The 57671-nt window shown below is 53.9% G+C and carries 49 protein-coding genes and 1 pseudogene (1 of these 50 running past the window's edge); 16 read left to right on the top strand and 34 right to left on the bottom strand.

Annotated elements, in window-relative coordinates; genetic code table 11:
* The 12 genes and pseudogenes from WHS46_11195 to WHS46_11140 all read right to left on the bottom strand — a co-directional run.
* Nucleotides 1–502: the beginning of a DNA integrity scanning protein DisA nucleotide-binding domain protein gene (locus WHS46_11195; GenBank protein ID MEJ5349238.1), read on the bottom strand. Its footprint begins 935 nt before the window's first position; the window shows 502 of its 1437 coding nt (coding positions 1–502); the start codon lies at nucleotides 500–502; the stop codon falls past the left edge of the window.
* 90 nt (nucleotides 503–592) lie between these two features.
* The gene (yedF, locus tag WHS46_11190) at nucleotides 593–1195 is read right to left on the bottom strand and encodes a sulfurtransferase-like selenium metabolism protein YedF (protein ID MEJ5349237.1); all 603 of its coding nucleotides are present in this window, start codon (nucleotides 1193–1195) and stop codon (nucleotides 593–595) included.
* A 229-nt stretch (nucleotides 1196–1424) separates the two neighbouring features.
* Nucleotides 1425–1865 (bottom strand): transcriptional repressor, encoded by a 441-nt coding sequence (locus tag WHS46_11185; GenBank protein MEJ5349236.1) that lies wholly within the window; start codon nucleotides 1863–1865, stop codon nucleotides 1425–1427.
* A 9-nt stretch (nucleotides 1866–1874) separates the two neighbouring features.
* The gene (locus WHS46_11180) at nucleotides 1875–2687 is read right to left on the bottom strand and encodes a metal ABC transporter permease (GenBank protein ID MEJ5349235.1); all 813 of its coding nucleotides are present in this window, start codon (nucleotides 2685–2687) and stop codon (nucleotides 1875–1877) included.
* Between the two features lie 63 nt (nucleotides 2688–2750).
* Entirely contained in the window at nucleotides 2751–3536 is a 786-nt protein-coding gene (locus tag WHS46_11175) for an ATP-binding cassette domain-containing protein (protein MEJ5349234.1), read from the bottom strand.
* Nucleotides 3533–4498: a zinc ABC transporter substrate-binding protein gene (locus WHS46_11170; GenBank protein MEJ5349233.1), complete on the bottom strand. Its 966-nt coding sequence runs from the start codon at nucleotides 4496–4498 to the stop codon at nucleotides 3533–3535. Before WHS46_11170 ends, WHS46_11175 begins: the two co-directional genes overlap by 4 nt.
* Nucleotides 4499–4672: 174 nt before the next feature.
* Nucleotides 4673–5722 (bottom strand): selenide, water dikinase SelD, encoded by a 1050-nt coding sequence (gene selD / locus WHS46_11165; protein ID MEJ5349232.1) that lies wholly within the window; start codon nucleotides 5720–5722, stop codon nucleotides 4673–4675.
* Nucleotides 5695–6597, bottom strand: coding sequence for an NAD(P)H-hydrate dehydratase (locus WHS46_11160; protein MEJ5349231.1), 903 nt, complete (start codon nucleotides 6595–6597; stop codon nucleotides 5695–5697). The genes selD and WHS46_11160 overlap by 28 nt, the downstream gene beginning before the upstream one ends.
* Nucleotides 6588–7139, bottom strand: coding sequence for a DUF3343 domain-containing protein (locus tag WHS46_11155; protein MEJ5349230.1), 552 nt, complete (start codon nucleotides 7137–7139; stop codon nucleotides 6588–6590). Before WHS46_11155 ends, WHS46_11160 begins: the two co-directional genes overlap by 10 nt.
* Before the next feature lie 7 nt (nucleotides 7140–7146).
* Nucleotides 7147–7365, bottom strand: coding sequence for a sulfurtransferase TusA family protein (locus tag WHS46_11150; protein ID MEJ5349229.1), 219 nt, complete (start codon nucleotides 7363–7365; stop codon nucleotides 7147–7149).
* Between the two features lie 12 nt (nucleotides 7366–7377).
* Nucleotides 7378–8499: pseudogene (yedE, locus tag WHS46_11145) on the bottom strand (YedE family putative selenium transporter).
* 617 nt (nucleotides 8500–9116) lie between these two features.
* Nucleotides 9117–10052, bottom strand: a complete 936-nt coding sequence (locus WHS46_11140) for a selenium metabolism-associated LysR family transcriptional regulator (GenBank protein MEJ5349228.1) — start codon at nucleotides 10050–10052, stop codon at nucleotides 9117–9119.
* A gap of 264 nt (nucleotides 10053–10316) precedes the next feature.
* Here WHS46_11140 and WHS46_11135 point away from each other — a divergent pair, with 264 nt between their 5' ends.
* Complete coding sequence (locus tag WHS46_11135) at nucleotides 10317–11435, top strand: hypothetical protein (protein ID MEJ5349227.1); 1119 nt, start codon at nucleotides 10317–10319, stop codon at nucleotides 11433–11435.
* A gap of 151 nt (nucleotides 11436–11586) precedes the next feature.
* Here WHS46_11135 and WHS46_11130 read toward each other — a convergent pair whose 3' ends face one another.
* Both WHS46_11130 and WHS46_11125 read right to left on the bottom strand, forming a co-directional pair.
* Entirely contained in the window at nucleotides 11587–12534 is a 948-nt protein-coding gene (locus WHS46_11130; GenBank protein ID MEJ5349226.1) for a carbamate kinase, read from the bottom strand.
* A gap of 69 nt (nucleotides 12535–12603) precedes the next feature.
* Nucleotides 12604–13953, bottom strand: a complete 1350-nt coding sequence (locus tag WHS46_11125; GenBank protein MEJ5349225.1) for a cyclic 2,3-diphosphoglycerate synthase — start codon at nucleotides 13951–13953, stop codon at nucleotides 12604–12606.
* Between the two features lie 339 nt (nucleotides 13954–14292).
* On the opposite strand from WHS46_11125, the gene WHS46_11120 reads away from it, so the two are divergent.
* Entirely contained in the window at nucleotides 14293–15168 is an 876-nt protein-coding gene (locus WHS46_11120; GenBank protein ID MEJ5349224.1) for a flavodoxin family protein, read from the top strand.
* A gap of 258 nt (nucleotides 15169–15426) precedes the next feature.
* Entirely contained in the window at nucleotides 15427–16386 is a 960-nt protein-coding gene (locus tag WHS46_11115) for an NAD(P)-dependent oxidoreductase (protein ID MEJ5349223.1), read from the top strand.
* Between the two features lie 8 nt (nucleotides 16387–16394).
* Here WHS46_11115 and WHS46_11110 read toward each other — a convergent pair whose 3' ends face one another.
* Nucleotides 16395–18980, bottom strand: a complete 2586-nt coding sequence (locus WHS46_11110; protein ID MEJ5349222.1) for a CHASE4 domain-containing protein — start codon at nucleotides 18978–18980, stop codon at nucleotides 16395–16397.
* 219 nt (nucleotides 18981–19199) lie between these two features.
* Here WHS46_11110 and WHS46_11105 point away from each other — a divergent pair, with 219 nt between their 5' ends.
* Complete coding sequence (locus WHS46_11105; protein MEJ5349221.1) at nucleotides 19200–19571, top strand: DeoR family transcriptional regulator; 372 nt, start codon at nucleotides 19200–19202, stop codon at nucleotides 19569–19571.
* 224 nt (nucleotides 19572–19795) lie between these two features.
* Here the strand turns inward: WHS46_11105 and WHS46_11100 are convergent, their stop codons facing one another.
* Nucleotides 19796–20755: a YkgJ family cysteine cluster protein gene (locus WHS46_11100; GenBank protein ID MEJ5349220.1), complete on the bottom strand. Its 960-nt coding sequence runs from the start codon at nucleotides 20753–20755 to the stop codon at nucleotides 19796–19798.
* A gap of 209 nt (nucleotides 20756–20964) precedes the next feature.
* On the opposite strand from WHS46_11100, the gene WHS46_11095 reads away from it, so the two are divergent.
* Together WHS46_11095 and WHS46_11090 are read left to right on the top strand one after the other, a co-directional pair.
* Nucleotides 20965–22722 carry a proline--tRNA ligase gene (locus WHS46_11095; protein ID MEJ5349219.1) on the top strand — a complete coding sequence of 586 codons (1758 nt, stop codon included), beginning with the start codon at nucleotides 20965–20967 and terminating at the stop codon, nucleotides 22720–22722.
* A gap of 225 nt (nucleotides 22723–22947) precedes the next feature.
* Nucleotides 22948–23586: an MBL fold metallo-hydrolase gene (locus WHS46_11090; protein MEJ5349218.1), complete on the top strand. Its 639-nt coding sequence runs from the start codon at nucleotides 22948–22950 to the stop codon at nucleotides 23584–23586.
* Between the two features lie 260 nt (nucleotides 23587–23846).
* Here the strand turns inward: WHS46_11090 and WHS46_11085 are convergent, their stop codons facing one another.
* The 4 genes from WHS46_11085 to WHS46_11070 are packed head-to-tail and all read right to left on the bottom strand — an operon-like array spanning nucleotide 23847 to nucleotide 28342.
* A complete protein-coding gene (locus WHS46_11085) occupies nucleotides 23847–24539 on the bottom strand; it encodes a PIG-L deacetylase family protein (GenBank protein MEJ5349217.1) in 693 nt (230 codons plus the stop codon).
* Nucleotides 24490–25956, bottom strand: coding sequence for a glycosyltransferase (locus WHS46_11080; GenBank protein MEJ5349216.1), 1467 nt, complete (start codon nucleotides 25954–25956; stop codon nucleotides 24490–24492). Before WHS46_11080 ends, WHS46_11085 begins: the two co-directional genes overlap by 50 nt.
* A gap of 27 nt (nucleotides 25957–25983) precedes the next feature.
* Nucleotides 25984–26988, bottom strand: a complete 1005-nt coding sequence (locus WHS46_11075) for a GNAT family N-acetyltransferase (GenBank protein MEJ5349215.1) — start codon at nucleotides 26986–26988, stop codon at nucleotides 25984–25986.
* Nucleotides 26989–26992: 4 nt separating this feature from the next.
* Nucleotides 26993–28342 carry a hypothetical protein gene (locus tag WHS46_11070; GenBank protein ID MEJ5349214.1) on the bottom strand — a complete coding sequence of 450 codons (1350 nt, stop codon included), beginning with the start codon at nucleotides 28340–28342 and terminating at the stop codon, nucleotides 26993–26995.
* Nucleotides 28343–28419: 77 nt separating this feature from the next.
* Between WHS46_11070 and WHS46_11065 the strand changes: the two genes are divergently transcribed.
* Both WHS46_11065 and WHS46_11060 read left to right on the top strand, forming a co-directional pair.
* Nucleotides 28420–29034: an HAD family phosphatase gene (locus WHS46_11065; protein MEJ5349213.1), complete on the top strand. Its 615-nt coding sequence runs from the start codon at nucleotides 28420–28422 to the stop codon at nucleotides 29032–29034.
* A gap of 259 nt (nucleotides 29035–29293) precedes the next feature.
* Nucleotides 29294–31288 (top strand): acyl CoA:acetate/3-ketoacid CoA transferase, encoded by a 1995-nt coding sequence (locus WHS46_11060; protein ID MEJ5349212.1) that lies wholly within the window; start codon nucleotides 29294–29296, stop codon nucleotides 31286–31288.
* A gap of 285 nt (nucleotides 31289–31573) precedes the next feature.
* Here the strand turns inward: WHS46_11060 and ldhH are convergent, their stop codons facing one another.
* The 5 genes from ldhH to dctP form a co-directional block, all read right to left on the bottom strand.
* Nucleotides 31574–33769 (bottom strand): L-lactate dehydrogenase (quinone) large subunit LdhH, encoded by a 2196-nt coding sequence (gene ldhH / locus WHS46_11055; protein MEJ5349211.1) that lies wholly within the window; start codon nucleotides 33767–33769, stop codon nucleotides 31574–31576.
* Nucleotides 33766–34323 carry a lactate utilization protein gene (locus WHS46_11050; GenBank protein ID MEJ5349210.1) on the bottom strand — a complete coding sequence of 186 codons (558 nt, stop codon included), beginning with the start codon at nucleotides 34321–34323 and terminating at the stop codon, nucleotides 33766–33768. Before WHS46_11050 ends, ldhH begins: the two co-directional genes overlap by 4 nt.
* Before the next feature lie 113 nt (nucleotides 34324–34436).
* Nucleotides 34437–35780, bottom strand: a complete 1344-nt coding sequence (locus tag WHS46_11045) for a TRAP transporter large permease subunit (protein MEJ5349209.1) — start codon at nucleotides 35778–35780, stop codon at nucleotides 34437–34439.
* 23 nt (nucleotides 35781–35803) lie between these two features.
* Nucleotides 35804–36319, bottom strand: coding sequence for a TRAP transporter small permease subunit (locus tag WHS46_11040; protein MEJ5349208.1), 516 nt, complete (start codon nucleotides 36317–36319; stop codon nucleotides 35804–35806).
* A 72-nt stretch (nucleotides 36320–36391) separates the two neighbouring features.
* Entirely contained in the window at nucleotides 36392–37549 is a 1158-nt protein-coding gene (gene dctP / locus WHS46_11035) for a TRAP transporter substrate-binding protein DctP (GenBank protein MEJ5349207.1), read from the bottom strand.
* A gap of 559 nt (nucleotides 37550–38108) precedes the next feature.
* Between dctP and WHS46_11030 the strand changes: the two genes are divergently transcribed.
* The 7 genes from WHS46_11030 to WHS46_11000 are packed head-to-tail and all read left to right on the top strand — an operon-like array spanning nucleotide 38109 to nucleotide 45298.
* Nucleotides 38109–39494: an FAD-linked oxidase C-terminal domain-containing protein gene (locus tag WHS46_11030; protein ID MEJ5349206.1), complete on the top strand. Its 1386-nt coding sequence runs from the start codon at nucleotides 38109–38111 to the stop codon at nucleotides 39492–39494.
* 1 nt (nucleotide 39495) lies between these two features.
* Complete coding sequence (locus WHS46_11025; protein ID MEJ5349205.1) at nucleotides 39496–40797, top strand: (Fe-S)-binding protein; 1302 nt, start codon at nucleotides 39496–39498, stop codon at nucleotides 40795–40797.
* Nucleotides 40794–41510, top strand: coding sequence for a FadR/GntR family transcriptional regulator (locus WHS46_11020; GenBank protein ID MEJ5349204.1), 717 nt, complete (start codon nucleotides 40794–40796; stop codon nucleotides 41508–41510). The genes WHS46_11025 and WHS46_11020 overlap by 4 nt, the downstream gene beginning before the upstream one ends.
* Nucleotides 41473–41853 carry a CidA/LrgA family protein gene (locus WHS46_11015; GenBank protein MEJ5349203.1) on the top strand — a complete coding sequence of 127 codons (381 nt, stop codon included), beginning with the start codon at nucleotides 41473–41475 and terminating at the stop codon, nucleotides 41851–41853. The genes WHS46_11020 and WHS46_11015 overlap by 38 nt, the downstream gene beginning before the upstream one ends.
* The gene (locus WHS46_11010) at nucleotides 41853–42563 is read left to right on the top strand and encodes an LrgB family protein (protein ID MEJ5349202.1); all 711 of its coding nucleotides are present in this window, start codon (nucleotides 41853–41855) and stop codon (nucleotides 42561–42563) included. The genes WHS46_11015 and WHS46_11010 overlap by 1 nt, the downstream gene beginning before the upstream one ends.
* A 42-nt stretch (nucleotides 42564–42605) precedes the next feature.
* Nucleotides 42606–43940, top strand: coding sequence for a CoA transferase (locus WHS46_11005; GenBank protein MEJ5349201.1), 1335 nt, complete (start codon nucleotides 42606–42608; stop codon nucleotides 43938–43940).
* A 32-nt stretch (nucleotides 43941–43972) separates the two neighbouring features.
* The gene (locus WHS46_11000) at nucleotides 43973–45298 is read left to right on the top strand and encodes a CoA transferase (protein MEJ5349200.1); all 1326 of its coding nucleotides are present in this window, start codon (nucleotides 43973–43975) and stop codon (nucleotides 45296–45298) included.
* 229 nt (nucleotides 45299–45527) lie between these two features.
* Here WHS46_11000 and WHS46_10995 read toward each other — a convergent pair whose 3' ends face one another.
* Nucleotides 45528–46268, bottom strand: coding sequence for a hypothetical protein (locus WHS46_10995; GenBank protein MEJ5349199.1), 741 nt, complete (start codon nucleotides 46266–46268; stop codon nucleotides 45528–45530).
* 344 nt (nucleotides 46269–46612) lie between these two features.
* On the opposite strand from WHS46_10995, the gene WHS46_10990 reads away from it, so the two are divergent.
* A complete protein-coding gene (locus WHS46_10990; protein MEJ5349198.1) occupies nucleotides 46613–47050 on the top strand; it encodes a thioesterase family protein in 438 nt (145 codons plus the stop codon).
* Nucleotides 47051–47122: 72 nt separating this feature from the next.
* On the opposite strand, the gene WHS46_10985 is transcribed toward WHS46_10990, so the two are convergent.
* The 8 genes from WHS46_10985 to WHS46_10950 all read right to left on the bottom strand — a co-directional run.
* Nucleotides 47123–48868 carry an aldehyde ferredoxin oxidoreductase N-terminal domain-containing protein gene (locus tag WHS46_10985; GenBank protein MEJ5349197.1) on the bottom strand — a complete coding sequence of 582 codons (1746 nt, stop codon included), beginning with the start codon at nucleotides 48866–48868 and terminating at the stop codon, nucleotides 47123–47125.
* Between the two features lie 20 nt (nucleotides 48869–48888).
* On the bottom strand, nucleotides 48889–49299 hold the full coding sequence (locus tag WHS46_10980) for a 4Fe-4S binding protein (GenBank protein MEJ5349196.1): 411 nt from the start codon (nucleotides 49297–49299) through the stop codon (nucleotides 48889–48891).
* 1835 nt (nucleotides 49300–51134) lie between these two features.
* Nucleotides 51135–51362 carry a hypothetical protein gene (locus WHS46_10975; GenBank protein ID MEJ5349195.1) on the bottom strand — a complete coding sequence of 76 codons (228 nt, stop codon included), beginning with the start codon at nucleotides 51360–51362 and terminating at the stop codon, nucleotides 51135–51137.
* A 621-nt stretch (nucleotides 51363–51983) separates the two neighbouring features.
* On the bottom strand, nucleotides 51984–53978 hold the full coding sequence (locus WHS46_10970; protein MEJ5349194.1) for a C1 family peptidase: 1995 nt from the start codon (nucleotides 53976–53978) through the stop codon (nucleotides 51984–51986).
* 161 nt (nucleotides 53979–54139) lie between these two features.
* Entirely contained in the window at nucleotides 54140–54898 is a 759-nt protein-coding gene (locus WHS46_10965) for a hypothetical protein (protein ID MEJ5349193.1), read from the bottom strand.
* Nucleotides 54899–55180: 282 nt separating this feature from the next.
* Nucleotides 55181–55786: a class I SAM-dependent methyltransferase gene (locus WHS46_10960; GenBank protein ID MEJ5349192.1), complete on the bottom strand. Its 606-nt coding sequence runs from the start codon at nucleotides 55784–55786 to the stop codon at nucleotides 55181–55183.
* Entirely contained in the window at nucleotides 55783–56769 is a 987-nt protein-coding gene (locus WHS46_10955; GenBank protein ID MEJ5349191.1) for a glycosyltransferase family 2 protein, read from the bottom strand. Before WHS46_10955 ends, WHS46_10960 begins: the two co-directional genes overlap by 4 nt.
* Nucleotides 56766–57671 (bottom strand): hypothetical protein (locus tag WHS46_10950; protein MEJ5349190.1); only part of this gene is annotated, 906 nt, incomplete at its 5' end. The genes WHS46_10950 and WHS46_10955, both read right to left, overlap by 4 nt.

Here is a 57671-nt window from a genome sequence, read left to right as displayed (position 1 = left end):
AAAGGGCATCATGCACGGCATGGGTGGCGTATTCACGTAGAACGTACTGGGAAGAATCGGTGTGAAAGGTTCCCGCTGTGGCGAAATCGTGGGACAGCAAATAAGCGGCGTGCTCCAACCAACGTTCCGTGGGCAAAATGGAGCACATGTCTGGATGATGTTCCGTAAACCACATCTGATAAAAAATAGATCGAGAACACCCGCCGAAAGAAATGAGGCCCGATAAACGTAAATTAGGTTCGGGATAAATCTGCCCGAATCGCTGCAGGTCTCTTGGATTTGGAGCGTTCAGACGCCATGCGTTGCCGTCCACGTAGAGCTCTTTGAGCTTCGGTTCGTGACCTCGAAGCAGATCTTCCGGGTCGCACACTCTCATGGGGTCATCACGCTTTTCGGCATAAAGAAGTGCCACTCGGCTTGGTCCCGAAAAGTGAGTCAGCCCTTCTCGAAGGGCTTCCAACACATGAAACACCAGATGGTTCTTGGAAGCCTTGCCGCCCATGGAGTGATCCCTCGTAATCAAAGTTCTAGGAAAACCACCCCATGTATAGAAAAGCTTTTTGTTTTGTCAACTTCAGCTGAACACTTGTCGTCACGTCAAGCTGATCACCCGGTCGGCCAACTGCATGGACGTGACAATGTCCAGCATATTGGTGGTTTCTCCCACCGCCTTCTTTTCCAGGAGCCCAAAATGATTGAGACAAGTGCCACACACCAGAATAGAGACGCCGTCCTTTTCCAGAGCTTGCAAGGTAGGCAGAACAGGAGAATCATCCACGGTGAGATGCACACCGCCGTTCAGAAAAACCAGACGCCATAGAGCCTGCCCCATTTCCTTGAGTGTGCCCAGGAAATTTTCCATAAGCTTGGTTCCAAGCACATCGTCCCCGGAACCTAGGCGCTCCGTTCCCACAAGCACCAAGATTCGAGAAGATTCAGCTTCCTTGGAAGGAACAAAGATCTCGCACGTCTCCTGGGTTTCTCGAGATCCCGAAACCACGTAGTCCCGGCCCTCTTCTCGAACCTGCACATGATAGCCGGCACGGCTGAGAAAGCGGCTCACGTTTTCCTTTGCCGCCGCATTATCCACAAGCACCGTCACACGCTCTACCTGGGATCGATCCAGGATGTCCTTTACCTTCAGAACCGGCGCCGGGCATGCTAAACCTCGGCAGTCCAAACGTTCTTCGTTCATGAAACCTCTCCGTTCAAAAAACTTACTTTTCTAAGAAAACGTGAAACCTTTCGAATCCTAAAAGCACTTTCCCTTCACCGAAGTCTTTACCATAGCCGCTGTCATGAAAATCTTTGTGATCGTCCGTCTCAAAAAGCATAGAAGAGCGCATGGGGTCGAGACAAATAGATAGTGCCGATTTCAGGAAAGCGAAAACGTTGGAAAGTCCGATATGCATGGTCGCGGTACTTCAAGCGCCCCGTAAAAGACATCGGTGACAGATGCCGTCCAGGCGGATTTCATATTTTTCCACGACCCCTGGAAGGCTTGGCGTGGAATCGTCGTGGAAAAAACTGGGAAGTTTTTCAGGAGGCAGGCATGCCATAAAGCCGCAGAGGCGGCAGTAGAAATGCGCATGCTGAGGATGGTGCTCGTTGGGAGCCAGGCCGTAGCGAAAGCTTCGATCTCCAGCACTTATCTTTTCCACCACTCCCCCCTCCACAAGGGATTCCAAAACACGATAGACGGTCACTCGGTTGATGGTGCAGTGAGGCTGCAGGGCCTCAAACACTTCCTGAGCCGTCAAAGGATGGGGCGCATTCCCTAGAATCTGCAACACCGCGAGGCGATGCTTGGTGGGCCGAATCTCAACTTTTTCTAAGAACTTACGGTAATCGCAGCGTTCACACATCTTGTCCCCTTATTTCAAGTGTTTTCTTAAAGCGTCCACCGAGACGGAGACAAAGTAACCGGTTGCCGCCACGCAAATGATGGCTGCTCCCGATGTCACGTTCAAAGCCAGGGAAAGGCTCAATCCGACGACGCCGAAAAACAGATTGTAAAGTACCGCACGGTACATCATGCCCTGAAGGGATCGGCTTCTTTTTTCGGCGATGTAGGGTGCAATGGTCAGCAAGGCAATGACGAGAATCAAGCCCACCACCTGCACCAGGACCACCACCGTTAGAGCCATCAACACAACCATGCTGAGGTAAAAGGCCGTTACGGGAAGCCCTCGCACTTTGGCGAAGGATTCATCGTAAGAGACGGCCGCCAGTTCCCTATGAAAAAGAATGGTCCAGGGAAGCACCACAAGAGTCAAAACGGCCATGGCCGCGAGGGAACTTCTGGATACAGTCAGAATACTTCCAAAAAGATAGCTCATGAGATCCGCACCATAGCCTGGAGTGAGATCCACCAAAAGGACGCCAAGGGCCATGCCGAAGGCCCAGAGCACGCTAATGGCCGTATCGGCCCGGTGTCGTTCTCGAAGAGACAACAGACCCATGAGCACGGCAGCAGCTGTCGTAAAGCCTAAAATGCCCAGAATCGGTGAAATACGCAAAAAAAAGGCGAGCCCGACCCCTCCGTAGGCGGCATGAGCCACCCCGCCGGCCAAATAGGCAATGCGGTTGGCCACCACATAGGTTCCCACAATGCTGCATAACACCCCGGCGAATAGAGAAGCTGCAAAAGCGTTCTGGACAAAGGACAACTGGAGCCACTCAACCACGGTTTCAACCTCATACCGATGGAGGCGAGGACGCTCGTGTCCACCCCCTTGATCCAAAGGCATTTACAGACGGTTTCGAAGGCCATGCAACGGCAGAACCCGATGGGGCAGATGGCCATGACCCAAAAGTTCCACGGGACATGAATATCCCAAGCGCAACATGTCCTCCGTGACTTCCGGTGCCGGATGATGGATAACGGATCGATTCACGCACACCACCGATTTGACGTAGGTGGAAAGAACCAAAAGATCATGAGTGACAACCAGAATGGTGATGTTTTCATTCAGTTCCTTTAGGTGACTGTAAAGGTCGGTCTGGCCCGCGGAATCCACACCTGCTGCCGGCTCGTCCAAGAAGAGGGCGTCGGGTTCCGAAGCCAAAGCTCGCGCAATGAAAACTCTTTGCCTTTGACCACCGCTGAGTTCGTCCAGTCGCGCCTTCTTGTAAGGAAGCATTTCCATGCGGTCCAGAGCGGCTTCCGCAGCCGCCAGATCTCTGGCCGTGTAGCGACGAAAAAAATGCCCTGGACCAAGACGTCCCATGAGAGTCAGTTCCAGGACCGTTAGAGGGAAAAAACGGTGCATATGGGCATCTTGTGGCACGTAGCCCACACGATGCACGCTCTTGGAAGGGATGTCGCCGAAGAGGGTCACCGAACCCGATTGAGGTTTAAGAAGCCCCAACAAGAGTTTCAGCAATGTGGTTTTGCCTCCACCGTTGGGGCCGATGATCGCTGCAAAATCACCCGAATGAATCGTTAAATCCACATCTTCCAGCACCGGGTGTTTGTTGTAGGCGTAGGTGACCTGACGGACCTGCGCCACCTCCACCGGCTTGGTCTCTTTCATGGCATAGCCTCTCGAATCCGATAGCTCACCTGCCGAAGATTATCCATCCAATTCTCCGCCAGGGGATCGATCACCTCTAGTTTGGCTCCCATTTCCTTGGCCACCATTTCCGCGGCTTTTTTAGAAAATTGAGGCTGGACGAACAGGGTTCGCACTCCCGCTTGCTTCCCCGAAGCGATAATTTCCTTGAGGTGGTGCGGCTTGGCTTCCTTGCCTTCGAATTCCACGGCCACCTGCTGCAAACCATAGGCCTCAGCAAAATAGCCCCATGAAGGATGGAAAACGTAGAAGGCTCGAGGCGGCTTGGCGTTCAAAAAAATTCTTGAAATTTCAAGGTCCAGCGCTGCCACGCCCATAAGAAAGCTGATATAACGCGCTTCATAGCCGGCACGATCTTCGGGATCCGCTTCCATAAGGGCCAGGCTCATGGTTCGAGCCATGTTCATGACCATAGGAGGGGACAGCCACACGTGGGGATCCGGTTCACCAGCTTCATGCCCATGCGAGGCGGCATGATGCTTAGAGGTTTCTTGCCGGGTTTCTTCCCGTTTTTCCCCTGCATGGGATTCATGGGATGCCGTGACTTGGTCTTCGCTGTGGAAGTGACCGTGCATGGGGATTTTCAAAAGCCCTTGGTCGGTTTGAACAACTTTGAGATGAGGATTAAGGGACCGGATGCGGGACAAAAGATTTTTTTCAAAAGGAAAGCCTATGGCAAAATAAAGGCTGGCTTGAGATAAACCCTTCATGTGCTCTGGTGACGGTTCAAAAGTATGAGGATCCGTGCCCGAAGGCACCAGGACCGTGACCTTGACACGGTCTCCAGCTAAACGTTCCACGAATTCTTTCTGGGGTGCAAGACTTACAAAGACATGAAGAGGCGTCCCTCCCCATCCGGCAGAACACCACCCGAAAAACACAAGAATCAAAAGGCTTAAGACGAAAAATCGACGGTTCCGCATGGCTCTTTCCTCCATAACCAAAGCTTTGCCATCAATTGGAGCCGGGACCCCTGACCTTTCAAATCCGGGTCAGGTCGACCGCTGCATTTCTTATGCAACTGATTTGCATTTGTGGGCTTAAAAGTCAAGCCTGCTCACTTTGGTTTCCATAGAATTGGGTAGCTGGGACGTTTTTTAGGTTTTAACGTCCAGGCGTTCGGCGGGGTCGTCTAAAACCTCGCCGATGATGGCGGCGGGAATGTTTTTTTCTTCAAGAGCCCGGCGTAACGCTGTGGCGTCGGAAGAGGCCACACTGATCAGCAGACCTCCTGAGGTCTGAGGATCGAACAGAACATCCTGAAGCCAAAGAGGCACATCGGGGGCAAAAGACACCATGTGTTTGCGGAACTCTCGGTTTTTGTAAGCCCCGGCGGGAATCAGGCCCATGGAAGCGAATTCCTCGGCGTGGGGAAGAACCGGCACCTTGTGAGCCTCAAGGAGGACGCTTTTTCCCGAACCTTCCACCATTTCAGCTAAGTGTCCGAGCAGACCAAATCCGGTAATGTCCGTGCAGGCGTGGACTTTGAAGCGCCTCATGATTTCCGAGGCAGAACGATTAAGCGTGGCCATGAGATGGGTGACCTGGTCGATGAGTTCCGGCGAAGCCATGCGCGCCTTGATGGCTGTATTGATAATTCCGGTTCCGAGGGGCTTGGTGAGAATGAGCCGATCTCCGGGCTCCAGGTTTTTTTTGGTGAGAATGTGTTGAGGGTGAATGAATCCTGTGACTGAAAGACCGTATTTGAGTTCTTTATCTTCGATACTATGGCCGCCGATGAGCACGACGTCCGCTTCCGTCAGCTTATCGATGCCTCCTTGAATAATGGCTCGAAGAACTTCCAACCCCATGTCTTTGGCAGGGAAAGCCACCAGGTTCATGGCCGTTTTGGGCACACCACCCATGGCATACACATCACTTAAGGCATTGGCGGCGGCGATCTGCCCGAACCAATAAGGATCATCCACAATGGGCGTAAAGAAATCCACCGTTTGAATCAGTGCCAAGTCTTCGGAAACCTTGTAGACGCCTGCATCGTCCGCTCGGTCCAGTCCCACCAGAACATTTTCGTCTGTAGGAAAACGCAGGCCACAAAGGGCTCGGTCCAGGTCCCCCGGAGCCAGTTTGGAAGCTCACCCTGCCCCTGTGACGGTTTCGGTCAATCGAATCTTTTGATCTTGGCGCACCCGTTTGATTCCTCTCTCATCATGGATTGGGCCTTCTCCAGAGCTTCCGGAATGAAGGGCAAGAGTTCTCCGATCTGCGTTGCCGGTGTGGGCTGAGCCAGACGCCCGATCCAACGGTTTGTTAAAGCGGCGAGGCGACAGGCGTCAAGGGGATCTTTTGACAAGGTGCACAAGGCGGCCAGAATGCCCGTCAAGGTGTCTCCCGTTCCACCGATAGCTTCCATGGGCTCCCAAAGGGGTTCCGTAATGGTGGCTACAATGTGTCCCCTTTCGGCGATGTGGTCCGTTTCCCCTTTAACCACAAGCCATCGAGCCGCATCTCCATGCGCATAGGCTTTTTCCACGAGTTCAGGAACCGAGTGATGATCGTGCAGCAGAAACCCTCGCGTGTAAAAGGGATGGGGAGCATGTTCATCGGCAAGAAAGGCCAGTTCCCCTTTATCAGGCGTGAAGATATCGTAAGCCGACGCTTGACCGCTCATTTTGGCCGCGTACATAAAACCGGCGTCGGCGATAAGTGTCGGGCGCCGAGGCATGTCCTCGACGGCGAACAAGACCCTATTGTGCCAGTCTACATCGGGCTGAAGGTAGTGAAAAACCAGCACATCCGTGGAGAAGTGACCGAGGTTTTCTTCAAGATACCGGTAGACAACACGGCTGCCGTCACCTCGGCCGATATCTCCGGCAAGCACCACATGCACATCTTGCTCCGCGAGTTGCTTCAGGGTGACGGCGGCTGCGGCGACCAGCGCCGATGTGCCTCGCCCGATGGGCAAACAATAATCCTGGGCGGAAAGGACGCCGCTTTTCAGTTGTACCGGCCCATGGACCAAAGGCAGAGAAGAATCAGGGATGGTTCCAACGACTACGAGCATTGACGGCGTAGTTCCTCATAGGCCAACTGCAAGGCGTAGCCACACAGGGTGTGTCCCAGGTCTCGAGGCTGCGGGGCCTCGTGCAAAGATTTTCCCACAAGAGCCTCGGCTAGGTAGGGTACGTCCGGGCAGCCTCCTCCGGAAATGTTCACAATACGCAGAGATTTTTTATCCACGGTGATTTTCATGTTAGCTGCTCGAACCATGAGATAGGATCCGTAATCTTTAGTATGGAAAAGGCTTACGGGTTCCAGGAGCGGCGCCGTGACGGGCACAACGGCCAATGGTACCAAGCCGACTGTTGCCAGATGCCGCTCAAGGGTAAGCTTTTCCATGAGCGGAAACTCGATCACTAAATCGCAACCCTTCTGAATTTCCGGCGGAGGGCCTTTGACGGTCACTGTATACCCAAGGGATTTTAAGTGCTTTTCCGCCTGAATCACTTCGCTGGTGTTTTCAAACACTAAAAGACCGCGATCGACCGCTGTCGTTTCCGGACCTTTGGTTTTGCGCGGCACAAACTTTTTCAAAAAACGTAGCATTATTTTTTTAACCTCGTGCCAGGTGCAGACGGTATCCTACCCCTTCCTCCGTTACTTCCTTCACGGTGTATCCTTGGCTCTGGGCGGCGCGGGTGACGTTTTCCTTCGATGTGTCCGTATCCACGAGGACAATGAGTTCTTCGGGATGCTTTGCCTTAATGGCTTCCAAAGTCATCAGAACAGGCTGCGGGCATGAAAATCCTCTGGCATCGACCGTCGTTGCCATTGCCTTCCTCCTTTAAGCCATTTGTTTTCTCATGGTCAAGCCGATGAAAAGACACACGGCAAAGCCGACGATGACCGCTGCCACGCCGTGAGGTCCGATCCCTTGAGGGGAACTGGCCAAGCCGAAATTATGAGAAAAAGCAGCTCCCACAATCATCCCTAAAACGAAGATCGCCGCATCGCCGTCTCCTTCGCCGGCCAAAAACAGTTGGCGTCCCGGGCATCCACCTGCCAGGGCGAAAGCCAGACCTGCCAAGGCCATCCCTGCAAAATTCCAAAAATGCTGCGTGTGAGCCACGGGCTGGCCGGCAAAACCCGCCTTAAACTGACCCAAAACGAGATTTGTCAAAAACGCGAAAAGAACAAGGCTGACAAACCCTCCGAACAGATGGGTATGACGGAACAAGATGAGATCCCGTAAAGCGCCCATGGTACAAAAGCGGCTTCTTTGAGCCAAGAAGCCCACCAGAAGCCCAACACCCAGAGAGACGGCGACAGGGGCGTGAGCAGCCCCAGGACCTTTGAGACTATAAAACAGCACACCGCTTTTGGGTTCTCCGGGAACCTGAGGGAAAACCCAAAGTAAGATCAGAAAGCCTAGCATGATCAAAGGGAGAATCCAGCCAACGGTTGTCGGCGCCGATTGAGTGCGGCCCAAGGTGTAGCCGGATTTGAGAAAGAGGGTGCCGATCCAGACGCCGAAAGCGAGCCCTGCGAGACCCAACAGGGCGTTCCAGTCTCCCCCGGCAAGGCGCAGCATGGCACGCCACGGGCAGCCCAAGAAAACAAGAGCCCCGATCATGGCAAAGACGCCGAGAACAAAACGAACAATTGGAGCCGAACCCGCTCGAGGCCGAAATTCTTTAAAGAGATAGGAGGCTACGAGGGCTCCCAGGACAAAACCGATAATTTCCGGCCTCATGTACTGAACCACTTCAGCGCGATGCAACCCCAAAGCTCCGGCTATGTCCCTTTCCATGCAGGCCACACAGATGCCCATGTTTCCGGGATTACCCAACTTTTGAAGCACCGGGGCCAAAATACCGATCACCGCTCCCACAACAATCACACCCCATCGCGACGCAAAAACGTTTTTCACGGCCATCGACGCTTCCTCCTTTGTTGTCGATCCAACGCTCCTCTTTTCCTTTTCATGAACTCAAGACCGGATGGAAATCAGGGCCGCAACCTTTCCCCCGAATTGAGGGAAACATCCTTCCTCGATGTTTTTCACGGTAAGGTTAGGAAAAAGATTGATAAAAAAACAAATAGGAAAGTTATATGAAGAGTGCTTTGTTATATCGAGAAGTCCTATGCAAAGCTAGAGCCATCCAGTCTTTGAATTTTCTGTAGCATCCCTTGTTCAGAAACTCTAAGGTTGAACCCAAAGTTTTTTCTAGTCGGAATTGTTGAGGAACCCATGGGGGTCCAGTATCTCCAGAGGTCGGATGAAATTGCGGGGTGGTCCAGCGGTCCATTCCTAGAGGAGCTTGTCCGAGAACGAGGTTCTCCTTGGGAGCGCGGGCGTCCCGCACGCCTAAACCGCGGCCCGGGGGCGCGTACCTTCTAGAAAAGCCATGGTTTCAGGCCTGGAGAATCATGGGGGGTTAAATCTTTACAGCGAAATGCCGTAAAACACCCTAAGTTTGGGAAGTTTGTGCATAAGCTTCTATCAGGGTTTGTTGTTCACGGAAACCATTACGCCAAACAGGGTGAAAGCCCATGGTCAAGCATGGCACTTTGACTGTTATGTCAGATCATGGCTTGTTTTTTGAGGGGAGACTCATCCAAAACTTGGTGATTGTGAGCCTTGAGGTGTTGTTCCAAAGCTTCGGCCACCGGCGAAGCTTCTCGACCTCGGCGTTTTGCCAGATAAAAAGCGCGATGAAAGGTGAGCCCTTCAATGGCCACAAGGTTCAAACTTCCGTGAGCCACATCTTCAGCCACGGCCTGCAGGGACAGAATAGACACACCGATTCCCGCCTTGATGCTTTGGCGAACGGCTTCCGTCGTGCTCATTTCCGCCACCACTCGAAGGCGTCCCGGGTCAAAACCGGCGTGTTCCAGAATTTCGTAAGTGACCATGCGGGTTCCGGAACCTCGATGCCGAGCGATGAAAGGTTCCTCGGCCAACCTTTCCACAGGGATCGAATTCAAGGAAGCCCAGTGATGGCCTTTGGGCACGGCCAAAACCAGCTCGTCGGAAAAAATACGTTCAAAACTCAAACGGCGATCCTTCCATTGGGATCCCACAACACCCAATTCATGGCGACCTTCAGCGACCCCTTCGGCAACTTCTTTGGTCCCAGCGATGTGCACGGTGATCTGCACCGCAGGATAATGGCTTTTAAAGATCCCTATAAGCTTTGGAAGAATGTAGGTGCCCGGAATAGTGCTGGCTCCCAGATTCACCGTTCCAGCCAAATCACCTCGGTACGCCGCCAAGGCCTGAAGAGCTTCCTCTTTGATCTGAATCATTTTTTTGGCGTAACGATAAAGAATCTTTCCCGCCGGTGTGGGGACGGCTTCTCGACCCAGCCGGTCCACCAGACGTTCTCCCACCATGTCTTCCAGAGTCTTGATGTGTTCACTGATGGTCGGCTGAGACAAAAGCACGGCCTCGCCAGCCTTGGTGAAGCTTCTCAATTCCACGACACGACAGAAAACTTCCAATCGACGAATGTCCATGACTGCGACTCCGCGTTCATTGCTTTCATCAATGCACAGAATGCATGGAACCTATTGGATGGTTGACCCTTTGTCAAGACGACGTGGGCCGCGCCATGCCTTAGAAGGGTGGGCAGAAGCACCTTTTTGCATATAAAGTCGAGTATCTCAATCACTCAGGCTGTTTCCATTTTGGACAGGCGGTTGTGGTTTTCTGAAAGCCATGGTAGACAACGAAAAGCCATGAGCATGGTGTTTTTATCTTATGCTGTGCAGGAGTTTCCCATGTTTTGGTTTCCGCCGTACACGCCCCCGGATTTTTCCGTGTCTCCCCTTAAGGAGGCTCCCACAGTGCGTTTCGGTACCGTGGAACAACCCGGGGTGGCTCCCGAAGGGTATCATGCCACATCCATCTTTCCGGAATATTTCCATGTGGCTCCCGGACGTTGGGAACTTCTTCGGGAATCGCGCATGGACTGTGTGGTGGTACAAAGACCGAACGGGGCTCTGGAAGTTGTGGAATTTCGGCGCCTTCAGGTAGGGGATCGAGTGGCTTTGGGTCGTGGCGAAAACGGGGAAGAGGGTATCTATGTTCATGCAGATGCTTTCAGTGGAGAAGACCATCGAGGGGACAAGTTTGCTTTTCGAACCCGGCTCACTCGAGAAACCTCTTTTTCCATCGATTATGACGAATTCTACGATCTTTTAGGGCATGAAAGGGATCACGGGTTTATTGTCTGGGTGCTGGGACCGGCTCTGGTTTTCGATCGGGATGCTCGTGACGCCTTCATTGCGTTGATCCACAGGGGCTACGTGCATGCCCTTTTGGCAGGGAACGCTTTGGCAGTGCATGATGTGGAAGCGGCCATGTTCGGAACGGCTCTGGGTCAGGAAATCTATTCCAAGCGTCTGGTGCCTTTGGGGCATTATCATCACTTGGATGCCATCAACCGCGTTCGTGCCTTGGGATCCATAGAAGCCGCCATCCAAAAGGGTCTTGTGACGGACGGGATCATGCATGCGGCGTGGAAACGTGGTATTCCCGTGGTCTTGGCCGGATCCATTCGAGATGATGGCCCTCTTCCCGAAGTCATCGCCGATGTTTATGCAGCCCAGGACCGCATGAGGCAAGTGGTGCGAGGTGCGACAACCATTGTGGCTTTGGCGACGCAATTACACGCAATTGCCACGGGTAATATGGCGCCGGCTTATCGAGTCTTGGATGACGGGACCGTTCGTCCGGTCTTTTTCTACACGGTCGATATGTCCGAATTTGCTGTGCAGAAACTGGCCAACCGTGGTTCCCTGACCGCCCGCTCGCTTCTCACCAACGTGCAGGATTTCGTTGTCACCGTCGAAAGAGGCTTGCGTCGTCGAGAAGAACGAGCGGCTTCTTCCGGATGAAGAAACCCAAAACGGAGAAGGAGCTTTAGAAAAGGTGTCTCATGGGAAAGCATGGTTTCTGGGAGTCCTGCTGATAGGTTTTAGGTCAGCTTCAAGGAAACCGTGCAGCAGAAGGCTTGAACGAGAAAACGAAGGCTGATGCGACGAAAGATTAAGATTCTAGGGTGATCTGCGTTCCTTGAATGCCTGCGACGGTTCCTTCGATGTCTTCGATGGGACCGATGGCGGCGCGTTTTCGTGTGGATCGAACAAATTCCACGGCCGCTTCCACCTTGGGGCCCATGGATCCCGGGGGAAAGTGCCCTTGAGCCAGATACTGTTCGGCCTCGTCCACCGTAAGGCGAGGCAGAAAGCGTTGCTGGGGTGTTCCGTAATTCAGGTACACGCCGGGCACATCCGTCGCAATACAAAAAATGTCCACTCCAACCTGGCGGGCCAGCTTGGCGCTGGCCAGATCCTTGTCGATGACGGCATCCACACCGCAAAAACCGCGGCCTTCTCGAATCACGGGAATGCCGCCTCCGCCGCAGCAAATGACCACGAAATCCATGGCGATGAGTTGGCGGATTTCCTTTTGTTCCACGATGGTAAGCGGTTTAGGGGAAGCCACCACACGGCGGTAGCCTTTAGGTGTTTTTTTCACTGGAAACGGCAGGGTTGGAACGACCTCTTCGGCATAAACCGGGCCTACGGGTTTAGAAGGATCGTCAAAAGCCGGGTCTTTTGGATCCACAACCACATAACTGATAAGGCTTACCAAGCGTTTTTGCGTCACAATACCCAAGGCCATAAGTTCGCTGTCCAGAGTGGATTCAATCATGTAACCGATCTGTCCTTGCGTTTGAGCCACAAGGATTTCCAGAGGTAAGCGAGGCACGTCCGGGCAGCATTCCTGCTGCAGCATGAGGTTTCCTACCTGGGGACCGTTGCCGTGGGTGATGATAATGCGAAAGGATTCCGTGAGTCTGGCGATCTGGCGCATAGGCACCTTAAGGTTTTCAAACTGTTCGTCAATGGTCCCCTTTTGCCCTTTCCGAATCAAGGCATTCCCGCCCAAGGCCACGAGAAGTATGGGTTTTCGCGTCTGTATGGGACTCACGGTTGCTCCTTCTCCAGCGTTGCTCTTAAGGCGCCTTGGTAAGACGGTTTTGACTCTTTTTTTGGATTTTTAACCTTTGCTACGTGTCAATTTACGTTCGAAAACCTGAGGCAGGCGCCGCATTAAGGTTTCTTCGAGAGTGGGGGTGCCGTGATCGCGGTATTCATAGCGCACGCGCACAGAGGGATGTTTTAGCTTCACAACGCGTGTTAGCTGAATGGGTGTTGCAAAAAGGACAAGATCACACGGCACGGCATTGATGGTTGCTTCAAGGTCGGCGATCTGTTGTGGGCTGTATCCCATCGTGGGTACAACCGGTCCAATATGGGGGTATTGCGCATAAGTGTCTCGAAGACTTCCTTTAGCATAAGGCTTGGGATCCAGAACACAAGCGGCTTGGTATTTCTTGGCTGCAATCATGCCGGCTCCGAAAGGCATTTCCCCATGGGTCAGAGTGGGGCCGTCTTCTACGACAACGACGCGTTTATGACGAATCTTTTCGGGGTCCGAAACGACCACGGGGGATTCGGCTAGAAGGATGTCAGCCTTGGGAGCCAGCGCCTCAATGTTTCGACGAACCAGGTGAATCGCTTCGGCGCTGGCCGTGTCAACCTTGTTGATGATGGCGATGTGAGCCATGCGAAGGTTGGTTTCCCCGGGATAGTACAAGCGTTCATGGCCGGCCCGGTGAGGGTCTAACAGCACGATGTGAATATCGGGGTAGTAAAACGGCGTGTCGTTGTTTCCTCCATCCCAGACGATCACATCCGCCTCCTTTTCGGCCTCCCGAAGGATAATCTCATAGTCCACCCCGCCATAAACCGTGATGCCTTGTTCCACTAGGGGTTCATACTCCTCACGTTCTTCGATGGTGCATCGATGAAGATCGAAATCCTCGAAGCTGGTAAAACGTTGAACGATTTGTGCTCGAAGGTCTCCGTAAGGCATGGGATGTCGAACGGCCACCACGCGTAGACCACGGGAACGAAGGATTTCGCAGATTTTGCGGGTGGTTTGGGATTTCCCGCATCCGGTCCGCACGGCGCACACGGCAATCACAGGTTTGGAGGATCGAAGCATGGTATAGGTGGCGCCGATCAAGATGAAATCAGCGCCTTCGGCCATGACCAGAGACGCCTTGTGCATCACCTCCACATGAGGCACATCGCTGTAGGAAAAAGCCACAAGATCGATATGGTGTTTTCGAATCAGTTCCGGCAGGTCTTCTTCCAGATAGATAGGAATACCGTCTGGGTATTCGGGTCCGGCCAATTCCGAAGGATACCGCCGTCCATCGATATGAGGAATTTGCGCGGCTGTAAAGGCAACGACCCGGTATCTGGGGTTATGTCGAAAGTAGACGTTAAAGTTGTGAAAGTCACGTCCCGCCGCTCCCATAATGACCACTTTTTCAACCATGTGTCGCCTCCTTGCGGGTTCCAGGCCGCAAGGCATTGTAGCGGTTCACCTTGAAACGATCAACGTCCCTTGATCCTGCCGGGTTAAGCCTTCGAACACCTCGATTCCACAATCCCATTCCCCCTGGCTGACCCCCGCAACACCTGTAGGGGCCGACCGATGGGTCCCCCCATCACCTATGTAGAGGCAGACCGATGTGTCCGCCCTCTCGCCCATCCCGAATCCGTGTTTACACATGAACGACTTTCTCGGTATGGTGGCAAAACCGCATCAGGCGCGGTTTGATGCTTTTGACGCCATTGCCTGAACTCAAGGATTAAAACGTACAGGAGCAGCCACATGAAAACTTTGTTGGGTCTTGTGGGTTCACCAAGAAAATTCGGCAACAGTGAAATCTTCGTCAAAGAAATCCATCGCTGTCTCGAAGGTTCGTGGGATTTAAGGCTTCTCAGGCTTCCCGAACTAGACATTCGCCCGTGCCTGGCCTGCTATCAGTGTCTTTTTGGACCTATGAAATGCGTGCAAAAGGACGATCTGGAATTGGTGCTGAACGAATTGCTAAAGGCCGATGGAATCGTGCTGGCAGCTCCCACGTACTTTCTCGGGGCCAATGCCAGTCTGAAACGTCTGCTGGATCGAGGCTTAAGCTTCTACGCTCACATCGAGGCTCTCTGGGCCAAGCCTGCGGTAGGTGTGGCCATCGCCGGTGTGGAAGGTCTTGAAGGCTACACCAAGCTCATGGTGGATAGTTTCTTGAAGCTTATTTTGGCGGATCATCGAGGATCTGAAGTGCTTTACGGGGCTCTTCCCGGAGAGGTTTTGCTGGATGAAGCCGGCAGGACTGCGGCTCAACGGTTGGCGAAGGCTCTGGAACATGGGGCGGAACCTTCAGATGCCAAAAACCTAAGGTGCCCTCTTTGCGGCGGCGACACCTTTCGGTACCTTCCTTGCCACGACCCCGCCCCATCGAATGTTCAGAAGGTTCGGTGCATGACCTGCAGTAGTGAGGGAACACTTCGGTGGACGGGAACATCTTTTGTGGTGGAGACCGTTCGAGGCGAACACCCTTTGTTCCTCACCAGGGAAGATGCCGTCGCTCATTTGAAATGGCTTCAGAGCATGAAGCACCTTTTCCTGGAACGCCGTGACCAGTTGAAAGCCATCACACGAACCTACAAGAACCTCGGCACCTGGGTACGACCTTCAAAGGACTGATAGTGAAGGACGATTTTTGATTTGCACCGAAGCTGAATGATATTTCTGCGCCATGAGCACCGACCGTGTCAGGGCGAACCCACGTATCCGCCCCCCTGAACCAACGCATGGAAGGGCGAACCCGTGCGGGCGTCCCCTGATCCATGATCCGTAGAAGCGGACCTACGTGTTCACCTGGAACTAAGTCAATAACCCTAGGGGCTCGCCTTACACAGGCTGTCCCTTGGCATTCCTATTAAGCGAACAAGGAGCATGCCCATGGCATCCAAAAGCTACTCCTCCATAAAAATCTGTGATCCATCCTGGACTCGAATCGGCTGGATCGGCACAGGCGTCATGGGATCTGCCATGTGTGCCCACCTCTTGAATGCTGGGTATCGCATCAAGGTTTTCAATCGAAACCGATCCAAAGCCGAGCCGCTTTTGAAGCTTGGAGCCCAATGGTCGGAATCGCCAGCCCAAGCGACCGAGTCATCGGATGTGGTATTCACCATGGTGGGATTTCCCGAAGATGTGCGTGAGGTCTATTTTGGTTCTCATGGTATCTTTTCAGCGGTTCGGGAAGGAATGATCCTGGTGGACATGACCACGACAGAACCTCGGTTGGCACAAAGTATTGACGCCGAAGCTCGACGCCATGGGGCCTGGGCTGTGGATGCTCCTGTATCCGGAGGTGATGTGGGTGCACGGCAGGCGAGTCTTTCCATCATGGTCGGAGGAGATGCCGAGGTGGTTCAAGCCGTTGAGCCTTTGCTGAGACTGCTTGGTAAAAACATCGTACATCATGGTCCAGCGGGATCGGGCCAACACGCCAAGATGTGCAATCAGATCGTTATAGCTGGCACCATGATCGGCGTGTGCGAAAGCCTTCTTTACGCAACGCGCGCCGGACTGGATCCTGAAAGGGTTCTTCAAAGCATCAGCCGAGGCGCTGCGGCGTGTTGGGCTTTGGACAATTTGGTACCGCGCATGATGCGCCGCGATTTTGAGCCCGGCTTTTATGTGGAACACTTCATCAAGGACATGGGGATCGCCCTCAAAGAAGCTCAACGCATGAAACTGGCTTTGCCTGGACTCGCTTTGGTCCATCAACTTTACACCGCCGTCAAGGCTCAAGGTCATGGCCGTAAGGGTACGCAGGCACTCCTCCTGGCTTTGGAATCTTTGGCCGGCGGCTATCCCGCTGGTTCGAACGATTTCCTGAAAGATGGTCGGTGATTGGATTCCTACTCGGGGGACATGGATGCGTTCGAAGCCTTACTTGAGCCCTCATGAAGCACGGCGTAGACGGCCTCCGCAAGCTTTTCCAAGCCATAGGGCTTGGGCAGGAAATGGGAAACACCCAATGCCTCGACGGCAGCTACCCGATCCCCGGAGACGTCCCCACTGACAATGAGGGCTTTGATGTTTGGATGATGCTTTTGAATTTCGCGATAAACGTCGGGACCGTCCATGTCGTCCCCTAACCTCATATCCAGGACCAGAGCGTCGAATTTGTGACCGGCGGCCAAAGCTAGGGCTTCGCGGCCGTTGGATGCCGTTGTGACGCGGTAGCCGAGATCCGTAAGGAGGTTTTGCATCAACGTTCTTTGATCTTCCATGTCCTCCACCACGAGAATCTTTTCGCCCGAACCTCTGGGAAAAGCTTGCAGAAACTCATGTTTTGATTCCTGGCCGGTTGGGGGATCGGCTTCTGGAAGATACAATGTGAAGGTGGTTCCTCGACCCGGTGTGCTTTCCACGTCCACAAAGCCGCCCATGTCTTTGATCGCATGCCAGACGATAGTCATGCCGAGACCCGTCCCGCTTCGCCCCATCTTTTTCTTGGTGTAGAACGGCTCGAACAGGTGCGGCAGATCCTGCGCCGCGACGCCGATCCCCGTGTCCTGAACCTTCACGAGGATCCATCGGCCCGGAGGCACGGTTTCAAAGCCGAACTTCGGTTGATTGAGTTCTAGGCTGCTGAGGACTACATGCACGGTGCCGGTACGGTCGACGGCCTCCACGGCGTTACGCACCAGATTCAAAAGCGCTTTTTCCAGATGGGGTTCAGATCCCACGCAGTAAAGACGGCGGCTTTCCATTTCCATCTGAAATCGTACCTCGGGATAGGAACTTCGCAGCTCGGCGAATTCCAGAGAAGAAAAGACCCGATGAACCAAGTCGCTCAAATCAAAATGTTCATGGCGTTTAACACCGCGTCGGGCGAGGGACAGAAGGTCTTGAACGATGGCGCCCGCTTTAAGGCCGGCGTCCCGAATCAAAGTCAGATGGCGAACCATGGGGTCTGTGGGATCGATGCGGCGAAGAAGCATGTCGGGGTAACCTACCAGAGTCGTGAGAAGGTTGTTGAGGTCGTGAGCTACGCCTCCGGCGACAAGACCCACCGTTTCCAATTTCTTGGCTCGGTCCAGTTGGGATTCCAAAGCCTTCTGAGGTCGAAGATCCATGACCGCTTCGAGCAAATGGCGCTTTCGGTTATACGTGACCTCCGCAATACTCTGTAGGACCGGCACATCCCTGCCGTCACTGGTGGGTAGATTGCATTCGATATCCCGCACGGTCCGTCCCTTGTCCAGAACAGGGCACTCGGCGTGTTGAGCAGGACAGACCACGTCCTTGCAAGGCTTGTTGAGAATGTCACCGAGGGAACGTCCCATAAGTTCCAGGGCTTTGGAGTTGGCCCATGTCACCGTTCTTTTCTCTGCGTCCACAAGGATAATCCCCACGGGGTTGGATTCCAGGATCGTGTGGAGCTCTTGGTGCTGCTCCAGCTTTTCCTCTACATTCCTCTCCAGGACAGAAAGCAAATCATCGATGGACTTACGGAGAAACGCGATTTCGTCCACGTGTGATTCGCGCCGTGTGTTCTCATGAACGGAAGGGATGTTTCGAATCTTCAAAACCAGAGGGCCGATCCTTTGAAAGACCTTTCGGTCCACAAAGTACCACAAAGCCCCTAAAGCCCACATGGTCAACACCAACAGTGCCGTGGCAAAAAGCTCCACCGATCGCACCGATTCCCGATGAATGGAACGTTCCAGCAAGGTTTCCAGAACCAGCACGGCTTTTTTCTGAAGTCCAGGAATCAGAAGCTTCCCCGTAATGTGATCGGGAAAAAATTCTAAAAACACTTCAGGTTCAGACAGCGATGTAAAAGAATCCTTTTTGTCCGATTCAGCCACTGTTGCCATGACGGGACGGCCGATGGTTATTTGCCAGAGATTCTTGACCTCTTGATCGATTTCTCTCAGAAAGATCAACGTTCCTCGAGCCGGTCCTTCGCCTTGACTGGTGAGGATGGGGCAGGCGGCGGCAAGGAGCGCGTTCCCTTCATGGATGAAAATTCCTGAGGTGCAGTCCCTGGCCTCTGGGGATTGAAACAGAGGAGAGGTGGATTGAATTTCACTTAGGAGATCTTCTGAGAAAAGTGTTTCCTCGTCCTTTTCGAAGTCAAACGAAGCTTGGTGTCGCAGCTCTCCATCTTTGTCATAGAAGAGCATGCCTTTGAGGTAAAGAGTAGGTAAAGTGTCGGCGGTCAAGTTTTCTTCGATGTATTCGTGGTTAAGGTCGTCGATGAACCGGTAAGTGGCATCCCAGAAAGCCCAATCTCGGGTTGTTACGGCCAACTGAGTGAGTTGCGACTTCAGCACGGCTCGAATACTTTCCATGGCCTTTTCGGCCAACCTGCGTTCAACTTTGTCCATTTTGTCTATGGAATCCACCATAATCCAGCGGACGGCAACCAGAGACAAACCTATCAGGCAAAATGTCACCGTCAGGAAGATCATGAAACTTCGAGTGCGCAGCATTTCTTAAGACCTTTCTTCTTGTTAGAAGAAATCTTAACTTAACAGTGTCAACTTATAGGTTCATTCGGCTGAGAGGAGAGAAAACTTTACAAAAAACACACGGATTATGTTTAGAAACTTTATGCGGGAATCATGGATCCCTGAGGTCGCTTCGGCTTTCATGGGCAATCTCTTAGGAACCCAAAAAATTTTTTCGGACTACAAAGGAGGTGGAAGTCCATGACGCTGTGTGCTCGATGCGGGAGGCTCCTTACGGCGGAAGACGATCGGTACGAAATTTCCGGTCAGGTGGTTTGTGAGGACTGCTACTTGGATCAAGTGGCCACACCAAAGGTCTGCGATCCATGGGCAGTGTATAGTGCGAAGAAAACCGGCGAGGGCCAAGCCGGATTAACGGATCGCCAGAAGGACCTTTTACGGCTTCTTGAACAACAAGGCCCTGTGTCTTTGGAGACCATTCTCGAGACTCTGGGAATTGATGAGGGCACTTTCCGTTCGGATTTTGCGGTCCTACGCCATCTCGAACTGGCCAAGGCCACCAAGGTTGGAGAGGAGGTTCGTTACGCGATCTTTGGTTATCCCTCGGCATGAAGCTTTTCGAGCTACGAAACCTTTTTGAAAAAACGCGCGGCGCGTTTTCTAACCGAACCTGCTAACTTGGAGCGGCGGCCCGGCGTGTTCGTCCCCGACATCAAAATGTGGTACGGGCGGCCTTATGTGTCCGGTTTCGACCGCCACGACGGTAGGGCTGGACCGGTGGGACCGCCCCAAGCCCCTTGGTGTGGGAAAAACTGGGGTGCCCATACCGGTGCGCCCTACAAGGATACCTTGGCTTGGGTATGGATGTTTTCGTCGGGCACAAGGACACGGGTGCCGTCCGGTTCGATGCGAACCCGGCATCCGAACACCTGAACCAAATCCGCAAAACTTCGCCCGAAAACCAGTTCCAAATGTTCCTTTGGAATACCCAGCTTTTCGGCCATGAAGTTTCGAAAATGATCCTCGTAGGCCAAAAGCCGAAGGACGTTCTCCACCGAAGCCCCTTTGGTGGCTTCCAGCTCTTGGAAAGCAGCGGCCAGTTGATCGAAACGGCAACGACGATCGTGTTCGGTTATCACATCCAGGAGGAGTTCCACGTCCTTGAAAATATCTCGGCGTGTCAGGTACGGTTCTCTGGCCAGTTCTTCCGCCGGTGCCGGATCCCAACAGGCCTGAGCCCGGCACTGCAGAGGACGGTCCGCATAAATGGTGCATTGATTTGTTGAGGCGTCCAGAAACAGGCATTCCGTTGTTCCCGGCTTTTCTCTCACCTTAAGCCTCTCATCCAGAAGAAAAAACAGGTCCTCCTTAAACGGTGACCGCACGGGTTCCCCCCGCCTCAAGGCGTAAACCGCATTCCAGCCGATGGCTCCCTTTTGGAGTAACGGCAAGTCTTCCAGATGAAGTGTCGGGCTGCCCTTTCGGCAGCATTCTCCGCATTGCAAGCATGCCGGCAGGACCTCGCGGGCATGATGTTCGGCGAGGGAAAGCACCTTTTTCCAAGCCGAAACACGATCAACCCCATGAAGGGTGTCCCAGGTTTTCAAGACCGCTTGGAAAGCCGAATCCTGGGTGAGTTGCAAGATTACACGTTCCACAGGGACTCGGTTTTCGGGATCTCGCAAGATTTCTTGCACATAGTTCAAGACATTGTCGCGCAATACATGCACGTTCCAATGCGCCGGGGACTGTGCATCGGTGGGTGGTGTCTTTTGGGGTGTTTCTTGAGCGGTCATCTGTCAAGGGCTCCTTTGCGTCGGGATGTTGGATTGTTCATTGCAAAATGGCTCGAAGGCGTGCCGATTCATAGCAAGTCCCGGAGTCTCGGCCAAGCGACAAATGCAGGTGGTGTTTTCGAGTTGTGAGAAGAGGGCTGCCATGGTAAGTTCTAACGCCTTAATAACTAACGGAAAGTCGAGAGTCAGATCGAAAGGAGGTCCCGCCCATGCGCTATAGCCGCTGTTTTATTCACACCCAGTACGAAGTGCCCAAGGAAGCCGAGACGCCGTCCCATGTGCTGCTGCTTCGAGGTTCCTACATTTATCCGGCGGCTGCCGGCATTTATTCCTTGCTGCCCTTAGGGCACCGGGTGGCTGAAAAGGTCAAAAAGATTATTCGGGAAGAAATGGACGGGATCGACGGCCTTGAAGTGACCATGCCCGTGCTTAACCCAGCCGAATTGTGGAAAGCCACCAAGCGCTATTTCGACATTGGGCAGGAACTGTTTCGCATTCGGGATCGGCGACAGCGGGAATTCGTGCTGGCCATGACCCACGAAGAAATCGTCACGGACATCGCCAAGAAGTTCCTTCGATCCTACAGGGATCTTCCGGTGATGCTTTATCAGATTCAGACCAAGATTCGCGATGAAGCGAGACCTCGAGCGGGCCTGCTTCGAGTGCGTGAATTTCAAATGAAGGACGCTTACAGTTTTCATGCCGACTTTGAGGATCTGGACCGCTATTATCCAAGAATCTACAACGCCTACTTACGCATTTTTGCGCGCTGCGGGCTGAACGCCGTGCCCATTGAAGCGGATACAGGGATTATGGGGGGTACGGGATCCCATGAATTTATGCTGGAATCCAATTATGGAGAAGACCAATTTGTGATCTGCACTCATTGCGACTACAGGGCCAACACGGAAAAAGCCGTGGGGGTGAAACCAGCCGTCAAGGACCTTCCGGCAGATCCTCCAGCCATGGCCGCAGTGGCCACACCAGGAATTAAAACCATCGCGCAACTCATGGATTTCTTTCAGACCACTGAAGACCATTTTCTCAAGACAGTTGCTTATGACGCGGACGGCCGTCTGGTGTTGGGGGTGGTTCGGGGGGACTTTAATATTTCGGTGACCAAGCTGGCCAACCATATTAAAGCTGTGCGTGTGGACATGGCTTCCGAAGATCTGCTCGAAAAGCATGGACTTTACGGCGGCTTTCTTTCCCCCGTGGGTCTCCAGGGCAAAGACCTTCGGATCGTTGTGGATACGTCCGTGGGCCAAGAAACCCTCTACATTGCAGGCGGAAACGCTATTGATGTGCACCTGAAAAACGTTTTACCCGGTCGTGATTTTCAGATCTCGGAACAAGCGGACATAGCGGAGGTGCGTTCAGGGGACACATGCGCTCAATGTGCCACGGGCCGGCTGGAAATCCGTCGAGGCATCGAGCTGGGACACACTTTCAAGCTCGGCACCAAGTACACCGCGCCGGACACCATGGATGTGACCTTTCTTGGAGCAGACGGGGAAAACCACAGAGTGGTCATGGGGTGTTACGGCATCGGCGTGGAAAGGCTCATGGCCTCCGCCGTGGAACAGTGGCACGATGAGGCGGGTATCATTTGGCCGGTGACCATCGCCCCGTTCCAGGTGATCCTTACGACCTTAGGCAAAAGCTCTGAAGTGGATACAGCGGCGGACGCTTTGTACGAAGAACTTCGAAAACACTGGGAAGTCCTTTACGATGACAGGGACGAGTCTCCAGGGGTGAAGCTCAAGGATGCAGACCTTTTGGGTATTCCCATTCGTGTGGTGGTGAGTCAGCGAGGTTTGAAGCAAGGGACTTATGAAGTGAAAGTGCGCAAAACGGGAAAAGTGTCTTTTTACGGCCGAGAAGAAATGGTAAGCGCTCTGACCCGAATCGTTGCCGATCTGATCCCTTCCTTGGACGGGCTGCCCTTGTTGCCCGAAGCGTCCTAAAACACAGAAAGAAAAGACATAGGTTCAGGCAAGCACGGCAAGGAAAGATACAGGTTCAGGGTTGTCGGGGCGAGGCGGCGCCTCACCCCGACCTTGCAATATAACAAACATGGTCTTGCCTGTTCTTGAACAGGCTCCCAGGCACCGGCGAAATGACAGGGTCTCCAGCGGCTCGTTAGACATCGCTTGCAGTTCCTGGGGCTTTTTATCTGAAAAGGGAAAGCGATGAGGCTGAAAGACGGTGTTTTGTTGACCTTGGGGGAAGCCCTTGTCACCCGGTACACTCTGGGTCCCTATGCCGTAAACGCTTATGAACTGGTGTGCCGAAAAACAGGCTTCGGGCTTCTCATCGATGCGCCTTTGGGTATTGACACCGTCACTTTTCAGGGAACCTTAAGCGCAGTGGTGATCACGCATGCCCATGGAGATCATGTCCAAGGGCTTGAGAGTCTCGTGGAAAAAACAGGCGTTCCCGTTTGGGTTCATGCGCTGGATGCGCCTCGACTTCCCGTCAAACCAGACATGGTCTTCGAGGAGGATCAGGAAATTACCGCAGGCTCCTTGACAGTCCACGTGAGCCACACTCCTGGTCACACACCCGGAAGTGTCTGCCTGTCCTTTCAGAATGTCCTCTTCTCTGGAGATACCCTCTTTCCCAACGGCCCGGGCCATACGGATAGCCCTGATGCTTTTCGCCGAATTCTCGATTCTCTTGCCCGCAAGATATTTATTCTGCCCGACACCGTCCTGGTGTTTCCTGGCCATGGTCCTCCGACCAACATAGGCTATGAACGGAAGGCCTTTGAAGCTTTCCTGCGAAGGGGTTACCCGGAAAACCTTTGCGGGGACGTGGTTTGGACCTAGAAACATGCCCGAGAACTCGCAACACCAAGGTCTATAAGGCCATTTCAAGATAGGGGCGAGGCGGCGCCTCGCCCCAGCAAAGACGAAGCCGGCCCCTTTTACCTGGGCGGGGGCGGGCCTTGGGCCCGGCCTTAAGGTGGTTGGAATGCTCGCGCTCCCGGAAACATAAAAGGCTCGAGACGTTGGGGCACGACGTGCCGTGCCTCTAGATCTTAGCTTGAAGCGGCTCCCTCCAAACTCTCGGGCAGGCTCCTCGTGATTCATTCGGGCAGGAAGACTCGGTGAAACCCTTCCGCATAAGTGTAAGGAGTCCCTTGAGCGGTCTTTCGAAACCGCTCTTCCAACCAAGCTCGAATATCCCGCACCGGATGAGCGTTCCACTGACTGACATGGCACTGAAGAGCTGCGATCTTGATCTCAAAAGTCTCCGAAATATCTTCCCGATGATTGATGTCTTCCGCTGCCCAAAACCAGGCTTCCTTGACCTTATGGGGTTCCAGTCCTTCGGTTAAAAGGTCAGGGTAAGCGAGATGGTCCCGAGCATAAGGAAAAAGGGCGTCCATAACCACTTGGCCCACAATGCGATGGTCCCGATGCCATAAATAGCGCCGGTACGGGTCCGAAGTAAGCACAATACTCGGTCGAAAATACCGAATCCAGCGGACCAGTTCCTTTCGGAAATCAGGCGTATCCTCGAGCCCTTGATCCGGGTAATGCAAAAACACCACATCCTGAACCCCGAGCACACGCGCTGCAGCCCTCTGCTCTTCCTGACGAATCCGGGCGAGGTCCTTGGGGTCCATAGAGCGGTCATTGGTACCCTTATCCCCGTCCGTGCAAATGACATAAACAACCTTTTTTCCGTCGCGCGTCCATTTGGCGATGGTTCCTGCAGCGCCGAATTCAGGATCGTCCGGATGCGCTGCAATAACGAGAGCATCGATGGAGTCCATTGAATCCAGTCTCCCTTTCATCTTTGAAAATCCCGTCGGGATAGATGAGGTCGCTCAAGGCCTGGGCTAAATCCTGAGCCACCCGGTTCCATGAATATCGTAGAGAGATGTCCCGGCGTACCGCCACGTGACGAGCGTCGGTTCCCGATCGGTCTTTGGCGATGGCCGTAAGTCCTCGAAGAAGTTCTTCAGGGCTGTTGTCTCGAAGCAACACGCCTGCCTCCGGCCGGGACAAGACCTCGGGTAAAACCCCCACAGGAGGTCCCACCACAGGTGTTCCTGAAGCCAAGGCTTCCAAAGCCACCAAACAAAAGCTTTCGTAATGGGAAGCAATCACCAAGGCATCGGCAGCCGCGTAAAAATCCGGAAGTCGAGCCTGTTCCACTCGACCTGCAAAGATGACTCGTCGAGAAAGACCGTGGGCCTCGACCATCTTACGAAAGGCTTCAAGGGATTTTTCTTCGGAAACGTCTCCTCCGACCACCAGAAGCCGTGCCGGTATTGACCGAGGCAGGCGTGCAAAAGCATCAAAGAGACGCTCTAGACCTTTGATGGGATCGAGACGTCCGACGAAAAGATACACGAGGGCATCTAAAGGGAGCTGAAGTTGTCGACGTGCTGAAAGCCTGTCCTTCGGTCGAAAGAGACATCCATCCACGCCACAGGGCACCACGGCGATGCGGCTTGGTGAAACGCCGTAATGGGTCATCAGAGCTTCCTTTTCCGAGTCGGTGGGAGCCAGCACACCATGGCTCTGGGAAGCCACCAAGTGTTCCGCGCACACGCGGCAAGAAGAATCCACGGTTCGCCCTAAAGCTTCCGCCTTGGAATGAGCCAATGTATGAAACATGATCACATGGGGTAAGTGCAGGCTATGAGCCGTGGCAAGCCCGGCAAGTCCCGAAAGCCAGTAATGACTGAAGATGACGTCAAAGGGCCTTTGCTTTGTCTTAGCATTCCCCGTATGCTTCAAGTGGTGTTCAAAAGCGGCCGGTAAAGTCTTGGTCCATACGGCTTGGTCTTGGGAAGCTCTGAGAATGGCTTGATGAAACGATTTCGTCGTTTTGATCAGTTCTGAAGGGTTGTGAGGTGCCTTGGTCGAGCATGGCACGGAGACCCAATGCACATTGGGCCCAAAGTAGCGTTGCAGGGTTTCCTTGGATTCTTCATTATCCAGAAAGGTCGGCCCGTCCAAGGGTTCTCCCACGAATAGATCCACCATGTGCCCGAGGGAAGCCAAAGCTCGAGACATTTCGCGAATGTAGACGCTCATGCCTCCCGTATCTCGGCGTCCGAGGGGTCCCAGAGGATTGGAATGGGCACAGACCATGGCGATACGAAGCCGTGGACCCCTTGGGCGCTCACTGGTTCCGGCGGGTCTTGAGGACCGAAAATCGAACCGGTGGCACATGCGCATGAACTTTCCGTTCCTCGAAGGATTTTCCTAAACCGTGTCCAAAGAGACTCGTACACGATACAAGGGAACTTCGCGTCCTCCCAATCTAAACTTGTAGTTTTCATCGCCGCGCAGGAATTCATACCGTTTACGCCCAAGCTCCACGGCATCTTTGATCGTGAAGACCGTGTGCATGAGCCCGACGCTCAGGTGGCCGAAAGCGGCGTCGTAGCCGTTGTTATATAGGAAAACAGCTTCAGCGTCATCAAAACACAACGCGGAGGCCACAGGAGACGCGTTTAAATCAAGAATGGATAGTCGCAACATGCCTTCGTGGCCCATGGTGCGGCACAAGGCTTCCAGGTAAGCTCTGACCGATGGGGTGAGAAAACGGGCCTTATCGTCGCGATTGCTTTGAAAAAGATGAAAGAAAACTTCCAGCGCCGGTTCCACTTCTGCCGGGGAAGTCACCACCCGAAACCGGACGGATCCGGCTTCTTCCAGCCGACGCATTTTGCGCCGGACTTCATGACGTTGTTTTCCATTGAGACTCTGCAGGTAACCTTCCCAGGATCCATCGAGAGGCATTTCCACCGTCACGTCGCTGCGTTCCACGGAAACACCATACCCTAAAGTCCGACACAAAGGCGCCAAATGGGTCATGACCTTCGATGCAGGACGCACGGGGAAAAGGTCCAAAGCCTTCAAACTCATATGACAAGCCGCCTGGACGAAAGCCCGACAGACATCGTCTTCTTTTCCCGGTACGGCCGCCACATCGAAATAGTCGCACACCTCGGGATCTCCTGCAAAAACCCCGACCTCTTTGAAGACTTTCAAAGGGCAATACCCTTCAAAACCACCGGGACCACGAGCGATCCAGAGACTCAAGGTGGTGCCTTGACCCAGTGTGTTGTGCCAGGCCTCCAGCCATGGCGGCGTGACAAAAATAGGAACACCCTTCCACAGATGGCGGGCGTTTCGCCACGCAGACCATAAGGGATCCAGGTTATCGATGATGGTCACCGTCGTTTCAGCCCATTCGCGTCCCACGATGTCAACCTTCTCCATCAATCCAATGCCAACGGGGGCCCGACGGCATATCTTCCACAATGACGCCGTGTGCGGCAAGAAAATCGCGTAAAACATCGGCCACAGGCCACAGTTTTTGTTGTCGAAACTTTTGTCTAAGCCGGACTATTTCCTCCACGAAAGGAGTTAAGACCACTCGTCTATCCTCGAGTGACAAGGTCAGACGCTGCGCCGTTTGAACGAGCCATTCCCGAAAGGTTTCCCGGCCTTGAGAAAGATCTTCGGCAGGGACCCCTAAGGTTGAAGCTTCCCATAGGAGTCGGTCCAAGTCCAGGAGGGCTCGCGCTGTGTCCCCTGGATTGCGGTGTGTCAAACCCTGTTCCAAACGATCTTCAGCATGACGAAGCACGGACCGGAAATCTTCAGGGTCCGGCGTAGATGGCGGCTGACACATGGATTCGGTATCACTTTGTAAGATCGTGGAGGAATCAGCCGCCACGCCTAGGGAAACCTTAAGCTCTTCCGCTATGTTCGTGACATCGGTGCCAAGGGCCCAGAGAACACTCAACGGAAAAGTGTCCCCTGAAGAAAACACTCTCTCATACGACGCGGAAGTTTTTCTCAGGGTCACGGTTCCTACGCCGCGAACAGCGGCGGTGCCTTGAGAAAAATCCATAATGAGAGCCGTATGCTCGTCAATGCCGACAATGACGGCATCGGAAGGAAGGAGCTTTTCCAGAACCTGAAACCGCGCCTTTCCCATGTAACAAAAGCGTGTGTCGTGGGTTCCTCCTTCCGCGTTGTTCCAATGAGGGACAATAACCAGGCGCAGACCCCACGGTTCCAAAAGGTCGATGCCCTCCGTCCAATGCACGTCCATACCTACTTTATAGATTTCATAGACGGGCAGTGTCTTCCATCCGAAACTGAGGGCGGCGGCGCTACTGGCCGTGATCACGGCCCCGTCGGCCAACCGGGATCGAAGAAGGTTCGGTACAGGGGAACCGATCCAATGTCGAGCGGCATAGGTGGGACTACCTGGACCCATGAGAATGTAATCGGCCTGTTGCAACTGCTTGAGTGTTCGGCGTCCCTGAGGTGTTTCCATGTCGTGACGGGATTTCAAAGAGGCCACATGCAAAGGACGACCGACACGGGTTTGAAAATATTCCTGAGCACGCTTGGAAATCTCGTCCACGTTCAGTTGAAATCCGGCGGGAGTATCGATAAAGAAGGCCAGTGGATCGGGGCCTTTGGATCGAAGAAGGGATTTGTGCACTTCCACCATGCTGGCGGTTAGTTCCCCCGATCCCATGAGCACCAGACAGCCGGCGGGCATAACCTGTGGTGGATGCAAGTGCGAGGACTGGTTCATTTCGATGAACCTACCTTTCCAGCTTTCGATGCTGATTGACACCCAGAAACTTAAGGTTTTTGAAAGGGAATGACAAGGTGCGGAACTACCCACGCACGGTGTTGTTCGATTTCGGGCGAGTCATCTCCGCGCCCAAACCGGTGAGCCTTTTTGAAAGCTACGAAAGGGATCTCAACCTCCCCTTGGGAACCATCAATCGTATCATGTTTGATGATCCCGTGTGGGAAGAGACTTTGCTGGGTCGCCGAAGCCTTGAGGAATACTGGCACGTTATCGGGCCTCGATTGGGCCTGCACGATGTCAAAGCCGTGGAGGCTTTTCGAGCCCGGTATGAGGCGGACGAAAGACCCAATGAACCGGTCATCTCCATGATTCGAAGCCTTCATGGGCGTGTGCCTCTGGCGGTTCTTTCCAACGCTCCTCGAGGGTTGTCGTCATGGCTGGAGCGTTGGGGTATTCTGCATTTCTTCGATGCGGTTTTTTGCTCAGCCGAGGAAGGCGTACGAAAGCCGTGGAAGGCAGCCTACGAGCTGGTTCTGAATCGGTTGGGAGTCTGTCCCCACCACGTCCTGTTTGTCGATGATGCAAAGGAAAACGTGGAAGCGGCCGCAGCCTTGGGGATGGTTTCCCATCTTTACCGGGACCCCATAGAGCTTCGCCGTTTCTTTAAAAATCAAGGGCTTGAACTTTGATCACCTTGGAGCCGGTTGCCTTTCCGAGAATCACAAACATCGTTAGATGAAGTGCCGTTTCAAAGGTGTGGGCGTGGCGGCGCCTCGCCCGTAGAAACCTGAAAATGGAATACTCCCGTGGAAGTGCGAACGTGCCGTCGGCCAAATGGCGGACCGGAACTCCGTGCTCCAAAGGGAAAACCCGATTTGGAAAAGTTTGCAGGCAAATCACAACACCGTGGCTTTATTTCACACACAACAAACCATACAAGGAGCGGGCATGACGAATCAAATTGTCTCAGGAACCCACCCCTTTCTCTCCCCTTATCCTCCCCAAAGAACGCCTAAAGGGAAGATTGTCAGCGCTCAGGAAGCCGTTCAAGTCATTCGCGATGGAGACACTGTGGCAACGAGTGGCTTCGTGGGCATCGGCTTTGCCGAAGAAGTGGCCATCGCCCTGGAAAAGCGTTTCTTGGAAACAGGAAAGCCGAGAAATCTTACCCTCTTTTATGCCGCCGGTCAGGGCGACGGGAAAGACCGCGGCCTGAATCATCTGGGACATGAAGGCCTGATCAAGCGTGTGGTGGGAGGTCACTGGGGCCTGGTCCCTAAACTCCAGCGTTTGGCCATGGAGAACAAGATCGAGGCCTACAATCTGCCCCAAGGGGTCATCGTGCACATGTATCGAGATATTGCCGCCAAAAAACCGCGAACCCTCACCACCGTCGGTTTGGGAACCTTTGTGGACCCAAGAAACGGCGGCGGCAAACTGAACAACATCACCACGGAAGACCTGGTGGAACTCATGATCATCGACGGGGAAGAGATTCTTGCGTACAAGACCTTTCCCATCCATGTGGCCATTATTCGCGGAACCACGGCGGACACCGACGGCAATATCACCATGGAACGGGAAGCTCTGACCCTGGAAACCCTTTCCTTGGCCACAGCGGCGCACAACAGCGGGGGCTTTGTAATCGCGCAGGTGGAACGTATCGCCGAGCGAGGAACCCTCAACGCCCGCCAGGTCAAAATTCCAGGGATACTCGTAGACTGTATCGTGGTGGCTTCTCCGAAAAACCACTGGCAAACCTTTGCAGTGCCTTACAATCCGGCCTTTTCTTGCGAAATTCGTGTGCCGATGACCACCGTGCCTTCCATTCCGCTTGATGAAAGAAAAATCATTGCACGGCGGGCTGCCTTTGAACTGAAGGCGAACAGTGTGGTCAATTTGGGCATCGGTATGCCTGAAGGGGTGGCCAATGTGGCTGTGGAAGAAAAAGTTCTCGAATATCTCACCCTGACCGCCGAACCGGGGGTGATCGGCGGGATGCCTGCAGGAGGTTTGAATTTTGGAGCTGCCGTGAATACGGATGCGGTCATCGATCAGACAGCTCAATTTGACTTTTATGACGGAGGTGGTTTGGACATTGCCTTTCTCGGCATGGCGCAAGCGGACGCTTTAGGAAACGTCAATGTGAGCAAATTCGGCCCCAAAATCGCAGGTGCCGGAGGGTTTATCAACATCAGCCAAAACGCCAAGAAAGTCGTCTTCATGGGAACCTTTACGGCGGGTGGGCTTAAGGTGGCTGTTGAAGACGGCACACTGCGCATTCTTGAGGAAGGAAAATCGAAAAAATTTGTCTCCAATGTCGAACACGTCACCTTCAGCGGGGCTTATGCTGTTCGGCGCAACAAACCCGTGCTCTATGTCACGGAACGATGTGTGTTCTCTCTCACCGGAGAGGGCATGGAACTGGTGGAAATCGCTCCAGGCGTGGACCTGGAGCGGGACATCTTGGCCCATATGGACTTTAAGCCTATTGTGCGAGGCACACCCCGTCTCATGGATGATCGCATCTTTTGGGACGAACCCATGGACCTCAAGACAGAATTGCTTTCTCTGCCCCTGGAACAACGTCTTGTCTTCGACCCCAAAGAAAATCTTTTCTTCGTCAATTTCGAAGGCTTCAGTGTCAAGACTTTGGAAGAAGTGGAAGTCATTCGGGAAGCCGTCGAAAAGATCCTCAAACCTTTGGGGCACAAAGTGTACGCCATAGTCAACTACGACAATTTCACCATTTTTCCAGACGTGGTCGATCCTTACACGGACATGGTCAAATACCTGGTCGACCATTACTACTCAGGGGTCACTCGTTATACGACCAGTGCGTTTTTGCGGATGAAGCTGGGGGATGCTCTGGCCAAAAGGGGTGTGGCTCCTCATATTTACGTGAGGGCCGAAGAGGCTCGAGAGGCGCTGAAGAAGCTGTAGAAGAGGTTTGTTTCAGAAAGGGCTTTGAGCGATTTTGGGGCGGACACATGGGTTCGCCCCTCCAGGGTTTTGGGTTTATAGGCGGAGACGTCGGTCCGCCTCGACGGGGTTTGGGGTTTCCGGGCGGACACATGGGGCCGCCTCGACGGGCTTTTTCTGGGGTTAGATGTCAAGAACGTGGCAAGTTCGCATGGGTGTTCGTCAACCAGCTTCCGGCGCACTTTCCTGGAAACGGATTGAAACCGGCTTTTTTCGATCTTCCCTCCATTTGGAAACTTTTCTTATTCAAGAATCTTTTGACTCGGTGCCGGCAGCCATTTTTCGGTACGTGAGGGCGACGGCTTCGGCGATGTGACAGACACGGACCGGGCGCCCTTGCTTGTGTGCGCCGCCTCGAAGCTGAAGGACACATCCCGGGCAGTCGGTGACCAACATGGATGCTTCGGCCGCCTCTACGGCATCCAGTTTTCTCTGCAATAAAGCCGCAGAAATTTCAGGAAATTCCAGGGAATAGGATCCCCCGAAGCCGCAGCACACATCTTCGTCCTTTGTGGGCACGTACTGAAAGCCGGCCGTTTTGAGAAGGGCTCGAGGGGCTTTTTCCACTTTGAGGCCTCGACACAGGTGGCACGGGGCATGGTAAGCGACTTTTTGTTGGGATGAGGTGAAAATTTCCGGGGAAACCTTGAGCCGATCGTGCAGAAATGAACTGAAATCGATGACTTTTTCGGCGAATTGCCGTGCTTTCTTTTCCCACACGGGATCGCCGGCAAGAAGTTTGGGATAGTTTTCCTTCATGTGTGAGCCGCACGAGGCGCACAGGGTGAGAATCCAATCGGTGCGGCTCAAGTCCACGCTCTTTATGTTGTGCACGGCCACATCTCGAGCCGTTTCTTTTTCCGAAGCCATGAGCGCCGGAAGCCCGCAGCAGGTTTGGTCCACGGGATAATCCACGGCGACGCCGTGATCGGCAAGGAGAGGCAGCACGGCTTGCGCCTGCTCGGGATACACGAAATCCACAAGGCATCCACCGAATAGCGTGACTCGATATTTTACGTCTTTAACTTGGGGCTGAAGGCGAGGCCAACGGTCTCGAAAAGGAACGGCTTGAATCACGGGAAGGCTACGAAATCCGTGTGCTTTGTCAAAAAAGAGCGGCAGATGTCGAAGAAAAGGTTCCTTGCCAGCTAGAGGTTTTTGAGCCAGAGCTGCGCGACGGAGCAGGAAGTGGAAAAGTTTTCGGTCCTTGAGAATCTTGGCAAGCACCATGTTTTTGATGGGCCGGCGGCCTTCCTGATCCAGAACATGGCGCATGGCGTTCTTGATCAGGTACGGAAGATCGATGCCGGCGGGGCAGACCGCCTTGCAGGCCTGACAGTTGAGGCAGTTCATGACCAAAGCCCGGGCGTTTTCCACGCCATGGTAAAAAGCCGTCAGAATCAGCCCGATAGCGCCGATATAGACATGGCCGTAATTGTGACCTCCTACCAGACGATAGATGGGACATACATTGGCGCAGGCTCCACATCGCACGCACTGAAGGGCTTGGGAAAAGACCGGATCCCTGGCCAAGGACAAACGGCCGTTGTCCAAAAAAATAATGTGCAGAATTTTTCGATCGGTAGACGAAGCTGCGCACGGCACCGCCCCCGTAATCCAGGTGACATACGTGGAAATGATTTGTCCTGTGGCGTTTCGCGGCAAGGCTTTCAGAATGGTTAAAGCGGTTTCCAGGTCGGGCACAAGCTTGTCGTAGCCCACCAGAGCCACATGGACTTTGGGCAGTGTGGTTACCAGCCGAGCGTTGCCTTCGTTCGTCACCAGACCCAGCGTCCCGGATTCGGCCACGGCAAAGTTGGCTCCGGAAATCCCCATGTCGGCTTCCAGATAAGCTCGGCGAAGAGTTCGCCGGGCCACTTTGACCATTTTTTCGATGTCGTCGGGATCTTGCTTTTCTCCGGTAACCTTTTCAAAAAGTTCCGCGACCTGATACCTGGAAAGATGAATGGCGGGAAGCACCATGTGGGAAGGGCCTTCGCGGCGCAGCTGGATAATCCATTCGCCCAGGTCTGTTTCCGTAACCGTGAAACCTTGTGCTTCCAAATGGGCATTGAGAAAAGTCTCTTCCGCCGTCATGGATTTGGATTTGATGATTTTGTGGACTCCGTTTTCACGAGCGATGGCGGCAATGAGTTCGTTGGCTTCCTGTGCCGTTTTGGCGGAATGCACCACGGCGCCGGCGGCTTCCGCTCGTTGTTTAAACTGAATGAACAGCTCTTCCAATCGAGGCAGGGCGGAAGCTTTACGGCGGGCGATATCGTCGATGAGGGATTCCAGGTCGATGCCTTCAAAGGCTTTGGCGCGAGATTCCCTATAAGCGCCGGCGAAGGTCTCGAGGGTTTGGCGAAGAAAGGTGTTGTCCAGAGCGTGGCGAAGCCTTTGTCGATAAGTTTTGATGTCTCGAGGGGCATGGGTTGTCATGAACAGGCCTCCTTGAGAATCAAGAGGTGCAATTGTTGAGGGCCGTGCACTCCGATGGTGAGAACCCTCTCGATGTCCGCCGTGCGGCTGGCCCCGGAAACAAAAGCCACATAACGAGGGGGATTCCCGTGCCAGGACTTGACGGCTTCAGCCACGTCAAAGGAGGATCGACGCAGGCGTTCTCGCGAAAGCACGGCCACGTGGGTTTCTGACAACATGGTGGCGATACGAAGATCTTCCGAGGTGGAATCCAAAACGAGGGTGCCCGTTTCCGCAATGCCCCAGTCGACGGGGGTGAGGGCCGTGTGGATCTCTTCCATGTGTCGGCGAAGAGGAGGTTGCAAGACACGAAGATCCTTCTGGGCGGCTTTTTGGACGAGAAGGTGTTGCACCTGGTCGGGAAGGCCCCATGGAGCAATGGTCGTGCCTCCCTGGGAAGTTGTAAGATCCACGGTGTAGGTCACCACCTCGCTCCATTCGTCACAATGGCTCACGAAGGTCTGCACTGCCTGAGCCTTCTGGGTCATGAGTTCCACCAGATCTTGATCGTTCATCGAAACCTCCTCAAAGCTTGGATGGGACGGTTCTTCTCCGTCCCATACGGCATGACCTGGACCTTCCGTCTTTTTGCATGAACTGACAAAGCTGTTCCTTTTACACACCCGTTTTATCGGCCGAAAAAGAGATTTGGAAGCCAGGTTACGGTTTCTGGAAAAAAGGCGATGATGAAAAGGCCGATAAGTTGCAGGACCACGAAGGGAACGATGCCTTTGTAGATGATCATCATGTCGTAGCCCTTCGGGGCGACACCGGCGAAATAAAACAGTGCGTAACCGAAAGGTGGTGTGAGAAAGGACGTCTGAAGATTGACGCACATAAGCATGGAAAACCATAAGGGATCGATTTCAAGTTCTAGAATAATGGGCATAAAAATCGGGACCGTGACCAGTAAAATGGCGGCCCAGTCCACGAACATACCCATGATGAAAACGATGAGCATCATGATAAAAACAATGGTCCATTTGCTCAGGCCGGAACCGATGAGCAGATCCGCCACCACGTCGCCTCCACCCATGCGCAGAAAGACGCCGCTGAAAAATTTCCCGCCGATAAAGAGCATCATCACCATGGCCGTGGTGCGAAGAGTGGCATAACTGGATTCCTTGAGAACTTTCCAGGTCAGCTTACGGTTTGCGACGGCAAGAAGAAAGGCACCAAGAGCTCCCAGGCCGGCGGCTTCCGTAGGCGTCGCCACGCCTCCCAAGATCGTTCCCATGACCATAAAGATCAAAGCCAGAGGAGGCACCAGAGACTTCATGGTCATGGCCATTTTCTGAGCGCCGGAGTAACGGCCGGCTTCTTCCTTGCTGATCGGCGGGCCCATGTCCGGGTTGATGAGACAGCGAAGAAGAATGTAGACAAAGTAGAGGGCGGAGAGAATGAGACCCGGAATGACGGCGCCTGCAAAGAGGTTTCCCACGGAGGTTTCTTTGAGCCCTGTGAGGCCGCCGTAGACGACCATCATGATGCTTGGAGGAATGAGAATACCCAGGGTGCCGGCCGCACAGATGATACCCGAGGTCATGGCCTTGTCGTAACCTTTTTCCACGAGGGCGGGTGCGGCAAGGAGTCCCATGGCCACGACGGAGGCCCCGATAATGCCTGTGGTGGCGGCAAAGACGGTGCAGACCACCACAACGGCCAGTCCAAGGCCGCCCTTGACGGATCCCAGCACGATGTAGAGAGACTCAAAAAGCTTTTCGGCGACTTTGGACCGATCCAGAAGCTGGGCCATAAAGATGAAAAGAGGGATAGCCACCAGCACGTAATTATCCATGATACCCCAACATTGATTCGCATACATGTTGAAGAGCATCTGGATATTGAAACCGTTGTCGATAAGACCGAAAAGAGTGGCCACACCCGCCAAAGTATAGGCCAGGGGATGACCGAGAGCCACGGCCACCACCAGGGTGCCGAACATGGCCACAGTGAGGACTTCAGGACTCATGGGACGTCACCTCGACACTGGGGTTAGGAACGATCTTTAAGAGATGCCAAATCGTGGAACAATTTGGACAGGCCTTGAAGCAATAGAAGAGTAAAGCTGAAGGCCATGAGAATCTTGATCGGCCAGATGGATGGAGCCCAACTGGTCGGGTTCTTTTCCATCATTTTTGCGGAATTGATGGCGAAGATCCACGTCCAGTAAGTGAGCAGGGTGAAGACGGGGATAAAGATCACGAGACTCGTGACGATAGAAAGAATGGTGGCGGGCCTCTTCTTGATGCGGGCGGTGAAGATATCCACCTTTACGTGACCGTTGTGCAGCTCGGTGTAGGCTAGCCCCAGCATGTAATGGACTCCGTAAAGGAAGGTGGTCATTTCAAAGCCCCAGATGGTGGGAGCATTCAAAACATAGCGCATGATGACTTCATAGATGACAACCCCACACAGGGGAAGAATCAAGAGGGCGCACAGGCGACCTTGCCGGTCGACAAAACCATCCACAAGGGTGCTGAACGGATTGGCCATAATAGATATCTCCACGGAAGGTTCCGACGACCCTTTGCGGAATCGCCGGAACCCTTGCTCATTGTACGGTTTGAAGATCGAGGGATCCTATTCGGTCACTCGCCCGGAAATATAGATTTCGTATGGCCAAGGAGCCACGCCGCTTCGAGCGTCACGCCACACGGCGTATTCCTCGAGAAAAGCTTCCTGGGAGTCCAGAACCTTTTTCACGTCCGGGTATTTTTCTTTCAAGGAATCCAGGTACTGCTTCGTGGTCTTGCGGAATTGAATGAGGGCGTCTGTATCCATGCGGACAAATTCGATGCGTTTCTTGAATTCTTGAATGGCCTTGGCGTTTAAAGCGTTGACCCAGTTGTAGCTCCAGAGCTGGGTTTCCATGGCGGCGATTTGGACGATCCATTTGAGATCCGGCGGGAGCTCATCCCAGGCCTTCTTGTTGAAGAATACGGCGCACTGGCAACCAGGCTGATGGACGCCCGGCTGAATGGAATATTTGGTCACTTCATCAAAACCCATGGGATAGTTGATGGCCGGAGAAGAGAATTCGGCGGCATCGATGACTCCACGCTCCAAAGCCAGGTACACTTCCCCTCCGGGAAGCGGGCTCACGGAAGCCCCCAGCATATTCATAATGTCCATATACCAGCCGGGTGTTCGCACGCGCAGTCCCTTGAAATCCTCCATTTTCGTGGCGCGCTTGTTGGAGAATAGGCCCATTTCCTGACCCACTTGCCCGCAGGGCAGCGCATGCAGTCCGAAACGGCCGTAAAGTTCCTGCATCATTTCCAAGCCGCCCTTTTCATAGAGCCAGATGTTGTAGCCTTCCGCATCCAGCCCAAAAGGCACGGAGGCGAAGGCGACAAAGGCTTCGTTTTTGCCCTTCCAGTAACCGGGCCAGTCATGGCCTACTTCGGCGGTGCCTTGAGCCACGGCATCAAAGGTTTGCATAGCCGGGACCAATTCGTCGGCGGAAAAAACCTTGATATCCAAACGCCCTGCCGACGCCAAACGGACACTGTCGGCAAAATGTTGGGCGATGTCGTAGAACAAGAGGCCCTTGGTCCAAGGCATCACCATCTTCCAGCGATAGGTCTTGTCGGAAGGTTTGAAGTCAACCTTTTTGGCCGTTTCGTGCCGCGGATCTTCCGCGAACTTGCCGCGTTGTTCCTTGGCTGCCAGAGCCGTTCCCAGTGCCAAAAAAACCGCCAAGACACACACCATTGTCACACTTGCCCAGCGCTTCATTGCCCTTTCTCCTTTGCTCCATTCCGCTGCAGGAATTGACTTCGTGGACAGCTGTTACCTCTTTGGACGGTTCACCTTCTGTTCCAGACCTTGACACAGATTCCAAACCCAGAGCCGCTGATTGAGACTCCCACCCCCCTTTCACGTTTTTTTTTCACGGTCGACGCGTCCGCTGAGCGCGGCGGGAGTGCGAGCAAGAGCGGCGGGGAAGAAAGAAAGGGTTTTGAAGATTTTTCTTTCATATCCCCAGAGCAAGAACCGGAGCCCACGCTGACACGCATCACCTACCAAGGGTGCCAATCCGGCTGATGGCTTGACCACACACTTTGCACAGGCTCCCTGGAGTGTCAAGAAAAATTTTCACAAAAGTCTTGCAAACCTCAAAGGACACTGCTAGGCTCCAGGGCGACAAGGCCGCCACCGCCACCTTTCTGGTCTCTATGTCATGTGGCTATACCATTTGCCATCCCTCCCCGTTCCAGGACCTGGGTAGCGGAGGCTTCACGTTGTTTTCACAGGTTCGCTCCCGGCCGGGGCGAGCGTATCCATGGAGGAACCCATGACGGCGACCCATTTCCTGAAGGCTCTTGAAGAAGTGGTGGGCAAGGACAACGTGTTCACGGACGAAGCCGATCGGGCGGTGTACGCCTATGATGCGGCAGTGTTGGATCCTGTGATGCCGGCTGCGGTGGTGAGGCCCTCAACACCGGAAGCTTTAGGACGCGTTGTTGGACTCTGTAACGAGAATGCTGTTCCCATAACGGTTCGTGGAGCTGGAACCAATCTGAGCGGGGGGACCATTCCCAAAGCCCATGGTGTGGTTGTCTTGACCAATGCCTTGAACCGTATTTTGGAAATCAACGTGGAAGATTTATACGCCGTGGTGGAACCCGGGGTTATTACGGCCAAGTTCGCTGCGGCTGTGGAAGCCCGCGGCCTTTTTTACCCTCCTGATCCTGGAAGCCAGGCGGTGTCCACTTTGGGAGGGAACGTGGCGGAAAATGCCGGCGGGCTGCGGGGCCTAAAATACGGGGTGACGCGAGACTATGTCATGGGCTTGGAATTTTTTGACGTAAACGGCGATGTGGTGAAAACGGGTTCTCGCACCGTCAAATGTGTCACCGGCTATAACCTGGCTTCCCTTCTTGTGGGTTCCGAAGGCACGTTAGGGGTCATCTACAAGATCATTCTTAAGCTCATCCCTCAGCCTCAGCACCGAAAATCCATGATGGCCGTCTTCGATCACGTGCTTGGCGCATCCCAAACAGTGGCAGCCATCATCGCCGAAAAGATTGTTCCGGCAACTCTCGAATTTCTCGACAATTTCACCATTCGCGCCGTAGAATCCTTTTCTCGAGCCGGCCTTCCCACGGAAGCCGCCGCTTTGCTTCTCATAGAAGTGGATGGCCATCCAGCTCAGGTGGAAGAAGACGCCGCCAAGGTGGAAGCCATTTGTCGAAAGCTGGGAGCTCAAAGACTTCGCGTGGCGGAAACGGCTCAGGAACGTGACAAGGTCTGGGAAGCCCGTCGAGCGGCTTTATCGGCTCTGGCCAAGCTCAAACCCACGGTGGTTTTGGAAGACGCCACGGTGCCTCGAAGCCGCATTCCCGAGATGGTGCAGGCCGTGCAGGAGATCGCCGCCAAGTACCATTTAACCATAGGCACCTTTGGGCATGCCGGGGACGGAAACTTGCATCCCACCATTCTCACGGATCGGCGCAACTCCGAAGAATGGCACCGCGTGGAAAAGGCTGTGGAAGAAATTTTTGACCGAGCCTTGGCTCTAGGTGGCACGTTGTCCGGGGAACACGGTATCGGGTTGGCCAAAGCGCCTTTTATGGAAAAGGAAACTACGCGAGCGACGCTGGAGTACTCCCGCCGTATCAAGAGGGCTCTGGATCCCAAAAACATTTTGAATCCCGGCAAGGTGATCGGGGAGGCGTAAGATGGCCGGCATGAAAGATCTGGCCCGGCTTGTACGGGAATTGGAAGACCAGATGGTGGTGTGCATGCGCTGCGGCATGTGCCAGGCCGTCTGCCCTCTTTATGCGGAAACGGGCCGAGAAGCCGATGTGGCGCGCGGAAAACTGGCGCTCTTGGAAGGTCTTTCCAAGGAAATGTTTCGTGATCCCAAGGGAGTTTCCGAGCGTCTTCACCGCTGCTTGCTTTGCGGGTCGTGTGCGGCCAATTGTCCCAGTGGTGTCAAGGTGTTGGATATTTTTCTGAAAGCGCGGGCCATTCTTGCGGGCTACATGGGGCTTTCCCCTGTCAAAAAACTCATTCTGCGTGGCATGCTGGCCAATCCGTCCTTTTTCGACAAGCTGACCGAATGGGGGGCTCGATTTCAGGATCTATTCACCAAACCGGCCAATGAGGTGCTAGGCACCTCGTGTGCTCGGTTCACATCGCCACTTCTGGGAGAGCGGCATATCAAGCCTTTGGCACCAAAACCCTTCCATGCCCAATTGCCCGCCATGGACACATCCCCAGGGGGTTCAGGAATTAAAGTGGCCTATTTCATAGGGTGTCTTATCGACAAGATTTTTCCTTCCGTCGCCCATGCCACGCTGAAAGTCCTTCGCAAGCACGAAGTGGGCGTTTATTTTCCCGACAACCAGGCATGTTGCGGCATTCCCGCAGCCTCTTCCGGGGACTTAACGGCCTTTAAGAAACTCGTGCGTCATAACCTGGAACGGTTCCCCTTGGATCGTTTCGATGTGCTGCTCACCTCCTGTGCCACCTGCACTTCCACCATTCGCAAAGTGTGGCCTGTGCTTTTCTCGGAAGACGGCTTCCCTGTTCGAGATCGCGTGCGAAGCCTCAGTGAAAAGACCATGGACATTCATGAATTCCTTATCCGCCGTCTGGGCTTGAACCCGCCGGAAGCCACTCCGGGCCCGCACGCTGTTCCCGTCACCTACCATGACCCTTGCCATCTCAAAAAATCGCTGGGGGTCTATGAAGAACCTCGCCGTCTTCTCAAATCCCATGCGGGCCTTCGGCTGGTGGAAATGACCCAGCCGGATTGGTGCTGTGGTCTCGGCGGCAGTTTCAGTCTGGAACACTACGATCTGTCGACTCGAGTGGGTCTTCGAAAACGGGACATGGTGGCGGCGACAGGAGCACGCATTTTGGCCACAGGCTGTCCGGCATGCATGATTCAGTTTCATGATCGTTTCAGTCAAGCCGGGGATGCCGTGAAGATACGGCATGCCATTGAGATTTACGCGGAGAGTTTGGGACCGTGACGACACTTCCTGTCAAACCCATCAAACCCAAGCGTGTCGCCGATGAAGTGGCCCAGCAGCTCACCGAGCTTATCTACCGTGGGTTTTTGAAGCCCGGGGAGAGGTTGCCGTCGGAGCGGGAGCTGGCACGCCAGCTTCAGGTGAGCCGTCCCACGGTGCGCGAAGCCATCAATCAACTTATGGTCATGAATTTGGTGGAGCAGCGTCACGGCCAGGGCACCTTTGTGCGCAGTTTGGATCCCCTGCACGAAAATCCCATGGCCACCTTTATGGACGGCCAGGATGTGACCTTGGAACATATTCTAGAAGTGCGCATGGGTTTGGAATGCACGGCGGCGGCTTTGGCTGCCACGCGGGCTGATGACCGAGATATAGAACACCTTCGCTCCAGCCTGGAGGCTATGAAGGCGGATATCGCCGCCGGAGGTTTGGGGCATGAAGCCGATATCAGCTTTCATATGGCTATAGCTTATGCCAGCCGTAATCCGGTCCAGGTGAAGGTCATGCGCAGCCTTTATGATTTTCTCTTTTTCGGCATTCGCATGAATTTACAGAAACTCTACGAAGATCCCGCCAATCTGCCTCGAATCGTGGAACAACACACGGCCATCTATGATGCCATCAGACACCGGGATAGTGAAGAGGCCCTCAACGCCATGAGGCGTCACATCGGGTTTGTGCTGGATTTTTTCCGATCGCGAAAAGCTCCATGATGCCATGATGGTTCGAAGCCTTTGTATCATTTTCGGTTTTCTTGTCTTGGGGGATTTGGTGAGTTTCATCTTTGGGCTGCCGATTCCCGGCAACGTCATCGGCATGGTGCTCCTGACCGTGTCCTTATGTCGAGGGTGGGTGGATGTTAGGAGTGTCAAACCCGCCGCGGACCTTTTGGTGCAAAACATGGCCTTTTTCTTTGTGCCTCCGGGTGTTGGGCTTCTGCTTTACCTGGACCTTTTGTCCCGTGAATGGATTCCTCTGGTGGTGGCTTACGTGGTGAGCACCCTGGCGGTGCTAGCAGTGGTCGGATGGGTGATGCAGAAAATGGAGCGGTCCTGATGTCTTTTTTCACGTCAAAAGCTTTTTCCGTCTTTATCACCTTTTTAGCTTTTTACGGGGCTCAAAGGCTTTACCTTCGTTTTAAGCATTTCTGGCTTAATCCTGTTTTGTTGGCCATACTTGGTCTTATGGCTTTTTTGACGCTTACGGGTCTTCGCTATGAAGACTACTTTCAAGGGGGTCAAATTATTAGTTTCTTTCTAGGCCCCTCCGTAGTGGCTCTTGGAGTGCCTCTTTATCTCCAGATGGAAGAAATTCGAAAGCGGGGTCGGGCCATCGGGATATCTCTTGGAGTCGCTGCTGTGGTGGGGGTGCTGAGTGCTGCAGGAACGGCGGCTCTTCTAGGCGCTTCCGCTCCGGTGGTGGCTTCCATCGCTCCCAAATCGGTCACCACGCCCATCGCCATGGGCATTGCTGAAAAAATCGGCGGTATTCCTCCGCTGACCGCAGCCATCGTCATTGCCACAGGTATTCTCGGCGCCGTGATCGGTCCTGGAGTTCTTCGCCTGTGTGGGGTGCGTCAACCTGTGGCTTTTGGGCTGGCTATGGGAGCGGCGTCCCACGGCATTGGAACAGCTCGTGCCGTGGAAGAAGGTGAAGTGCAGGGGGCCGCGGGAGGTTTGGCCATCTGTCTCAACGGTATCGCCACCGCCGTGGTAACCCCTTTCCTGGTAAAGCTGGTTTTGCTGTGGGTGCGTCATCAGCCGTGAGGGCGGTTCTGGAAAAGGATACTGTAGGTAAGGAGCGGAGCGATGGAAACGGGCGATTATTTCGACTGGACGGAAAAGCTTTTTGATCCCGAGGCTATATTCAGCAAGCCGGAAGCACTCAAAGGGATTCGTGTCCTGGAGTTGTGCACACGGGTGTTTGGACCTGTGACCGCCGATTTGTTGGCGGATCTAGGGGCGGAGGTGATCAAGATCGAACTCCCCGGCGTGGGGGACCTCATGCGCTACGTGGCTCCACGGGGTTTTTTCTATAAAAACATCTCGCCGGCTTTCACGCACATGAACCACAACAAATATCATGTGGCCATAGACATTCGAAAGCCCAAGGGAGCGGAACTTCTCAAGCAGCTTGCGGCACGATCCGACGTGGTGGTGGAGAATTTTCGGCCCGGCATCATGGACCGTTGGGGTGTGGGGTATCGGCAGCTGAGGGAAATCAATCCTCGGCTCATTTATCAAGCCAACAGCGGGTTCGGCCAATGGAGCGCCTATCGGGATCGGCCGTCCTATGATGCGACATCTCAGGCCATGAGCGGGTTTTCGGCCACTACGGGCTTTCCAGGCCGTCCTCCGCTCAAGATCGGGATCTGGATCGGCGATTATACGGGCGCTTTGTTTGCCACTCTTGGCATACTGGCGGCTCTGTACGCGCGCAACAAAACGGGTCGAGGTCAAATGATCGATGTGTCCCAGGGGGAGAGCCTGATTCGGATTCAGGACTGGACCTGGTTATTGTGGAGTCTTTTTGGAAAAGAAAGACGTCGTGTGGGCAATGTGGATGTGGCCATGGTGCCTTCGGGGGTGTTTCGAGCCAAAGATGGTTTTGTGGCTGTTTCCGCTGTGGATGACGGGTCTTTTCAAGGGTTGTGCGAGGCCATGGGGGCGCAGGATCTTTGGGAAGACGAGGAGATTGAGACGGTTTCCGGGCGGCTTAAGAACGAAAATCAGGAAAAAATCTATGAACGCTTGTCCCGGTGGGTGGCGGGTTTGACGGTGCGCCAGGTGGAAGATTTGGGGGTACGCCACGGGTTTTCCGCCCAGAGGGTGGCTTCGGCGCGGGATCACTACGAAGACCAGCATCTCAGGTTTCGAAAAGCGGTTTGGGAATTTGAAGATCCTCTGTACGGGCCTGTCGTGGAATACGGACCGGGACCCAAACTATCGGAAACTCCAGGGCGTATGCGCTGGATCGCCAAGCCCGTCGGGTTTCATAACGACCATGTCTTTCGCACCCTTTTGGGCTTGGATGCCGACACCCTTCGAGAGCTCGCGGACGAAGGCATTGTGGGTACGTGGGCGGATCGTATCGGCGCCAAACCTCCCGAAGACTGGGACGGCCAACCAGGACGTGTTTTTTGAGTGAGACCCCGGAAGGAAGAGAAAGGCAGACCATGAACGAGAACACCAAGAACTGGTTCGATTGGGCCAAAGAACATTCCGACCCTCGTCAGGCGACACAACATCCGGAAGCGCTGGATGATTTGCTGGTTTTGGATCTCAGTTACATGAGTTTCGGCGGCTTGGTGGCCTCATCCGTTTTGGGGGAACTGGGGGCTCGGGTCGTACGAGTGGAACCTCCGGAAGGAGATCCGGCACGAGATTTCAGCCCTTTCGGCCTTAGGCATCAGGACACAGGTCTTGCGTATCTGGTGGAAGGTCGAAACAAGCTTCACATCACCCTGGATTTGGAAGACGAAGAAGGCCGGGAAATATTCAAAAAGATGGTCAGGCATGTGGATGTTGTCATTGAAACCTTTGAACCCGGCTTTTTGGATTCTTTAGGGATCGGTTACCGCCAACTTCGGGAACTGCAGCCTCGGCTCATCTATGCAGCGCTTCACACTTACGGCCAGTTCGGTCCCAAAGCCCGTGAGGGTCGCCAGGCTTCGGAAATCGCCAACCAGGCTTATTCCGGTCTCGTTTACATCAACGGCGAACCGGAAGATGCTCAAAAGTCTCCTCATGCCGTTCCCACCAAAACGGGCAGTTGGTATGGATGGTATGCTGAAGGCCTTTTCGCCGCCTACGGAATTCTGGCGGCTCTTCTTTACCGACAACAGTCCGGCAAGGGGCAAATGGTGGATGTTTCCGGGGCTGAATGCATTATGAAGTTTATCGACTACAACCTGGGGTGGTACCATCTGGGAGGAGCGGTTAAAGAAAGGTTGGGGAACTACGATCCGTCCGTCTTTCCTTACACCTTTATCCAGTGCAAAGACGGCTACACCTTCATGGCCGCTTACAATGAAGAAGCTTTCGCCACCCTGATGGAAATTATCGGCCGTCCGGAACTGATTCAGGATCCTCGTTTTTCCACTTTTATGCAAAGGACGAGTTACGAGAGCGAAGAGGCTCTTCAGGAGATCCTTGAATCGTGGAGTCGTCAATACACGGTAGATGAAGTCATCGAAAAGGTTGCCGAAGCGACGGCCCGAAAGGAAGGTCGAGCCGCCGCCGTCGTCACCGGCAAGGTGTGTCGACCTTCTCAGACGTTTGAAGAACAAAACTGGTGGGATCGAGGCGTTTTTTGTAAAGTTCAGGATCCCGTCTATGGGGAGCTTTCCTATCAGGGGCCGGTCTGGAAAATGACGGGCACACCGCCGAGAATCAAATGGGCTTGCCGTCCCGTGGGCGCCGACAACGAAGCCGTTTACGGCCGACTTCTAGGGATGGGCCGGTCTCAATTGGAGCGTCTCAGAGCTTCCAGGGTCATCTAGCGGCCAGATCACCTGAACCGCCTGCAGAGACGCCCTCGTGCGTCTACCTGTAAGGGCGGACCGATGTGTCCGCCCCTAAATTTTCCTGAGTGGCCGGCGCCTCACGGCCACTCATGGCACCTGTTTCTTTCTTTTCCGTCTGTTCTAGGCAAGCCCTGGGGTCCCGAGCCCACCCTGGACAACCCATGTGTCACAGGCTGCCCACATTGGGCTCGAAACTCATTCCATTTCATTCCGCGGCAGCCAGATAGGCTTCCACCCACGGGACCATGTCCATAAAATGGGCTTTAAAGGGTTCGTCGGCGGTGCCGATGCGATGGTGGATGTGCATGTTTCTTTCGGCGCAGTATTTTTCCAGGGAGGGTTTCGGGCGGCTTGCGATGAGCAAAGCCTTCATGCGTGCTCCCCAGGCGAAATGGGGACCGTCTCCGCCGCTGTCTCCCATGATGATCAGACGACCCGGGGAAATCCCGTACTTTTCGGCTACGCTGGCGGAATTGGCGGCTTTATCTTGAATTTCCGAAAGAGGAAGGAAAATCTCGGGGTCTGTAGGAGCTTCCGGGTAGCTGATAAAGGGATGGGCGGACAGCGCTGGAATGTGCGGAAGCCATCCCTTGGCCAGGACTCGCTGGGTGTAGCCTCGCATCCCCGTTGTGTTAAGCATGAAAAGAATGTCGTTTTCCTCACACCAGCGCACGAAATCCGCGACGCCAGGGTACGTTTCGTAAGACGCTTCCAGATAGGCGTCCATCATGGATTCTGTAAGCGGTCCCGGCATCAGAGCCTCGATTTGCCGAATGGCTTCCCCCAAGGAAATGACGTTGGACGTGTACTGGCGAAACACCTTGATCAAGGGCTCTTTAAGTTCCGGGTAGTTGAAGTAGATGCAGTCAAAAGGCCCGCTAGGGGCCAAGCACTCACTCCAGTCCGATGAAAACAAAGCGCGATAGGTACGGAGGGTTCGAGCCATGGCGGACTCCTTTGCTGTCAGTCATACGCGCACACAATGGCCAACCCTCACCAAAAGTCAAGACAAAGTTCTGGTGGGTAAGCCTTAAGCGACTATTCCAAATGCACTTTTCGGCTGGAAAAGTTGCTCCTGGAAAAGTTGCTGTGGGCATCATGGAATGCGTTTTTCATACGCTACGTGAAGAGTCATCTTGTGAAGACTGGATCCTTGAACCGTGTTGTTGCAATCCATTGCATTCGACATAAAAGAGTGCCCTGTGGTAAAGGTGCGGAAGGGAAAGTCGGTTTGCTTGGGAATGAGAATGGATGGTGGTGTGCGTCGTCAACCTTTCGAAGGAGCTGTCCATGAGTGAGAAATATAAATTCTTTACGCCGGTGCGGGTGCGCTACGCCGATACAGACGCCCAAGGGCACGTCTTTTTTTCCAATTATCTTGTCTACTTTGATCAAGGCCTTACGGACTACCTCAAAGCCGTCGGCTACAGTTATGACGCCATGCTTGAGGATGGTTTTGACTTTTTTTATGTGGAAACGCAGTGCACCTATAAGGGAAGCGCCAGATTCGACGATGTGTTGAACGTCTACGCCCGCATAACCCATATCGGGCGGACCAGTTTCACCTTTCATTTCGCCATTTACAAAGCCGATACGGACGCTTTGATCGCAACAGGCCGCATTGTGGCTGTGGCTGTGGAAAAAGGAGGGCGCCGGCCGGTCCCGGTTCCGGAAAAGCTTCGACTCGCTGTGGAAAACTACGAAGGGGAACCTCTTCCGCAACCGTAGGGGATGGTTTTGAAAAGACACAAGGAAGCCAAGGGTTTGGATTCCAAGCGTTGCCAAAAATTCACCGGGCTTTCAGGAAGCTTCGGAGGTCAGGTGTCGAAGGGTGTTTATGTAAGCCCGGGCAAGCTCGTCCATAAAGGAACCGTCTATGGGCCCTTTCCATGTGGTCACTTCATAGAATCTTTTGGGGATGGTGACCTGATCGGGGTTAAAACCTGTGCGAAATCGAAGTTTCCATCGAGCGGACTGCACGGCCCTTGTGACGCCCTTAAGATTCTTTGCCGCTTCGCTGTGGCCAAGAAGCGATAGGGCTTCTTGCAGGCGCTCTTCGGGGTAAAGTTTTCGCGCAAACAAGCACGCCACCATGGAGGTTAGAAGCACTCGGCGTCTTTCCTCTTCCAGAAGAAAGGATACCGCTTGATCGATGCTTTTTTCGAGAACGGTTTGGTCATAGGTATAGCCGGCACTGTCCAGATGGGAATGGCGAAAACCGTAGGCTTGGGAAACGAAGAAAACTTCACCGGTGGCATAGCCGGCCATTTCTTGGCCGAGCACGCACGCAAAGTCTTCGCCGCCGTAAAGTCTTGCGGCATGGAGTGTTCCTCGGCCTAAGGCTTGGTAAAAATCATTGACGCCACCTCCCAGATGCGCCAGAGCCTGCTCGTAAGCTTCCATGTTCCCAAATCGAAGAGGGACCAAGGTATCCTTCTCGGTGATGATTCCCTTTTCCAAAGCTTCCGTGGCCCATGCCAAACTGACGCCCGCACTGATGGCATCCAAACCGAGGCGTTCTATAGTTTCCAAAAGTCGTAAGACGTGGTCCGGGGAAGAAATCCCCAACATGGATCCTGCGGCGAAGATGGGTTCGTGATCGTAAGAAACCTGGCGGTAGAGGTATTCGTGTTCCTCGCCGAAGCGTTCCCGCAAAAGCCCGATATGAATGCAGCCTACGGGACATCCCGCGCATGCCGTTTGCCGCAAAAGGAGCTCTTGTGCAAAGCGTTCACCGGAGATGTGTTCGGCTCCGGAATCTTGAGTGGCTTGAAGGTTGCGCCAGGGTAACGCCTGAAGAGCGTTCAAAGGAAGAACGTTTTCAGGGGTTCCCAGATCGTGGTACTTGCGCATCACGGAGGATCGCACGGCTTCCTGGTAAACAGTCTTAAAAAATGAAGCATAAACCTTGGGATCCGGGACGGGAAGGCTTCTCTCTCCGCAGACCAGCATGGCCTTGAGCCTTTTTCGCCCCATGGCCGCGCCTCCGCCTAGACGGCCGAAATGGCGATAAGTGTCCACATTGATGGCCGCAAAGGATACCAAATTCTCTCCGGCCGGCCCGATGCGTAGAATGCTTCGATGACCGCTTTCACCCGGATGAATTTTTCGCACCCACTTGCCTGTGGCCAAGGTGTCCATGCCCCAAAGATAGTGGGCGTCCAGGAGGCGAATTTCCCGTGAACCGATGGTCAAAAGGGTTGGTCTTGGCGCCATGCCCTTGACCACCACGGCGTCATATCCGGAAAAACGCAACGCCAGGGCCAGGCGTCCACCGGCATGGCTTTCCGCATATTGATCGTGGTAGGGCGATTTGAAACCCAACACGACTTTGCTCATGAGCGGCAAATAGCCTGTGAGCGGGCCGATTGCGAACACCAAGGGCTGCTGCGGATCATCCCACGGGGCTTTGGGGTCTCCGTAGGCTTCAAAAAGAGCGGCGGCAAGACCGCTGCCGCCCAAGTGTTCGTCGACGGTCCCGAATGCCACAGGTTTGGATCGGCCTGTATGTAAATCCACCACGAGGACACGAAAGGAAGACGGCATAATGCATCCTTGTTCCCTTGTCAGGAACCGGGCACTTCAGACATTTCCAAACATTCATGAGGACAGAAAGGCGTACATCGGCCGCAATGAATACACACGATGGGCACCTGGGTTTCAGGATCCAGCCAAACGGCTTCTACGGGACAGGCCTTGGCGCAGGCGCCACAACGAATACACAAATGCCTTTGCACCTTGACGCCGCCTCCCGGTCGTTGCGAAAAAGCTTCGGTGGGGCAGACTGCAACGCACGGAGCCGGGTTGCATGCCAGACACAGCTGAGCGTCAAAGCCTGTGCTGAGCCCTCCGGCACTGCGAATTCGAATGCCGGAATGTTGCCAGGAAAGGCAGCGATGCACAAGCCGCGCGCACGCAAGGGCACACGAATAGCATCCGATGCAGCGTTCCATATGAGTGGCTCGCAAAACCTTCATCGCGCCATGCCCCTGACTCTGAAAAAGGAGATCCAGTCAAAAGGCCCGCCGGAGGCCGGACACTCACTCCAAACCGTTGAAAACAAATCGCGATAGGTGTGCTTGTTTTGGGCCATGGAGACTCCTTTGCTTTACGTCTTGCACCCGCACAATGCTCAACCCTCATGAAAAGTCAAGAAAAACTTCTGTTGGCCCACCCTAAGCGGTCCGGCGAAGCTCTGTTTTTCAGGAAAAATTACTGCGGGCCTTTCTCCTCAAAAGATTTCTTGAAAAGGCTGCATTTAAGATCACGAAAGACTTGCCAGACAACCGCAAGGAGTTCACGGGACCCTTCGACGTCATTACTGAGCGCAGGCCACGGGAAGACACCCTGTCGGCCTGGTCTGCAAAGACACGAGTGCTCAGCACCGTCTCGTAAAACCTTGCCGTCCCCAAAACAAGGCATGATTGAGTGATACAGCGGGAGGGTAACGAGTCAATCGCACATACTCGATTTCTGCCCTCAAAAGAGCTCAGGGGCACCCTTTATCGCTATGTCCGCCGCTATAACCACCAGATCCCCCAAAAGGCACTCAGTCAGTCACCCTGGTGCTGGCACTAAAAAAGTGGCAAGAAATCAAATCGGAACTCTTCCCCAAAAGGTCTATGATCTCTCGAAATGCGAGACATAACCCAAGTTTGTCATTTTTTCGCGTACGTTATTCTTATCGCGTATTGTTTTTTCTTTTCCACGACGGATTTTTCAGTCAACGCTCACGACGCTCTTGAGCGGAGGAGTCGGCAGCCCAAGAGCGTTGTAAATCTCTACATGGATGGGTTCAGCCTCCGACGTATGCCGAATGTGAATCCTCTGCCCTTTTCGTTGAGCATGCTTGTTGTCAGACGCACTTGCCCACTCAAACGGGTTCGCAATGTGGACCATAGATGGCACATGCCACGGGCTCGAAGCGGTCTTTGGATAACTCACAAAAGGCAGACTTCCGAAGCGGAATAACCGATCTGTCTTCGCTATTGCTCCCCGACGGGCGACATTCGGGCCGGGACATTGAGGCTATCCAGAAAGCGCAGTATGAGACAGCGACCTCCGAACCGGGTAAGGTTCTTGCCCTTGAATTCCTCTTCAGGAACGGCAGAATCGGCTACAGTGTTTTTCACTTTTTTGGTGCCTGTTTACCGGAGTATCTGAATAGAGAAGTTATAATGGAAAATAGGCTCTTTTCAAGGGAAATTAACTAATTAAACCACATTTTGGCGCCATTTTCCAATTCGGTCTCATTGGAACTGACTATTTAGGTTCAACAAAGATATGAGCTCGTGTGTCCTTTTCGTGAAAGGCCTCCAACCCTTGGTCAAAGAGTTCCTGGGCTGAGCGAGCGAAAGCCTTTGCGGGGGAGCCGCTCACAGGACGACGACCGGCACGTCCACTAGGCCTTCTCGCGGAATCAGCTTGATCGTGTTGTAGGATGTATCCCCCTAATGGATGGCCCGCGAGCCCGCCGATTCCAGCCGCCGGCTCCCAGTTCCCTGCCTAACCACAAAAGCCAAGCCGCGGTGTGGCTGCGCTCCTCAGGGCAATGGTCCAGGTAGTTTTGCACCACCTTGTGGGTAAAACGCCCAACAGCCTGGGCTTCCTCAAGGCACGAGGCACGGGTCACCGTCTGAGCCTCTTCTCCGGGCGCTGTCTCCGCCCGCACAGTCGCCCGCGGGCCTCGGGGCTGAAGGGACCGAACGAAGCAATAAACGGATGACAAACTCCCATGGTGGCCCCTATCCATGAACTGCTGATAGACGGCCGCAACCTCCAGCTCCCGGGACGGTTTTGCAGAGGATGTGTTCTAAGGCGGCGTGGAAGGGTTCCATCCGTCTTCAAGCACATCTGTCAACTCCCCGATCGATGGCAATGCCGCTTGTAAAAGACCTTGATCTTTGGCCCATCTTTGATAGCAGGCCACCGTTTTCCTGTTGATCTTCATCTGCGGCGAAATCTCATGGTTACTTTGTCGCTTTTGCACCCTACCTAGCAACTCTCGAATCTCCATGGTTGTTTTCTCCCACCTGCGCATGGCTCCTCCTTGTTTCCGATGGTGAGAGGAAACCATGGTTTACTCAGAGGAATCGCACCATTACGAGCTTGGACCCTTTCGGCAGAAAGTATGTGGACCATCTCGGGTGAAAACGCGTGGACCATTATCGGCCGAAAAATGACACGAATGCCTTCTTGAAATCTTCTCGACATCATCCCAGCCCGGCCAAAGGGTGCCGCCAGCAGAACTCCCCAATAAAACACGCCCCAACCCAACCCAGAATGCCTTTTCGTTCCGTTATGTTACCTCTTGTCAGCCAGGTGATAAAAATGATCAAAAGGAAATCCAGGCGCGGCTTTCAGCCGTAGAAGCCCGATGAAACTTATGATCAAGACAAGGCTCATGAAACGCCCCGACACAACCGACCGGGGCTTGGGTCAGGTGGTCGCCTTTTCTCTGAACTTTTGTCAGAAAACAAAAGGGGAAGACCCCTACGAGCATCTCTCACGGACCCTTTGGTAACAGCGGTAACATTTCCTGAGATGGCAAAGTACTTGCTTTTTCGATCGGCAATCGAAGCTTCGCGGTGAATGGAGCGGGGCGGGTTGCAGCCCGCCCCTGGATGGTTCTCTCTTGGCCCCCAATCCTCGCCTAACCTCTTTATGGGGCGGTCATGATCAGAGAGCCGTTTTCATCGAAAACGGCCCAATGGGCGAGACCAAAGTCATCGACCCATGCTAGGATACCCTCGTCGTAGCCGTCGCGATCCACGTCAGCCATTGTTGCGGAAGCATTTGCCGCCACCATAGACTGCATACCTTTACCCAGTCGATGGCCCTCACCATCGTAGAAAATCACCGCAGGTGTGGCATCGCACTGCAAGAGCGCCACCGCATAGCCGTCCAGGGGGGTGGTGCCCGCAAAGGTTCCCGAAGTCACCTGGGGATGGGAGCACACGCCACCCACACCTTTTGCGATCCTCTCTCCGCTCGCATAAAAGGTGATGGCCGCAAGCGTTCCGTCGGACTGAAGCAGCGATACCACGTATTCTTGTTTGGGGTCGTTCTCGGAGCGAAAGTTCCCCGCCGCCACGGACACTTCGGAACAGCGGCCGCCCACACCTTTTCCGATCCGGGTTCCGTCTCCCTGAAAGCTGATGGCCGCGAGCGTTCCGTCGGACTGGCGAAGAGCGACCACGTATTCGTCATCCGAAGCGTCGGAATCGAAGTTGCCCGAAGCGATCTTGGGGGCCGAACACGCGCCCCCCACGCTTTTTCCCAGCCGCCTGCCGTCTTGATCAAAGGTGATGGCGGCAAGGGTTCCATTCGACTGGCGCAAGCTCACCACGAACTCGTCAAAAGCGTCACCGTCGAATTGTCCCGTCGCAATGCTCACATCGAAGCAAACGCCGCCCACTGCCTTTGCGATCCTCCTTCCGTCGGAGTCGAAAAGAATCACGGCTAGGGTACCGTCCGCCTGCACGCATGCCATGGCTAGTTCGTCTTGCAGATCGGAATCGAACCGTCCCGCTGCAAAGGCCATTTCTCGCACCCCACCGGTGGTGGTCTGGGCCAGCTGTGCTCCGCCGTGAGTTGAGTCATCGTACCAAGTGATCAGTACCGTGGAGTCCATCAGCTTTTGGGCAACGGCGAACTCCTCAGCCGCATCTGCGTCAAAGTTCCCGGATATCACAACCACCGCTTCCGCTACTGTCTGCGGGCCGGATGCGCCTTTGTAATGGTATGTATAGTATCCAAAACGAACCGGTGAGACGAGCTCACTGTAAGCGATCCTGAAGTACCCGTTTTCTCCCCAGTCGGTGCCCCAGCTGTTTTTGCAGATGAAAGCACTTTGAGAATCGTCCCATCCGATGACCAGGATGGCGTGATATCCTTCAAAGAAACCCCAGACATAGGAGTAAACACCGGAACCATAGTAATAAAAATCAGTATATACCGCCATGCTGACCACCAAGGGGCCGTAAAAATATATGCCGTTTTTGATCTCCGAGACGGTAGCGTAGTCGCCGCTGTTGGTATATCCCCAATCTAAAAAGTGATAAGCGCTGTGGGTCCACAACTCACAGGCATTGCTACATGTGCCGTTGGTTGCAGTGTAGGGGTAGCACGCCTCTTTTGCCGTTCCGGGATTCGTCAAAAAATCGGACGCTAGACTCACATATCCACCCGAGCAATCGCCCGCATTGGAGCAGGAAATAAGGATCTGTTCCGAAAGATCCAGCTCCTTGCCGGGCAGTTTTTGGCTGATGAGAACCTGGGATTCCAGGGCCGCGGTCGTGGCAAAGGCCCAGCATGACCCGCACAATCCTTGATTCCTGATGCCGGTGACGTAATCCCCTCCATTGTAATTCTGCCAGTCAAACTGCGGGGGAAGGGCTGTGGTTGGGGCCGCTGTCAGAGGCTCCTCGTCTAGGGGCCCGGCCGTCTCCGGTATCGCGCCCAAAAGCATTCGGCGTGACTCTGGGTGCAGGCGGGAAATGGAGTTTTCTCGAGCCTGCCACCGTGCGCCTGCCCGCGAGATGGATTCGGCAATATCTTCTATCTCCTGGGCATTTATCGATGCTGCGTGAATTCCCACGGTGAGTATGCTCAGGACCAAGGCACGTTGGAACATGGTGAATATGCTTTTTTTCATGTGGCCCTCCTGGAATATGGTTCTTTTGTCCTATGGCTGTGTTGCTTGCCTGAAAATGCTCACAAACAGATACTGTTGTCATTTTTTTACGTGACCATTAATCTTTATTGAGTTGACGCAATCAATATGCCAATAAAGTCAGGCCGTTTCCCCAAGCGGTATCAGTTCGCTATCGTCTGGGATTGAATAAGGTTGCCATCGCGCCAAACAAGGCGTTCTCGCCTGTTATGACTGCCCGGCCAAGAACCACGGCAAGAACTAAATCCGCCTCTGTCACGACGCCCTTTAACAGGAACATCAGGACCATCTCCCGCACCCCGACCGCTGCGGGCGCCCCAAAGGCTGCCACACGCGTGGGTCAAGATCCCCTTAAGCGCGACAAAAAGCAGGCATGAAACGAGGAGGAAACGGACGTACAAGATGAATGCTCGCGGGGGTGGTGCTCCGACAAAACGCCCGATTCCCAGGCCGACCGTGCCGACGACGATGGCAAAAACCCCCATGGCCCATGACCCTTGAAAGGAGGGTTCGATCAAAGGAAGGGCCAAAACCCCGAATTTCGATCCGGCCAGAACGAGCAAGCCAAGATCCCATATCGTGGATCTGGCGAGCGCCCAACCGTTTATCGCGTCTGGCATTTCCATCGCCTGCCTTCCCGCCAGGCGAAAGATGTTTCCAGGGACATATTTGGCGAGCTGGAAAACACCGAAAGCCCTGACTGCCCACTGGCCTGTTGCATGGATTCCACGCACATAGAGGAGATGCCGCCACGCAAAGGCGAGCATAAAGTTGGACAAACTATATATGCAGACTAAGACAGTCAGCCCTGGAATAACCTGTCCGCTGAAACAGGCGAGATCAATTCCCGGGCCGTATTCACGCAGGCGAAAAACGACTAAAATAACCCCTGCAACAGCCAAGAGAGTGCCTCCCCCCAATGTAGCACGCACCTTGACAGTCCCAAAACTGTTTGGTTCGGGGGGCGGTCTGACAAAGCATTATCGTCCACGCAGCGGAGTTTTAGGGAAAAGTTGCCGGTTCTTTCTGGTGGCGTTTCACCCATGCTACCAGAGACCGCCTCCGAAACAACGTCACAACGCAGGAATGATCATACCACCGTCACGCCGAGGCCATCTAATTTGCGGAGCCGACAGCAGAAAGGATCGGGTTGCGTGTTCTTCCTAACATGGAAGAACACGCGTTCACTTTGGGCGGCATCTGAGCACCGTCCACGGCACCGGGGAACGGATGGACTGCACGACGAACCTACGCTCAACGAACTTCACGAACGCACGCCTCGAGAAGTGATGGATGTGCCCCGGACTATTCCCGAGGTCCCGGAGGTAGGCCCCCCTGCAAATGTTCAGTATTCTCCAGATCGGCTCTCTCGGAACGCTCAATACGTACTCCCGGGCATCGAGCGCATGCAGGATATCCAGGGCGCGGTCTGGATCCTCGACATGTTCGAGCACCTCGCAGCATACGACGAGATCGTATCGTTCTTCGACCGACAGCGACATGAGATCGGCCACCTTGAACGTTACCCGAGGATCGTTCGATCGCATGCTGTTTTCCTTGATCAAAGACACCGAAATATCGGTGGCCAGCAACCTCGAAACACCACTCTTGAGGATCAGGTCAGTGACATGCCCCTCACCGCATCCGACCTCGAGGACCGAGGACGGTGATGATTCGCGGATACTCTCCAGCACCGCCCGATCAAAACGGGAGATCAAATACCGCGCAATAGGATTGCCGATCTCGTACTTCCCGTTGCTTCCTACAATTACACCGTTTTCAATTCTCATTTTGTTCCCTGTGTGGTCGCACAGCCTGTTGATGGATGGTGTGTTTCAACCCGTTCAGACACATAGCGATCCAGATCAATCGAAAAGCTCTTAATGTGGAATTCGGCAACCACGCCCAGCGAGATCATTTGCAGGGAGGCGAGCGACATGAGAACACCAAAGGCCAGCAAAGGACGCTTTCCAATCGGCTGCGATCCAAATAGCCACACCATGAAGAGATATATCAAACTGAGACCACCGATCAGGCCTAGCACCATGCCGACACCTCCGAACAGATGCCCAGGCTTGACCATCCATCGCGTGGTTGCAAACACCGTCAGCATATCAATGAAGCCCCGGATGTAGCGCTCCCATCCATACTTGGATCGGCCGTACAGCCGTGGATGGTGTTCGACCTCGATTTCACCGACGCGATAGCCGAGATCCGCGACGAGCACTGGGATGAATCGATGCAACTCCCCGTAAAGATGGAGGTTGTTCACAACCTCCCGGCGGTAGCACTTGAAGCCGCAATTGAAGTCGTGCAACTTCACCCCGCTGACCCACGCCATGACACCATTGAACACTCGGGAGGGCAGAGTTTTCGACAAAGGATCGTGACGGATTTTCTTCCACCCGGAGACTAGATCATAGCCTTCCTCGAGTTTTTTGAGGAAACGAGGAATTTCCTTGGGGTCGTCCTGCAGATCCGCATCCATCGTGAAAACGACATCGCCATCACACTTCCGGAATCCCGCCTCCAATGCGAACGCTTTGCCGAGATTGCGCCGGAAACGGATCGCCTTCACCGCCTCAGGATAGCGCCCGGAAATAGACCGGATCACCTCCCAGCTACGGTCCGTGCTGCCGTCGTCAACGAAGATCAGTTCCGAACGGTATGCTGGTCCGCACGACCGGACGGCATCAAAGATCCGGTCTGCGAGTTCTTTGAGGCTGCTTTCCTCGTCTTTGACCGGGATTACGAAACTTAGCAAGACACTCATTTCACCGTCTCCGCAAGTTTTCTCAGTTTGAACCCGGAGAGTCCCACACCAAGGCGCCGTGGGTCGGAACCACGTCCGAGCTCAGCGGGTGATACCGGATTCTCGATTTCAAATCCGAAATTAATGAACTTCTCGTCCGGGCGCGTACGGAACATAAAACGATAATCAGAAGGTCCTACTCCTCCCGACAGCCTCAGCGCGCCTAAGGGACGCCCATTCACTGTAAGCCGCAACATACGAACCGGGTTTTCTGGCGGGCTATAGCCGTGCAGCCGGAATGTGACTTCATAAGCTTTTGATCCCTCGCCGGTATGAATCAAAAGAGTCGCAAAGTTATCCTCACTCCAAACGCCCCACTTTTCGAAATGGCTCCACCCCTGCAGGAATTCAACTCCAGCATCAGTAAGATTGGCAGTCGGGATGAAAGAGTCATAATGCGCAAAAGGTACATAGTTTCGAGCGAATTGAAGGATGGGCATAGAAACAGGCGGTCGAGGATCTTGACCAACTGCCGCTGTGACCAAATCTAGCAAAGCATATCGCTTCATCTGCTTGCTCAAAAGATCAAAAGCTTCAGAATCAAAAAAGAGACCATCCAGCCTCAGGCGGACAGGCTGTCCGGCATGCAGACGGCCTTCCCACAGAATTGCTTTCCTTTGCCTGATTTGAACATCAATATCATTCGTGGAAATTAGTTGTAAATCACTCAGTGAAAGTGATAGCCCTGAATGAAAAAGAACGAATGTAGTTTTACTCACATCATGTGACAAGCCAAAGAATACGTCACGCTCAAGAGATGTCTTATTGAACAGCATATCGCCTGAGGAATGGGATCGCTTCACGATTGCCTTAATCCGTGAGATTGTGTCTGTACATAAAAGTATCATGTCGCATGTATCGTA

It is taken from the genome of Desulfosoma sp., from assembly GCA_037481875.1.
In the GTDB taxonomy this organism is placed as follows: domain Bacteria; phylum Desulfobacterota; class Syntrophobacteria; order Syntrophobacterales; family DSM-9756; genus Desulfosoma.
Note: the sequence above shows the minus strand (reverse complement) of the source record. Positions and strands in the feature narration are given on the sequence as shown.

Excerpts from the sequence above, each read along its gene's own strand:
- yedF (MEJ5349237.1), bottom strand. The coding sequence starts at position 1,195 with ATGAACGAAGAACGTTTGGACTGCCGAGGTTTAGCATGCCCGGCGCCG.
- WHS46_11185 (MEJ5349236.1), bottom strand. The coding sequence starts at position 1,865 with ATGTGTGAACGCTGCGATTACCGTAAGTTCTTAGAAAAAGTTGAGATT.
- WHS46_11175 (MEJ5349234.1), bottom strand. The coding sequence starts at position 3,536 with ATGAAAGAGACCAAGCCGGTGGAGGTGGCGCAGGTCCGTCAGGTCACC.
- WHS46_11170 (MEJ5349233.1), bottom strand. The coding sequence starts at position 4,498 with ATGCGGAACCGTCGATTTTTCGTCTTAAGCCTTTTGATTCTTGTGTTT.
- WHS46_11160 (MEJ5349231.1), bottom strand. The coding sequence starts at position 6,597 with ATGCTCGTAGTCGTTGGAACCATCCCTGATTCTTCTCTGCCTTTGGTC.
- WHS46_11155 (MEJ5349230.1), bottom strand. The coding sequence starts at position 7,139 with ATGCTACGTTTTTTGAAAAAGTTTGTGCCGCGCAAAACCAAAGGTCCG.
- WHS46_11150 (MEJ5349229.1), bottom strand. The coding sequence starts at position 7,365 with ATGGCAACGACGGTCGATGCCAGAGGATTTTCATGCCCGCAGCCTGTT.
- WHS46_11140 (MEJ5349228.1), bottom strand. The coding sequence starts at position 10,052 with ATGGACATTCGTCGATTGGAAGTTTTCTGTCGTGTCGTGGAATTGAGA.
- WHS46_11135 (MEJ5349227.1), top strand. The coding sequence starts at position 10,317 with ATGTTTTGGTTTCCGCCGTACACGCCCCCGGATTTTTCCGTGTCTCCC.
- WHS46_11125 (MEJ5349225.1), bottom strand. The coding sequence starts at position 13,953 with ATGGTTGAAAAAGTGGTCATTATGGGAGCGGCGGGACGTGACTTTCAC.
- WHS46_11120 (MEJ5349224.1), top strand. The coding sequence starts at position 14,293 with ATGAAAACTTTGTTGGGTCTTGTGGGTTCACCAAGAAAATTCGGCAAC.
- WHS46_11115 (MEJ5349223.1), top strand. The coding sequence starts at position 15,427 with ATGGCATCCAAAAGCTACTCCTCCATAAAAATCTGTGATCCATCCTGG.
- WHS46_11110 (MEJ5349222.1), bottom strand. The coding sequence starts at position 18,980 with ATGCTGCGCACTCGAAGTTTCATGATCTTCCTGACGGTGACATTTTGC.
- WHS46_11105 (MEJ5349221.1), top strand. The coding sequence starts at position 19,200 with ATGACGCTGTGTGCTCGATGCGGGAGGCTCCTTACGGCGGAAGACGAT.
- WHS46_11100 (MEJ5349220.1), bottom strand. The coding sequence starts at position 20,755 with ATGACCGCTCAAGAAACACCCCAAAAGACACCACCCACCGATGCACAG.
- WHS46_11095 (MEJ5349219.1), top strand. The coding sequence starts at position 20,965 with ATGCGCTATAGCCGCTGTTTTATTCACACCCAGTACGAAGTGCCCAAG.
- WHS46_11090 (MEJ5349218.1), top strand. The coding sequence starts at position 22,948 with ATGAGGCTGAAAGACGGTGTTTTGTTGACCTTGGGGGAAGCCCTTGTC.
- WHS46_11085 (MEJ5349217.1), bottom strand. The coding sequence starts at position 24,539 with ATGGACTCCATCGATGCTCTCGTTATTGCAGCGCATCCGGACGATCCT.
- WHS46_11080 (MEJ5349216.1), bottom strand. The coding sequence starts at position 25,956 with ATGCGCATGTGCCACCGGTTCGATTTTCGGTCCTCAAGACCCGCCGGA.
- WHS46_11070 (MEJ5349214.1), bottom strand. The coding sequence starts at position 28,342 with ATGAACCAGTCCTCGCACTTGCATCCACCACAGGTTATGCCCGCCGGC.
- WHS46_11060 (MEJ5349212.1), top strand. The coding sequence starts at position 29,294 with ATGACGAATCAAATTGTCTCAGGAACCCACCCCTTTCTCTCCCCTTAT.
- ldhH (MEJ5349211.1), bottom strand. The coding sequence starts at position 33,769 with ATGACAACCCATGCCCCTCGAGACATCAAAACTTATCGACAAAGGCTT.
- WHS46_11050 (MEJ5349210.1), bottom strand. The coding sequence starts at position 34,323 with ATGAACGATCAAGATCTGGTGGAACTCATGACCCAGAAGGCTCAGGCA.
- WHS46_11045 (MEJ5349209.1), bottom strand. The coding sequence starts at position 35,780 with ATGAGTCCTGAAGTCCTCACTGTGGCCATGTTCGGCACCCTGGTGGTG.
- dctP (MEJ5349207.1), bottom strand. The coding sequence starts at position 37,549 with ATGAAGCGCTGGGCAAGTGTGACAATGGTGTGTGTCTTGGCGGTTTTT.
- WHS46_11030 (MEJ5349206.1), top strand. The coding sequence starts at position 38,109 with ATGACGGCGACCCATTTCCTGAAGGCTCTTGAAGAAGTGGTGGGCAAG.
- WHS46_11025 (MEJ5349205.1), top strand. The coding sequence starts at position 39,496 with ATGGCCGGCATGAAAGATCTGGCCCGGCTTGTACGGGAATTGGAAGAC.
- WHS46_11010 (MEJ5349202.1), top strand. The coding sequence starts at position 41,853 with ATGTCTTTTTTCACGTCAAAAGCTTTTTCCGTCTTTATCACCTTTTTA.
- WHS46_11005 (MEJ5349201.1), top strand. The coding sequence starts at position 42,606 with ATGGAAACGGGCGATTATTTCGACTGGACGGAAAAGCTTTTTGATCCC.
- WHS46_11000 (MEJ5349200.1), top strand. The coding sequence starts at position 43,973 with ATGAACGAGAACACCAAGAACTGGTTCGATTGGGCCAAAGAACATTCC.
- WHS46_10995 (MEJ5349199.1), bottom strand. The coding sequence starts at position 46,268 with ATGGCTCGAACCCTCCGTACCTATCGCGCTTTGTTTTCATCGGACTGG.
- WHS46_10990 (MEJ5349198.1), top strand. The coding sequence starts at position 46,613 with ATGAGTGAGAAATATAAATTCTTTACGCCGGTGCGGGTGCGCTACGCC.
- WHS46_10985 (MEJ5349197.1), bottom strand. The coding sequence starts at position 48,868 with ATGCCGTCTTCCTTTCGTGTCCTCGTGGTGGATTTACATACAGGCCGA.
- WHS46_10980 (MEJ5349196.1), bottom strand. The coding sequence starts at position 49,299 with ATGAAGGTTTTGCGAGCCACTCATATGGAACGCTGCATCGGATGCTAT.
- WHS46_10975 (MEJ5349195.1), bottom strand. The coding sequence starts at position 51,362 with ATGCGCAGGTGGGAGAAAACAACCATGGAGATTCGAGAGTTGCTAGGT.
- WHS46_10970 (MEJ5349194.1), bottom strand. The coding sequence starts at position 53,978 with ATGAAAAAAAGCATATTCACCATGTTCCAACGTGCCTTGGTCCTGAGC.
- WHS46_10960 (MEJ5349192.1), bottom strand. The coding sequence starts at position 55,786 with ATGAGAATTGAAAACGGTGTAATTGTAGGAAGCAACGGGAAGTACGAG.
- WHS46_10955 (MEJ5349191.1), bottom strand. The coding sequence starts at position 56,769 with ATGAGTGTCTTGCTAAGTTTCGTAATCCCGGTCAAAGACGAGGAAAGC.